Origin of the sequence: Rhizobium sp. 268 (assembly GCF_036571585.1) — a bacterium.
GTDB lineage: Bacteria > Pseudomonadota > Alphaproteobacteria > Rhizobiales > Rhizobiaceae > Rhizobium > Rhizobium redzepovicii.
In genome coordinates, this window is the sequence record NZ_JAPPSO010000020.1 from 1 (window position 1) to 56,814 (window position 56,814).

Consider the following 56,814-nt stretch of genomic DNA (forward strand, 5'->3'; position numbering starts at 1 on the left):
GGCCCCGACCGCCGCCAACAGCCCAACGTCAACCAAAGCCACAGGCGCTGTGAGAGATGCGGGCTAGATAAACGCGCGACAGCCTTGTGCAGGGCAGAAAAGAACTTCGTCGTCTCCTTTTCCGATGGTGCCGCTGCGCGTGATCCTTGCTACCGGTTATGCCGAATTGCCGGGCGGAGAGGGGCTGGCGCGGCTTTCGAAACCGTTTAGTCAGGAGCAGCTCAATAGCGCACTGGCATTGGTCAGCGTCAGACCGATAGCTTCTCGTCGTCCGGCAGGGCCCTCCCGGAGATGGCGCCGGCAGGATAGCCATCGTCTATCCTCAGGCGCAAAAAAGGCGCCTGATGGCGCCTTTTGCGATTTCGCTGCAATCAAGCTGCCTTTTTGCCTTTAGATGAAGGGTGCCGGCTGGCAGAGTTCGAGCTCCATGACCTTGTCCATCATCCGGTCTTCTTGCTCTTGAGTTCGTTGGCGACACTCTTGCGCAGCGCGTCCATGATGTTGATGACGTTCGAAGCGGGAGCGGAGGCTTGTTTGGTCTTGGAGCTCTTCTTCTGCGGCTTCAGAGCCTTTTTCTTCTCCTCAATGAGAGCGAGCAGACTCTCCTGAATGGGGTCGCTCACCATGTCCGGCGACCATCGCTTCGTTTTCTGCTTGATCAGCTTCTGGACCAGCGGCACGAGATCGGGATCGGCCTCGTCTTCGATGTCCTCGAAGTAGGCCTCCTCTGGACGCACCTCGTCGCCGAAACGCAGGGACCAGAGGACGATGCCTTCGTCTCGCGGCTCGAGGACGACCGCCTTCTCGCGCCGGCCAACGACGAGCTTCGATATGCCAACGACCTTGTCGGCCTTCATTGCATCCCGGATGACCGCGAAAGCCTCGTTGCCGACGGCGTCGTCCGGCATTAGATAATACGGCTTCTCCAGGTAGACCCATTCGATCGATTCCGCCGGAGCGAACTTCTCGATGTCGATCGTTTTGACTGTGTCGAGCGCGACCCGATCGAGGTCGTCGTCGGTCAGAATGACATAGTCGTTCTCGCCGCGGGCGTATCCCTTCGCCTCGTTCTCGTCCTTGACGGGCTTGCCCGTGACGGAGTCGATATATTGGGAGACGACCCGGTTGCCCGTCTCCTTGTTGAGCGTGTGAAATCGCACCTTCGCCGACTCCGACGTCGCCGGGCTCATATTGACCGGGCAGGTCACGAGCGAAAGCTTCAGGTAGCCTTTCCAGTAGGGACGCGCCATGACCGACCTCCTAGCTCGCCTTGCGCTGCGGAGCAGCCTTGGAGGAGGCGGCCTTCGCAGCCGCTCCACGCGCGGCACGCGGCCGACCGACGCCAGAGTTGGCGTTGGCGGGGGTGGGTTTCGGTTTGTCTGCGGTGGCCTTCAGCATGCCAGCGCTTTCGCGCAGGGCGGCAAGCAGATCGTTCGGCTTCGAAACCTCGACCTTTTTCGGCTTAGGCAAGGATCTGCCTTCCATCTTCGCCTTCACCAGCTCGGCCAAGGCTGCTTCATATCGATCGTCGAACGTGGCCGGATCGAAGTCGCCCTTCTTGGTGCCGATGATATGCTTGGCAAGATCTAGCATCTCCCCTTCAATCTTCAGCTTGGGCATTTCCTCGAAGGCCTTTTTTGACGAGCGCACCTCGTAGTCATAGTTCAAGGTCGTTGCGATAAGACCTTTGCCATGCGGCCGGATGAGTACGGTCCTCATCCGGCGGAACAGGACGGTGCGCGCGATGGCCGCCACCTTCGACTTCCGCATTCCGTCGCGCAACGCCACAAAGGCGTCGCCGCCCATCTTGTCGGGCGTCAGGTAGTAGGGTTTGTCGAAGTAGACGTCGTCGACATCAGAACAGGGGATGAAGGCTTCGATCTCCAGTGTCTTGTTTGACTCGGGAATGGTGGCTGCGACTTCGTCTGGATCAATCATGATGTACTGGCCGTTCTCGATCTCAAATCCTTTGGTCTGCTGTTCCTTCGGCACAGGCTCTTCGGTCTCTCCGTCGACGAAGACGCGGTTGACCCGATTGCCGGTTGCCTTGTTGATCGTGTTGAAGGTGATCCGGTCGGAGGTACTTGCTGCTGTGTAGAGAGCCGCCCCGCAAGAGACTTCCCCGAACTTGATGAAGCCCTTCCATTGCGCTCTGTGTCCACTCGCCATGCCCGCTACTCCGAATCGCTACTGGCGAATCAAGGTCTGAAGAGGTGATTCGTTCCGATTCGAAACGAATCATTTTTCAATGGCTTAGCGCCGTTTGTTGCCAATTTGATTCCGGGTGCGCCGAAAGGCACCTGTGGAGGATGGGATCGTCTACGCCTATCGCGCGGAACAAGGTGAATTATCAAACGTTTAGGGGCAGGATTACGTATGCGACCACAACACGCGGCCGGGGGCAGGACGGAGCGAAGGTCACAGCCGAACAGGATCATGAGGTCCGATACGAAGCGAAGAAGGAAGGCGTCTCAAAGAGTGAAGTGAAAGACGCCGTCAAAAAGGTCGGCAATAGCCGCAAGAAGGTCGAAGCGGATCTACAATGTTGATGGATCAGAGGCTCGATAAAAGCGCCGTGAGCTCAGCGATTGACGCTCGCTCAGGATCAATACCGACACATGTCGAACGTCGAAGTTGAGATCAGCTTCACGAAGAACGCGGGTTTGCGCACAAGCGTCTATGGCTCTAGCGCCTGCTTTCGATCGCCGCTCTCGTCTCCAGCATACTTCTATCGGCGGCTGTTCTCGCCCATGTCGCCACGCGCGACGCCCGGTCAAAAAGCCTCTGACGGAGACGAGGACTCACTTGGACCGGATCTTGAAGATCGTCTTTTCAATCATCATCTAGGGACTACCACCCGAAACCAACGACAGTCCGCGCCGCGAAATGACTTCGCGTGGTCGCGGCCGTCCGGGTGAACGAGGGCGCTCCCCCTTGGGTCGAGCGCCCTCGGCTGTCATAAGTCCGAAAGAGAAAGCCTTGTCCGATAAAACCTTGATCGTCTTCCTGCATGGGATCGGTGCCTCCGGCGCGCAGCTCACGCCGCTGGCATCGTGCTGGCGTGCCCGCCTTCCTGGTACGCTCTTCGTCGCTCCAGACGCGCCGGTGCATCACAGGTACGGACATCAGTGAATCAGCACGGAGGGCATCCCCTTGATCCGGAGCGTATCCAAAGCGCCAGAGAAGCATTCGACGAACTTATCAATCGCGTCGTTCGGCGCGAAGGGCTCACGGACGCCCATGATAGGATCGCACAGGCGCCTCGAACTGGGGTTGTCCGCTTCCCTTCCTTCCTGTGCGGTCCGTCCTTTCCATTCGGCGGGGCTCCTTCTTTGAATCGTGGCGAGCGATAACGGGAACCTGACTGGTCAGTTCTTTGTTATATCTGCAGGAAAGCATGGGAGTTTGTTCCTCCTGTACGTTTCATGAGCTTGCCACGTCTCGTCAAAGTCGGCACCGCTATTCGGTCATACCGCGGAGGCGTATTGTGACGTCGCACCCAAATCTAAGGTGATGAAATGGCCTTCGATGGCTTCGAACTGCAAACGGTTCACGTCGACGCGGGTGACATTCGGCTTCGCGTGGGGGGAAGCGGTCCCGCTCTTCTTCTCCTGCATGGGCACCCGCGGACCCACATGACCTGGGGGAAAGTAGCCGATCTTCTCGCGCCATCGTTTACCGTCGCCTGCCCGGACGTCCCTGGCTTCGGCCAGTCCTATATACCGCCAGAAGCACCTGACAGCCGCCACTCGTCCAAGCAGGCAAAGGCAGCGGCTCTCGTGGAATTGATGCGACGCTTGGGGCATGACGATTTCTTTCTGGTTGGACATGACCGTGGCAGCCTGACGGCCTTCCGAATGGCAATGAACCATCGGGACGCGGTGCGGAAACTTATCGTCATAGACGGCCTACCGGTCCTCGAACATCTTGAGCGAGTCGACTGGCGGTTCGCGCGAGACTGGTACCATTGGTTCTTCTTCGCACAGCCGGATAAGCCCGAGCGCGTAATTTCAGCCGATCCCGGCGCATGGTACGACAAGCTTTCGCCAGATCTCATGGGCCATGAGGCATACGCCGATATTAACCAGGCCATCCATCGGCCCGAGACCGTCCATGGGATGATCGAGGACTACCGCGCTGGCATTCTCATCGACCATATTCATGACAAGGCTGATCGCGACGCGGGTAGGAAGATCGGCTGTCCAATGCTGTGCCTCTGGTCGCTTCGTGATGACCTCGAGCAGATCTACGGCGATCCGGTAGCGATCTGGAAGGAATGGGCGATCGACGTCAGCGGATTTGGCATCGATAGCGGGCACCATGTGGCGGAGGAAAACCCTGTCGCTCTGTCCAGAGCAATCGTCAATTTCCTAACGAATAAGGATCGATGTCCTTGGCCTGCGTGAAGGCTCAGTCGCGGCGGAATGAGGTCAAGTAGACGGCATATTCCGACATCCGGCACCCGGTCTGCTGTCGCCCTCGACGAGAATGAGGTTGGGCTCGCCGAACTCGTCTCTTCGCCGGCGATTTCTCTAGACGTCACGTTGCAGGCATGTCTGGCCTTACTAAGCGGGCGACGTGCAGCCCACGTTGCCCGCTGAAGTATTTCAGCAAGTTCTTAGATATCGCTTAGAGGAGTTCGACATGGATGGACAACAGGTGGAGCCGGTGGTGGCGGTGGTTTCCGAAGCTGTCCGGCGATGATTCGAGTTCTACGAGGTTCAGCTCGACGAAAGAGCGCCCGACACGCTCTGCAGCGCGGCGATCAGTCTATATGGTGACGGTTACCAGACAGTCGATGATATCGCCACCATGTTGATTGGGACATATGTTGGCATCTGGGCCCCGCGGATCAACGCCCCAACTTCGGCGTCTGTCCGTTAGACAAAGCAATATGCGGCTGGGCACACACCACTTTCGGGGCTTACATAACGGCATCTGCAAACTGATCCGGCATGAAGGTTGCGATAGCCACACGCCTCTTCCAAAGCATTTGATCCTCGCCGGACGCACCTCTGCGTGGAAATGTCCGTGAATGGAAAGTACGTCGGTGAGGCCCTCGCGACGGCACGACGTCGGAAGCCCGGTTTCCGAAGCGGCCGGCTAGATGGTTGTTTGTAGGCCGAGTTCCACCACTCGCCCGGTGGGAAGCCCGAAGTAGTCGGTGGCGTTGCTGGCGCTGCGCGAAAGGGCGATGAACAGCCGGTCCTGCCAGAAGGGCAGCCCGCCCTTCCTCGATGGAAGGATTGTGCGGCGGGAGAGGAAGAACGAGGTCGACATGATGTCGAATTTCAGGCCGAGCTTGCGCGCCAGGACCAGTGCGCGCGGGATGTTGGGCGTCTCCATGTAGCCGAAGGTGATGACCATCCGGCTGAACAGCGGATTGAAACTTTCCAGGAAGATCTTCTCGGTATCGGGAACGAACGGCTTGGTGGCGGTGACCACGCTCAGGATGACGTTCCGCTCGTGAAGCACCTTGTAGTGCTTCAGGCTGTGAAGGAGCGCCGTCGGCGCCCCCTCGACGTCGCTTGTCAGGAAGATCGCGGTTCCTGGCACCGTCGGCGGCTTCTTGCGGGCTAGGTTGTCGATGATCGTCGCGAGCGGAATTTCGTCGGCCTTGGTGCGACTGATGAGGAGCCGTCGCCCTGCCGTCCAGGTCTGCATGATCAGCGCCATGGTGGCGGAGACGGCCACCGGGACCCAGCCGCCGTTGGCAAACTTGGCGATGTTGGCCGCGAGAAAACCGGCATCGATCAGGGATATCGGGATGATGATGGCGAGGGTGGTCGCCAGTTTCCAACTCCAGATCCGCCGCATGACGACGAACAGTAGCACGGAGGTGATCAGCATCTCGCCGGTGACGGCGATTCCATAGGCGGCCGACAGTCTGCTGGAACTGCGGAAAAACAGCACCAGCGCCGCCACGAAGACGAAGAGCAGCGTGTTGACCCGCGGCATGTAGATCTGGCCCGAATGGGTTTCGGACGTGTGGAGGATCTGCAGGCGGGGAAGCAGGTTGAGATGGATCGCTTGGCGGACGAGCGAGTAGGCTCCAGATATCACCGCCTGGCTGGCGATGACAGTCGCCGCCGTCGCGAGACAGACCATGGGGATCCTGGCCCATTCGGGGTGCATGTTGAAGAATGGATGGGCGGCCATCTCGGGATTGGCGAGCACGAAGGCTCCCTGTCCGAAATAGTTCAGGAGCAGGCTCGGGAAGACCAGCGCGAACCACGCCACGACGATTGGCCGCCGGCCAAAGTGTCCAAGATCGACATAGAGCGCCTCGGCGCCGGTCACCGCAAGGAAGACCGCGCCGAAGACCGCGACGGCGGAAGTGATGTTGTTGGCGACGTACCGAACCGCGTGGACCGGGTTGATCGCGCCGAGGACCGATGGATCATCGAGGATGTGGATCGCCCCGCTGACGCCAAGGACGGCGAACCACAGCGCCGTTATCGGCCCGAAGACCGACGCCACGCCGCCCGTGCCGAAACGCTGGACGAAGAACAGCGCGGCGATGATTGTCAGCGTGATCGGCACCACCCAGTTGGAAAGAGCGGGCGCCACGACCTGAATGCCCTCGACCGCCGAGAGAACGGAAATCGCCGGCGTGATGATGGCGTCGCCGAGAAACAGCGACGCGCCCGTCACGCCGAGGACAAGCGCCCATTTGGGTCGTCCTCTCAGGCTTTCGCGCGCGAGGCTCATCAAGGACAGCGTTCCACCTTCACCCCGGTTATCCGCCTTCAGCACGAAGGACACATACTTCACCGTGACGACGATGGTGAGAGCCCAGATGATCAGTGCAAGGATGCCGACCACGTTCTCTTGGCGGGCTTCCGACCCGCCCGTAGCGTGGAGGGCCTCCCTGAACGCGTAGAGCGGGCTCGTCCCGATGTCGCCATAGACGACGCCCAAAGCGGCAAGGACGAGCGAAGGTAGGCCGCCTCTGTCGTGTCCGAGTTCCGGATCCTCGGATCGCATCTGGTGGGAGGTCAAGTGTCGTGTCCTGGTTGGTGCCGGCATTTCGCGAGCCTCGGTGACTCAATTCTGCAGGTTCTGTAGTGATTGGCAACGCATCCGACTTGCGCTCGGCGACTTTGCTATAATCGATCCGAGACTTACATGGGTCGACAGGTAACAGTTACCCACCAGTCGCCACGACAGCCTACGGGATCGTTGTCGTGACAGAAATCACGGGCGAACTCGTCGATGCCGAGGAGGCCGCCGAGCATCATCCGGACGCCGTCGGCGAGCATGTCTGGGCAGGATGGCGGGGCGGCGACGCTGGAAGAACTCATGGCCGGCGCGAGCGGAGCCGGGCGAATAGGAGAGGCTCGGGGATGGTGGCAGCCGACGATCGAGGAGCTGCGGCTGCGAGGAGCGCGGCGAGATCCAGGGAACGGCGGCGCACCCTTCGCGAACAGGTAGATGAGACACTGCCTTGATATCGCCAGATTGCGCCACCACATACGGCCCATCGGCATTGCTGATGAGCGCTGGAAATAGTGCCGCTCGCAATGCCTCGTCGACTGGCTTTGACCACGGATGTACTGGCAGGGATAGGTAGACGAACGAAAGGTCGGTGCGATTTCGCCCCGGCCTTTTTTGTTGGTGACGATCAGGTCGGCCGGACGTTCTCAGCTTTGGACTTCCCGGTTTTGCGATCCTGGCCGAGCTCATAGCTGACAGCTTGGCCGTCGCGCAGCGATCCGCCCTGAACGGCAGAGATATGGACGAAGACGTCCTGACCGCCGTTGTCCGGAGTGATGAAGCCGAAACCCTTGTCCTGATTGAAAAACTTTACAGTGCCGGTAGCCACCAACTTCTCCGATGCTCTGGTTTTGGGAGGCGCATTCATAAACCGTTGCGCGATCCCCGGCAAGGATTGGGGATCACGCGCGCTTACGAGACTCAGGATTTCTGATTGACGTGAAAGAGGATGACGATGACCGAGGACACCTGCACGCCGCCAACACTCGATCAGAGACGTTTCCTCGAAATAAGGGAGGCGGCCGAACGCAGAATGCTCGACACTGTTCAAGGCGATCTCTGAGGCGGCTGCCGCGGTCGAGAACGGCATCAAGAACGCAAGGCTGGACTTCGAATCCACCCACCAAGACTACTTCACCTTCATCGTCCACCAGGTTGCTTTCGTCCGTCTATGCAGTGGGGATCCCGAGACCTTGCGAGGAGGCGACCCCGAACTGGGCGAGCGCATCTAGGGCAACGGTCGTCATATCATCGACAGTTATTGGCGCGGCGAGAAGAAAGACTAGCTCGCGTGAAAGAAAATCGATCTGGTGAAAGATCCTTGACGCACATTGACCGACCGCCGGACATAGTTCGGCGTCCGCCTTTCCGCGTCCATGTTTTCGAGGGTGCCATGAAGAGCATTCCCTATGAGAGGCCGCCGGACGATGTCGTCCCGCGAAACGAGCCTCCTCGCTTCCATTTTCCGCTCGCCTATCAAGTGCGCCGGGCCTCCGCTCTTCCGGAGCCAGGAGGCCCGCGATTTTGCCTGTCTTCTCGACGACGACGGGACGTCACCTGGTGGTCATGCGAATGCGTCGCGCTGATATGGCGGCGAGACCTATCGGGTCGATTTCATCGTCACCGGCACCGACGACCGCACCTTCGTGGTCGACGTCGCCCAGATCTTCCGAAGCTGCCCGACTGGAGAGAGCTGGCCGCCGCGCCGGGCAGGGCAGGGCATGCCTACCGCCCGGTCGCCATGCGCGACTTCGTCGACAGCAATCGGCTTCTCAACGCAAAAGAAGCTCCGCTACGGCTTCTATCGATGGCCGCTCGGCGAGCGCGTGCGCGTTCTCGTCGCTCTCGACGAATGGTTCGTTACCAATTTGACTCATCGCAGGCGAAGGTCCTTTGGACGCTCCTGCGCTTTCCCGCCATTATCGCAATGGTTGCTTGTGCATAGCGAGTTCATTGCGCTTCACTTCGGCTAGATTCACTTCCTCAAGGCGGGCCAGCAGCGTCGATCGGCCGCATCATGTCCGTCAACCTGCACGTGATGAGAGCGAGAGCCCGCGGGGCCCAATCAGTCGTGCTGCCTCTTCTCATTGTCCGCCGTGGGATTCCTTTGGCACGGCGTTCGGCAGCAGTGGGAGGAAAAACACTACTCCGCGGCTTGCCGAATGGGGTTTTCGTCCAAGAGTACCAATGGACCGACGATCTCGAAATCGCAAGGCATTGCGTGCTGGTCTGTGCCCAGTAGTGCAAGGGTCCAATAGTTGGGATCTTCTCCGAAGACAGTCGAGACCTGCACAACGGTGAGCTTCCCCTCGAAGTACTTCGCTGAACGCGCCCAGTAAAAGGCTTCCGGAATCAAACTCGCGGTAAACATAACGCTCACTCCCGTTTGAGCGCGGACGATATCAGAATTCTTATAAATGAACATGCCTCATGGTGCGCCGCGCGCATATCGTCGCGGGATCCTGGACGACGTCGAACCTAGGTTGGGGATGGCTGCGACTCAAGTCTTACGCGTGGAACCGGTTGTGGTGGGGAGTGTTTTCGATTGGCGACGCCAGAGGTGCCGTGCCGATTTTGGAGCCATCCTCGGAGACGAAACATGCGCCTGCTCATAGTCGTAGACGAACTGGGAATTGCTCTGGTGATCGAGGATGTCGCGATGGGCGCCGGATTCGAAATCGCAGGTATCGCGGGAAACATGTCTGAAGCTCTGGATCTCGGCGCGGAAGCAGACATCGCCATCATCGACGTCCGGCTGGGGGATGGACTCCGGGGCCGTCGATCGCCCGTGCACTCTTTTCTGAGTTCGGACTTGGGGTGGTGTATTTCACCGTGAACCCCCGCCTTATCGAATACCCTAAGGGGCGACCTGTCGTCGCTAAGCCGACGAAGCCCGAAAGAATAGCGGATGCGTTGTCCATGTGCTGGCGCAAACGGACTTTGGTCTGAGATAGACCCTCTCCTTTCGTAGGATGGGTAGGTATGTCAGCCGCCGCCGAAAGACAGAAAGGAAGTGCTAACCAACCCCATTCCGCGTGCTTTAACGATCGCTGTTTTACGGTCTGCGAACATAGAAGGACGTAATGCAGATGAACTGGCAGGCGCGGTCGCAGTGGGTTTTAAAATGGGTTCTCCCGGCAGCCACGTCATTAATCATCGGGTGCGTTCTTTATGGTACCCTCCAATGGGCCGCCGGGCAGACCGATATGGTTGCGGAGGCTCGCCAGCGGGATCTCGTCAAACTGATCGTCTCGAAGATGCAGGCTAGCGTTGCTCATGATCAGGAAAGCGCGACAGTCTGGGACGACGCTGTTCGAAAAACCGACGCGCGGGACCTGGAATGGCTTCGCTCGAACCTCGGCGAATGGATGCAAACCTACTTCGGGCATGACGCGGCCATCGTAATTTCGGCCGACCATGGCCGGATCTACGAGTTCATTGCGCCCTCGGACAACGCTTTGACGCTGGGTGATCTCCGCCTCGCTTATGAGCCGTTGGCGGATGCTTTGCAGAAACGACTTGCTGCTGGCGACGCTGAAGGGGTCACGGATCGGGTTCTCTCGATCGGCGAAAGCGACCTTACATATGTAGGGCGGCGACCGGCGATTGTGAGCGTCAAGCCAATCGTTTCGGACACGGGCGATATCGAGCAACCGCCGGGGCAGCAAAATCTCCATGTCGCTGTAAGGTTCCTCGATCGAAGTTTCGTATCCGAGATCGGAGCGGACTACCAGTTTGCCGAAATGCAGTTTTCGGCTGACGCTCCTACGGACGCTGAGCACTCATTCGTTCCGTTGAAATCTCGCGCGGGCGCCGCTATCGGCTACTTCACCTGGCGCCCATTTCGTCCTGGTGCGAACGTGATGGAAGCGACCCTGCCGGCGGTCGGTCTGGCCGCCGTTGCCATCTTCGTCGCGGCAAACATGTTCGGGCGTGCGATCTGGAGACGTTCAGCACGTCTTGCCTCGAGTCGTGAGGAACTCCAGCGACTGGCTTCGCGCGATCCGCTGACTGGCCTTTCCAACCGCGCTCATTTCAGCACCGAACTCGCCGCCCGCATTGGGGCGGCCTCCCAGAACCAGTGCCACTGCGTGCTGTTCATCGACCTCGACCGGTTCAAAGCGGTCAACGATACTTTCGGGCACCCGACGGGGGACAAGCTCATCTCACTCGTGGCCCAGCGCATGAATGAGATCATGCCGGCGGCGCTCATCGGCCGCATCGGGGGTGATGAATTCACCGTCCTGCTCGAAGAAGCCGACGGCCAAGTGGTCGACGCGGCTTGCGCACGGATCGTACAGCGTCTGCGAGATCCTTTCGAGATCGATGGCGCTCACATCGTCATTGGTGCCAGTGTCGGCGCTGCGCTTGCTGCCGGCCCCGCGGATCCGTCTGAACTCACCCGTCAGGCCGACATAGCTCTCTATCACGCAAAGGCTGCGGGTCGGAATACCTTTGCGAAATTCGGAGGCCATATGGACGAATTGCTGCGCAGCCGTCGGAAGCTGGAACACGACCTTCGACTGGCGCTCGAGACGAAGTCCCAGATCGAGACCTTTTATCAGCCAGTATATTCGGCAGAGCACAAGAGCCTGTCATCCATGGAAGCGCTTGCCCGTTGGAAGCATCCTGAAGAAGGTTTCATCGCTCCCGACGTCTTCATCCCCATTGCCGAGGAAATCGGCCTGATCCCGGAAGTCGGCGCTATCGTGCTCGAAGATGCTTGCAGTGTCATGGCCGACCTTCCTTCTATCTCGATGGCAATCAACGCGTCGACGCTGGAACTCTGTTCCGACGGTTATCCCCTTCGTGTCTTGTCCAGATTGGCGAAATGGAACATCGATCCAACGAGGCTGGAGATAGAAATCACCGAGTCCTTGGCTTTTGGTGGAGAAGCACACAGCGATCGGAACATTGCTATGCTCCGAAATGCGGGTGTGCGAATCGCCATCGACGACTTCGGAACGGGTTACTCGTCCTTCTCGAGAGTGCAGAATGTCATGATCGACAGAATCAAGATCGACAAGTCGTTCATCGATGCAGTGCAAGGAGACAGCAAGCCGCTCATCGAGGCGATGATCAATATGGCCCGAGCGAAAGGTCTTAAGACCACGGCTGAAGGAGTGGAAACGAACGAACAGAGCGACGCTCTAGTGGCCCTTGGGTGCGACAGCCTCCAAGGTTTCCTAATCTCCCGGCCTCTTGCCCGCGCGGCCATCATCGATTTGTTCAACGGAACTGGGAAGCGAACATTGACTGCTTGAAGCGGGAAGGGCAATCTGTCAGTGGACGACCGCAATCACGGGAATTCCGGCTTCCTCCGCCGCGCGAATGAGCGCGGCACGCGCTGTCTTTACGGGGATATTGCCTTGAATGGCATCCAGGCAGGTTTTTACGGCCGCAATGTATTCCTTGCCGTCGTCTGTCGGCCAAGCGGCGACGAGGGCTCGGCAACCTCGCCAAGTGATCGGATCAGCCTATGCTTTTCTTGACTGCTCATCACGAGCATCAGAGGGGCGAAATCTTCGCTTTTATGCCAGTTCACCGACCGTTTGCATTGATGGAGGCCCTTTACTCTCGGGAAGCGACGCCCGACTGATCTACAACGCTGCACCAGGGAGGTTCTGACTGGAGACCGCAACATCGCTAAAACCTCCCTGGTGTCCTTTCAACAAGGAAAAGGGAATCTATGCCACATGCCGTCGGGGGGAAGAGGGACTTAGGTCGCACTGGCGACGCCGCCACCTGCTTCTCATATTAGGTCTGAGGTAACATGACGGTCCGTGGAGGGACGGAACAGGAAGACGATATGAAGTTCGGTTCCGACAACACCAACCATGAAGGGCGCTGCTCCCAAGGCCATAGTTCGGCCTCGACCATCGCCACGATCAAAGCGGCGCTTTCCGCCGATCAAAATATCGACAGCAGTGCCATCGAGATCAGGATGCTCGGCCCGCTGGTCCTGCTCGAAGGCTACATAACAAACGCCGCAGACCGCGAGAAAGCCATCTCGCTTGCGGGGATGATCGTCGGCCACGACAACGTCCAGGATCGGATGCTGAGCCGCTTCCCCACGCAGTAGCGAGAGGCAATCCAAGAGGCTAGCCAAGGTCCGGGGGCAACCCCGGTACGAAGCCCCGGTAATGGAACACTTCCTCCACTCGACGGTTTCGCTCTGCAGCGGAACCAACCGCATCCAAGGAGGAAAACACATGATTATGAAAGTTGTAGGTATTGCCGCGGGCGTCCTGTTGGCATCGACAACCGCTTTTGCCCAGCAGTCGACTGTGACAGGCGCCGTTGGTGGCGCTGCAACGGGCGCGATCGTCGGCGGCCCGGTCGGTGCGGCTGTCGGCGGCATTGTTGGCGGCGTGGCAGGGAGCGTCATTGATCCGCCGCCCCAGCAGGTTGTGACCTATGTTCAGCAGGCTCCGGCCCCGACCGAACGCGTCGTGGTGAAGGAGAAGGTCGTCGTCGGCCAGCCCCTGCCGGAGACCGTCGTCGTGACGCCAATTCCCGACGATCCGAAATATGCATATGCGATCGTCAACGATCAGCGTGTGATCGTCGAACCTTCCTCGCGGAAGGTCATCCAGGTCATCCAGTGACCGACGGGCGGCTCCGGCCGCCACTTCCAACCACGAGGGCATGCTCGACCCCAAAGATGCGCGGGAGTGCCGAGCAGCCTTCGACCGATGGCGCGACAATCGTCGATCCCGATGCTCTCACGATCGCCTACATCACCGATGCCTAACATACGTTTCCCGGCGGCGTCCTATGCGCCGTCGGGCCGCAGGAGCAATCAATGATCTATCACGAAGATAAGCCGTCCGGCCTCGCGTTTCCCATTATCGTCATCCTGTTTGCCATCGTCACTATCGTCGGCAGCCTGGGCCTGTCATCAGGCCATCCAGCATCGGCTCGGGTCTGGGTTCCTGTTCGGCCGGCCCCTGATCCCGCGGCGCCCAAAGCCGGACTTCCGATCCCGACTGGGGAGCACCTCCGATGGGAGCAATCCACAGCAGAAAGGCGTCGGATCGCCTTGACCGCATTCCGAACCGCGATCGAGTTCAGTATTTGAGCTTGGGATAATCCGTGCGCGGCCGCTGGGCGTCATGTCCAGAAGGTTCCAGAGCGGGGCGATATCTACCGCCCCCCTTGGATACTGGCCGGGATCTGCCGCTTCGGCCGGCATCTCGCCATTGTAGAAGACCCGAACGCGGTCCCCATCCTTCTGGTAGACCGTGCATCCCGGATACTCTGATCCCTCGACGTCGAACACGCCCAAGTCTCGGGCATAGTCGTCGCCCAAGGCCTGGACCAAGGTCACGCCAGCTGCGTTCGATAGCGAACGCACGTTGCCGCTCCACCGCGCTGCGACCGATAATCTTGAATGCGACCTTCTGTTTGACGTCGGCGCCATTGCCGTTCGCTCCACCGAGGAAGTTCGTGCACATCGGACAGGGCCGTTCCCGTTGCGGGCCGAACATCTAGAGGTACGTCCTCACCGTTTTCGTCTTTGAAGCGATAATCCTTTTGTACGAGCGGGCCCGGAGGCAGGCGTCGGCGTTGCTCCGCAAGTTTGGCGAGATGTCGTCGGACCTCGATCTCCTCCACCAGCAGGGCCGTCCTCGCCTCGGCGTAGTTTCGTTCATGAACCTGCTCACACGTTTCGCGGCTAGTTCCTTCGCAGGTTTCAATTCGCTCATGTCCATGCGCTTGCTCCCTGGACCCATTACGACCGTTTCGTTATCCGACCAGTTTCGGCCACCTTCGGAAGTTGAAGGGCGTGCCAGATGGTGTTCGGCGCCCTCACTTGCAATAGACATAGACGTACGAGGAGATCAGTTCTCGACAAGGGCACAATGTTTTTTGATTTCGGCGTCGGTTGCCTAAAAATTCCGCCGCCCGGCCGACTATCTTGCTCCTCACCGCCGTTCCGATCTAAAAAGATCGACACCATTCGACAGATGTGCTGATTGGAAGCCCGTTCCGTGCGTCGACCGCTTGCGCCATCACCACTCGTCCGTGGACCGCACGGTCACTCGTCCCGTCGTAAAACCGCGGCCGAGAGTCAAAAACTGCATCTCACAGAAAGCAAGCCCGCCGACATCACGATGAATCGGCGGGAGCTTTAAGCATGCTAACTATCACTTCGTGAGCATAGGGCTTCGCAACGAACGAGACGCCGCTTGCTAGGTCGAACGCACCAAGTCGAACATGGCCAGAGGTCACGATGACCCGCGTGCCCGGCGAACGCGCTCGCACGCGCGCCATCAGGCCCAGCCCGTCCGTCGAGCCGGGCATGTTGACGTCCGTAAAGACGGCGTCGACCTGAGTCCCCTCCAGGAGGACGAGGGCTTCGTCCGCGTTGCCTGCCTCAAGAACTTCGAACCCGGCGTCCTCGAGAGCGTCCACCACTGCAAATCTTATCAGAGGTTCATCATCGACAACGAGGACCCTTCGGACGGGATCAACCACGGCGTTCAGGCCGATGTGCGGATCAGCTTGGCCCCTTGAGTCCCAGTCGTCGACCGCCTGCGACCAGTGCTCGCGGTCCCGTCCGTTCGGGCATCCTTCGCTCTGCCAGATCTCATGGGCCCGGCGACTTATCCAGTTATACCGTTCCTGATCCATCTTCCATCTCCGTCGGAAAGCAGAACTCTGGCAAGACCCCACGGTTCCAGCGCTAAAGCCGGTATCCACAAGGATTCCGGACGAGCGGGCGCGGCGTAGCCTCGCCCTGTACAACCGGCGGAGAGGTCTCTCCTAGTATGACCGACTTCGTGCTAGACAAGCGTCGTCTGCTATGCTCCGCGGCTCTCCCTCTTGATCACACATCGGATAGGACTTGAAGGAGGCCTCAGACATTCAAGACCTTCCGTGAGAAGCAGGACGGCTGCGTCAAGGTGGTCATTCGGCCGAACGGCTAGACTCGACGCGGTACGGCGGAGCGACCCTCCGCCGGGCCTTGAAGACGGCAAAAGCACCTCTAAATCTCCTCGAACCACCAGGAGGCAAGACATGCCAACCAGTCAGCGCGACAAGGTTTCGGCATGCTTTCGGAGGCGGTCCAAGCTTGGTATCGCTTCTACGAACTCGATCCGGACGAGCGTGCAAACCCTCTGTACAGCCGCCCTCGAATTCTATCAGGAGGGTTACAAAACGGCCGAAGAAGTTTCCACCTTGCTCATCGGCACTTATGTCGGCTTCTCGTCGACCAGGGTCAACAGCCTTCGTCAGCTACAGTACCGTTTTCCGCCGGAACCGGAGGTGATCCGGGATCGCGCGTCCGTCGCCGGGTGGCACATAGCCAAAGCGTGATTTTCGGGAAAGCCGCCGTTGGTTGATTCATCGCCAGATGTCCCCGCGCCGCAGGTTGTTATCGCAACAAAATAGCCCCGCCGAAACGGGGCAATTGTGTGAAAGAGGGAAAGGACGAGACCGCGCGGGGGCGGGCGATGTAGAGAGGCTTGCGGGCGCAGGACTCTCGCGCGCGGTCCCGATGCCTTTCGGATGATTACGCACCCGCTGCGGAAAAATGCTTGGGATCCTAGGGCGCAGATCGGCACCTTACGGGCGATGAAAGTGTTTCAGGGCCAATACGAGGCGTCCTCGTCGGCACAGTCTTCAGGGCTCAAGCCTTCTGCTGGAGCGATAGCCAGTAAGCCCGCGCAACGGCCGGTGCATAGTCGGAGGGTTCCTTGCCAAACCACAAGCCTTTCTCAGCCGACAGTTCCCAGATCCGTTTTGTGAAAAGGACGGTGAATTCGTCTTCGTCCAGTACTTGCAAAAAAAGAACCTCCGCAGCCGCCTTGTTGAGGATGGTGCAGGGGGTGGCAGGGGCTTTGCACTCTTGCGATCGGCATTAGATAACACTCGGTGAGTGACGTGGTTCCGGTACTCCTTCGCGATAGGCTTCCGCCGTCACCGAGCCGTGCTCCTTCGCCCAGGTTCGGGCATAGCACCGGACGGTTCGTAACCGCCACGGTAGCCGAGGTCGCGCAAAGCTCAACATGCTAAGCCGTTAGCAGTTTAACGACTTCCTCAATCGTCTCTCTCACTGGATAGTAGCTCGGCGAGGCGTCTTTTCCCAGCACGCTGCTGCTGGTGAAAGCCCTAACGGCGACTACGTGCTCCGGATTGATGAAGACGATTGGAGTGTTGTGGCCCGCGTAGTGGAATGGCACCAGCCTCATCTCATTCCCCCAAGGTTAGCTGTCCCGCCGTGATCTAGAAAAGTTCCCGTTGGTTGCAAGATACCTGGAGTTGACTGCGCGTCTCTCACAAGGAAAACCCTAATAGGCCCTTCAATTGCTCCGGCCGTCATGGACGTTCCTGCACTGGCTGGACTGATTTTATGATTTTCGGAGCTGTTTAGGACAGCTGGCCTTACAGATGCTGACGAACCAGGTGCGAAAAACAGTGCCGGCGGTTGATGCCCGGTGGTTTTGTCAGTTAGTGGTAGCCCTTGAAACTATCCGTTGCACCAGTCATTCCGATGCCTCGGGCTCCAGGTGCGCGAAGCCCTCCCGAAGCAGCTTCTTTCCGATCTCTTCACTATTCGTTCGACAGATGTTGACCGACGGCGGGAGCGTTTGTGTCTTGTCCACCGCGCCGGTCATTACAAACGCAAGCCATTTCAGCCAGTAGCTCTCGTAGCGGTCCTTGGCGACCAGCGCCAGGTCGTTCCTTCAGGCGCCTAAAAAAGCCCCGCCTTCGTAGGACGGGGCTAGTTACGGGCTGCGGTGGGCCGCACATTAAAGTGTAGCATTGGCTGCCGTAACAAATCTCTGCACGGCCCGACTCCTTACGATCGGCAGAGCCAATGGTTCCCATGGCGAAAGATTTTATCAGCCTTTTGGGCAGGCTATGTAACATCTGCTGGTGGATGAATCGCACGTAAGTCGAATTATCTTGATCCGCCGAGCCTGGTGGCACGATCGCACAACCCGGAACCTTCCTGTGCTCTGCCAGTTTGGGGGCATGCCCTATTTGGTCGAAATCCTTCTTCCTGTTACGCATGGCCGGCGGAGCCGGACGAACCTTGACCTTGTCCGCGACGAACTCACGGCGGAGTTCGGAGGAGTAACCCTGCAGATCAGCTCTCCCGCAGAGGGGCTGTGGGAGGACGGTGGGGACGTCGAGCGCGACCGTATTGTCATGGCCGAAGTGATGACTGACGATATCGACTACTCCTGGTGGTCCTCTTACCGCGGGAAACTGGAGGCTCGCTTCCGCCAGGAGAAGATCGTTATCCGCGCAACCTCGATCGAGCGCCTCTGAATTTCGGAAGGATTTGGAATCGCGGTCGTTAGCTCCGCCCGGAGCTATAGGGCGCATCCCGCCTTTTTGCGATGATGCCTTCCAACCCGTGCTCAGAGGCGCTTGCCCGCAGTTGATCGCCGTGGCCCTCGATCTCCTCCGAGAGCCGGCGTTTTGGTCGTTCAGCAAATTGGTCAGAACTGGAAGCGCAATCGACGCCTCGGATCGTCGATGCGCGACGAGTGCAATTCGCTTTAAACACGCTTATCGCCGGTCGTGAACGTGAAAGGTTCCACTTCGTCTTCGTCCGTGGCTGGAACTCGGAGGGGAACCCGCAGGTTTCTGCCAAAGGAGGCTTTAATGGAAAGCGGCTGGATCCACTTGTGCGTCGACATGCAGCGGATGTTCGCGGAGGATACCCCGTGGCACGTCGGCTGGATGAAGAGGGTTTCTCCCGCGGTTGTCGAACTTGCCACATGCTACCCGGAGAGGACGATTTTCACGCGGTTCGTACCGCCGCCGCATCGGGCGGCGGCGCGTGGTATGTGGCGTGCCTACTACGAGAAATGGTGGATGATGACAGGCGAGCATCTTCACGCCGAGCTCGTCGACATCCTGCCAGAACTGCGCCGGCTCGTTCCGCCCGCTGGGGTCTTCGACAAACCCACCTATTCGCCCTGGGTAGACGGAAGACTGGACGCTCATCTGCGGATTGATGGCATCCAAACAATCGTCGTGACCGGGGGCGAAACCGATGTCTGCGTCACAGCCGCGATCTTCGGCGCCATCGATCTCGGCTATCGGGTTATCCTCCTCAAGGACGCCGTTTGCAGCGGCGCCGACGAGACACACGACGCATCGCTGAAGCTGCTTGGAGACCGCTTTTCGGTTCAGTTGGAGATTATGGAGACCGTCGCGTTTCTAACCAGCGTTCGATAAGCGGCTTCGTGCCTCTCATGAGGAACCGCTTCAACCGCCGCGTTACCTTGAGCCGGCCCAACAGGAGTTCACCATGTCTAATGTTTTCTCAAAATTCGCGACGTCCATTGCGGGCATGTCGGGCAAGCCCGGCGCTTTCGTGCTCGCCGTGACCCTTGTTCTCGTCTGGGCGATCTCCGGGCCGTTCTTCGGCTACTCCGAAACCTGGCAGCTCGTAATCAACACGTCGACGACTGTCATCACGTTCCTGATGGTCTTCGTCCTGCAGAACTCGCAGAATCGAGATGGCAAGGCTTTGCAGGCCAAGCTCGACGAGCTCATTCTGACCTCGCAGGCTCAGAACAAGTTCGTTGGGATCGAAAAGCTCGATGAGGAATCCTTGCGCGAGATGAGCAGGACACTCGCCGAAAAAGCGGAGTGCGTCGAGGACGTCGCGGACGAAAAGACAAAGCGCGGGCAAGCATCGGCCTGACGCTCTCATGGGCCGCGAGCGCTCCCCGGGCGGCACACATGGCTTTGAAAGCCGAACGCTCCCGTGTCTGAGGAAACACCGCTTGCGAACATGAGCTCTTCGGCGTCGATCGCGATGGTAGCCTTGGCGCGAGGCGGCCCGAGTTCGGCGGGAGCTGCCGTCCGAGTATCTTTAGATATTCCTACCTGAATCTACATCAGCTTAAAATTATCATCTGACATTGTTGGGACAAAAACGCGGCTTGGTTGCGCCTTGAGTGCTCAGAGCGACGTACAAGATCTAAAAGTCGCTGATCGTTGCTGGCCCGCAAGCTGCTGGTGGCCTGATGACCTCTGGACTGGTTGTCACTCTAATCGTCCGAACTCTCTCTCAGCCGCTCGCTCAGCCACCGCCTCCCAAATGCATTTGTCATGGAAGCCAGTCGTGTCGGCATGCGGTTGAACCCGTGAGGGCCATCCGGCACCACGGCAAGCCTCCGGCAAGCATGAGACGCTTCTTCGCAAACTCGGCGCAAACCAGTTCATCGACTACACCAAGTCTTCCATCAATGCCGTCTCACAGGACTTCGATCTGGTGATGGATGCCGTGGGAGGCGTGAACATGGAGCGCTTCCTAAGTGTGATCAAAGCGGGAGGAACTCTCTTCCTCGTCAACCCGCTGGGATTTTCCGGGCGGGAAGAGGCGACAAGGCGTGGAATTACGGTCTCATCCACACAGGTTCGCTCAAACGGCGCGCAACTGGCCGAGATCGCTCGATTGCTCGATAACGGCACGATTCGCATCGTCATCGACAGCAAGTTTCCGTTGACGAAAACGTCGGCGGCCCATCAGCGCGCTTCGCAAGGGAGCATCCAAGGCAAGGTCGTACTCACGGTGGCTTGATGACCTCAGGTCACACGAACGCAGTCCCCCAGCGAAGGGTCAACAGGTAAGGCAAGCATCATGCTGATAATAACAGGATATATGCACATCGATCCTGCTGAGGTTTCGAAATTTCTTGCGGAACTGAAGGATCTTGCGATCGTGACGAGACAGCGGCCCGGAAACATCTCTTATAATGCCGCACTTGACGATCCCGAGGCGGGTAGGCTGCTGATCGCGGAACGCTGGACCGATCAGGGGGCGCTGAGCGCTCATCTTGATGCGGAGGAGACCAAAGCTTTCGTTGCGCGGTGGCAGGGACGGATGCCGGGCGACCTGAGGAAGTTTGATGCTTCGAATGAAAGGGGCTTGTTGGATTGAAGAATTGTCTCTGCCGCTCGGCCGGGCACCTTCAACAGACCCTCATGGCCAAAAAGACATGCAGGAAAAATGGCGTAGTAACCGTGGGGGCGGGTTAGACGCGTCGAGCTCTGGTAGCCTGCTTCTGATTTCACAGACGGAAAATCGGTGCGAAGCGGGCCGAGAAGCAGTACCTGCATAGACTGAGCATACCCACTGATTCCAGGGAGTTCGATGTGCCGATCACCTTAGCCGTGGGGCCATATCTGACCGGACGGCGTCTGATTCTCGCCCTCCGAAAGCTGGCCGGAGGAGCAAAGGTGAAGGCAGTGGCGCGTCAGGTCGGTTTTGGCAGCGCGACGGCTTGTCCCACGCATTCTTGCGGAAATTTCGGGACTAGTCGTCGGTCCGGTCGCAAGCGCGATAGAGGTCGCCGGGCACACTGTTGGCCTTAGCTTGTCATCGTTGGACTTAGGTTGCAGAGGTTGTTTCGTTGCGTCGAGCTCCGCCGCGATGTGCCCTGGCAGCTGGGGCGTCAGCACGGCGGCGTCGATCTCGACAGGGGCTGTTATCCGAAGCGTTCCTGTGGGCTCCTACGCCGTCTCGGCGACAATCGCGTCGGCTGCATCCACGGACTGCGAAGGCAGATGTCGCCGAAGCTGCAAGAACAGAGCGACGCGAGAGTTGAAGTTCCATACCCATGCTATCCTCCCAATTAGACGCCGAGCAAAAGTCACCCGACAAAAAAGATCGGCCGACCGGCCGATCTGTCTGATGTGATTTTCTGTTGGGATAGCCTATGCGGGCCGCTCTTCCCCCGCGTTCGGTCGCCAGGTGATCAGTTTTTTCTCTGCTATATCGAGGATAAGGTCGATGATGAGAACGAAGACCGCCAAGATGATGATACCGGCGAAGACGCCCACGGCATCGAAGTTGCCTTCCGAACGGGCGATCAGATAGCCGAGACCTGCGGAGGCTCCGAGATATTCGCCGATGATGGCGCCGACGACGGCAAAGCCGACGGATGTGCGCAGCGACGACAAGATCCAGGTCGCAGCAGCCGGAAAGTAGACATGACGCAGCAGATCTGAGCGCCTGGCGCCGAGGATACGGGTATTCGATAACACGACCGGGTTCACTTCGCGCACACCCTGCATCGCGTTGAAGAAGGTGACAAAGAAGACAAGTGTCACCGCAAGCGCAACCTTCGACCAGAGGCCAAGACCCAGCCAAAGAACGAAGATCGGCGCCAGAACGACGCGTGGAATGGCGTTTACCGCCTTGATGAACGGATCAAGCACCCGGGCGACGTAGGGGCTGAGACCCAGCCAGACGCCTGCGCCGCCCCGAGACCGGTCCCGATAATGTATCCAAGCACGGTTTCGCTGAGCGTGATGCCGACATGCTTGTAGAAACCAGGATCACTAACCCAGGAGATCACCTGTTGAACGATGTCGTAAGGTGCCGGGAAGAAGAAGCGGTCAATTGCACCGGAGGTCACACCAAGCTGCCATCCACCTAAAATGGCGACCAGGAGAACGACCTGGATGATACGAATATTAACGGCTTGCATAGCTTTTCTCCACTTCGCCCCGCAGGGACGCCCAGATATCGCGGTAGAGCGTCATGAATTTCGGATCGAGTTTGATTTCGGCGACGTTACGCGGTCGTTCGAGATCGACAGGAAAGCTCTCGATGACACGGCTTTTAGGGCCGGCGGCGAGAACGACGACGCGGTCACCGAGCGCAATTGCCTCCTCCAGATCATGGGTAATCATCACCACGGCGCGGCGGTCTTCCTGCCACAGACGCAGCAATTCGTTCTGCATCAGGTGGCGGGTATGAATATCCAATGCGGAGAAGGGCTCGTCCATCAGAATGACCTTCGGTTCGGTGATCAGTGCCTGCGCCATTTGCACGCGCTTGCGCTGCCCGCCCGAGAGTTGGTGCGGAAACCGGTCTCCAAATCCTTTCAGGCCCACCTTCTCGAGCCAGGCCATAACCCTGGCGCGGCGCTCATCCTCTGGAACGCGGCGGAACATCAAGCCCAGCTCGACATTCTGAAACGCGGTCTTCCAGGGCAGAAGCGCATCCTGCTGGAACAGATATCCGATGTTGTTCTGCACACCCTGGACGGCCGTGCCGTCGATCGACACCTTGCCTTGTGCCGGCTTCAACAGCCCCGCAATGGCGTTCAGGATGGTGGATTTTCCGCATCCGGTAGGGCCGACGATCGAGAGAAACTCCCCATCGCCAACTTTCAGGTTCACGTTCTGCACGGCAACGAACGAACCGAATGCCATGGTCACATCATCGATTGTGACCATGGGTTGGGGTCTGAGTTCCGTCACGGCCTCTAGCTTTCTGACTGGCGAAGACATCACAGATCCTCAGTTTCCGCTCTTGGAGGTCGCAGCCTCGACGAACTTGTTGGTGTAGGTGCTGTTGAGGTCGATCGTCGCCTGGGCGACGGATTCGTTGAAGCTCTTCAGCACCGCTAATGGCGTCTCCAAATCGGCTGGGACAAACTTGCCGTCCTCGGAGAAAATCGCCTTCGCCGCCTCGACCGCCTTGATGTAGGTCTGTTTGTCACCGGAGACGTAGTCCTCCGGAAGCTTTTCGACGATCTCCTCCGCGGAATGCTGTTTCATCCAGTGCAGCGCCCGAACTGTGGCGTTGGTGAGCTTCTGGATCACATCAGGATTGGCTTTGATGTAGTCCTGCGTGGCATACAGCACGGAGGTCGGATAGATGCCGCCGTAGACATCCTTGGCACCCTGGTCGCTGCGGGCATCGATCAGGATCTTGCCCAGTCCACGCTCGACGACGATCGTCGCAGCAGGATCGTAATTAACAAGCAAATCGATCTTCCCCTGCTGCAGGGCGGCGACCGCCGCGGCGCCTGAACCCACACCAATAATGGAGATGTCGTCTTCGCTCAGCTTATGCTGCTTCAAGTAGTAGCGAATGAAGAAATCCGAGGAGGAGCCGGGCGATGTAATGCCGACCTTCATGCCCTTGATCGTCTCGGGCTTCGCCGGGTCGAACTGAGTGTCTTTCTTGCCTGCGAGAACCAGCCCGGAATTGCGTGCAAGCTGCACGAAGCCGACCACATGCTTGTTCTGGGACTGCATCTGGATCGTGTGATCGTAGAAACCGACGGCCACATCCGTGGACCCTGCGACGAGCGCCTGCAGAACCTTCGATCCGCCTTGGGCAAAGTTCTCGGTCGTCACGTCAAGGCCCTCGTCCTTGTAGAAGCCGAGGCTCGCCGCCACTGGAAAAGGCAGATTGTTAAGGTTGTACGAACCGACACTCATTCTGACCGATTCGGCATTGACAGATGTCGCCAGCGCACAGAGCGCGGCTGCCGCAAGAAAATATTCACGCATGAGGGTCTCCTCCCTGTTTCATGTGTTGTGACAGTATGGCCGTCTTTAAGCTGCGTGTTCAATTGCAGCGATTGGCTTGGCGAAGGCGAAGCCTTCGAATAGTCTCCGAGCCGTTCTGACGAGCCCGGCGGTAATTGCACCGTTTCGCATTTCCAACTGTACATCGAGGCGCCCGGCAGGATGTTCGATACGGACCTGGGTCGGCACAGAAAGACGTCCTGCCATATCATAGGCAATCGAGCCTTCGGTTACAGCCGCGGTCGCAAGACCAACAGCGCCCGTCGTTGCCAGTGAAGGATGGCAGTCATTGGGCATAAAGTATCGGACGGAAAGAGTGCCGCCGTTGCGGGCAGGCGCGACCAGGACCGGTTTTGGAATAACCATGTCGCTCACATCACCCATCCCCATCAGGGTCCCGGCGATGACGCGGATGCGGTTCATACGGTTGATGAGATCGCTGTTGCCAGTGAGCGCCTGCGGGTACTCATAACCCGTAACGCCTAGATCGGTCGCGCGCATCAGGACCATGGGGATAGCGCAGTCTATCGCCGTCACCTTCACGCCGTCGATCATGTTTACGGCTTTGCCTGTCGGCAGTAACTTGCCGGTTTTTGCACCAGCGGCATCCATGAAGGTCAAGGCAATCGGTGCTGCTAGCCCCGGTACACCATCGATCGAAGCGTCACCGAGATAAATAACTTCGCTACCGCGTGTCGGAACCTTTGCTTCGATCAGCTTACCGGTATTGACGTTATGAATGCGCACCAGCGTGTCGTTGTCCTGGGCCGCAACAAGCCCCGCCTCGATTGCAAACGGACCGACGGCAGCCAGCATATTTCCACAGTTGGGGGAGTAGTCGACATACTGCCGGTCAGTCCGAACCTGTGCGAAGAGATAGTCGATGTCGGCACCCTTGATCGTCGAAGGACCTATAATAGCGACTTTCGACGTGACGGGATTGCCTCCACCGATGCCGTCGATCTGCAGGGGGTGGCCTGAACCCATAATGGAGAGAAGGGCCGCGTCCCGTTCGGCCCGCTCACGGGGGAGATCTGACGCGAGAAAGAACGGCCCACGCGATGTTCCGCCACGCATCAGCACACACGGAATCTTGAGCAGATCGTTCATAGCGCATCCTCAATCTTGCATTTGGCGTATTAATGTCGCTCGTTGTTGCAATATGGGGAAAGAAATATAATCTGTTAAATGCAATGTTCGGAAGGTTTATTGCGATATGAGCATAAATTGCGAAATTCTTGATCTGCGAGCGTTTCAGTCTGTGGTTGAGTTGAGAAGCTTCCACCGAGCAGCTGACGCGCTGAACATTTCGCAACCGGCGCTGACGCGCCGTATCCAAAAACTGGAGCAGGCGATCGGCGCGCCGCTTCTTGAGAGGACCACCCGGCATGTCGCGCCGACGGCAATGGGCCAGGAGGTCATGCCCCTTGTCCGGCGAATGCTGGAGGAGTTCGATGGATCGCTTTTTGCCATGAAAGACGGCGCGCAGCGACGCGGGCTTATCACGATGGCCTGCGTCCCAACTGCCGCTTTTTACTTTCTTCCCACCGTCATCAAGACATTCAGCCAGCAATATCCGTATATTCGGTTGCGGATCCGAGATCTGACGGCAAACGAGGGTCTGCAGGCGGTGGCACGGGGCGAAGTGGAATTCGGGATAAACTTGATGGGGAACTCCGACCCCGATCTGGTTTTTGAGCCTCTCATTGATGACCCGTTTGTCCTGGCGATGCGGAAAGACCATCCTCTTGCAGCTTTTGAGACGATCCAATGGGATCAACTGGAGCCATACCCGCTGGTCGTTGTTGACCGCTCCAGCGGGAATAGGACACTCTTGGACGGCGCGTTAGCGCGGCACAATCTAAAGCTGAACTGGTTTTATGAAGTGACCCATCTCAACACCTCGCTTGGCCTCGTGGAGGCCGGACTTGGGATCTCAGTGCTGCCGCGACTGGCCACTCCTCAGGATGAGCACCCGTTCCTCATCACCCGACCAATTGTTGATCCTGTAGTCTCGCGAACGATCGGGATTGTTCAAAGGCGGAGCGGCGCACTATCCCCCGCGGCTGAAAAATTCGTTGAGATGCTCTTGAAGACTTGGAAAACGCCTGGTCCTTAACCACCGGATCAAATTCCATTGAGGTCGGATGCGCAGCGTAACCGCGAGTGCATTCTGGCGGCGGCTGAGGCCGTGTCTATGGAAAGAGGTGCGGCCACCCCCTGACGCCGTTGCAAAACGCGCAGGCGTCTGGATCACAAGCCTCTCCCGGCGCTTCCCGACTCGAGAAGATCTTTTAGCCGCGTATTAAGTGCTCGACTTTTGGCGCCGTGTAACGAAGCCTTACGCAAGACGCGGGTGTGGACCATGAAAAATAATTGGCTTGCCAGCGCGCGCAGAGGTTGGCTTAGAGTCAAAACAAAACGGTTGAATTTTCCGAGGTTCCATAAATCTGCTTACGCCGCTGAGACTTGCCGCTCGACTACAGAATCTCCCAACGACCTGATTTTATTGATGATCGATCACAGTTCGGGCATTGGGAGGGCGATCTCCTGATCTTCCGGCGTGAACTCGGAGAGACCAACGTCACCTCTCTCGTCGAGCGCAAGAGCCGCTATACGGTGATGATCAAGAACCGCAGCCGTCACTCGCGACCGATCATGGACAAGATCATCCATGCCTTCTCACCATTGCCGTCTTTTGCACGCCGAAGCTTCACCTTTGATCGCGGCACGGAGTTCTCCGCCTTCAGGGCTTTGGAAGATGGGATCGGCGCCAGGAGCTGGTTCTGCGATCCCAATTCGCCTTGGCAGAAAGGCGCTGTCGAGAACACCAACAAGCGCATTCGACGCTTCATGCCTGGCGATACGGATCTGTCCAACGTCGCTCAGAAGCAACTTGTCGACCTCGCCCATCACCTGAATTCGCTGCCAAGAAAGTGCTTGGGCTACAAAACACCGGCCGAGGTCTTCATGGCGCATTTGCGTGAATGCGGCTGATCCCCTACCCTTCAAACGCCCATGTTGCACTTGGTGTAGATTCTCCATACTGTTTGGTTCTATTCCCAGCAGAGTCGAGCTTAAACACCATATCGGACAGCACAGACCAATCAGAGTGCTCATTTGCACTGCGATTTCCGATAGCGATTGAAGCGCGAAAGAACCTGCCGCCTGACATTGTGACGATCCCTCAGATCAAATCGGAGCCAAGGCTTTTCCTGCACGGATGATCAAGCCTTTGGCTTTCGCCCCGCCTTCATTGGCTCTGGCTTGCCTTCGGACGGTAACGGTTCAGAGAAAAACTCCGAGATATCAATCGAGAGCGCGATTGCAAGTCGATCCATAAGATCAATGGAGGCATTGTGCTTGCCTCTCTCCAAATCGCTGATAACGGTTCGGTCCACCTGCGCGTCCACAGCGAGGTTCTCCTGTGTGACTTTCCGCGAGACCCTGAGATTTCGCAGGTTCCAAGCTATGCGAGCGCGAGTGTCCATATCTCATGGCCACCATCTTGCATTGCGTAAATCCATCGGATATATCCGACATATTACCATTGTTGTCGTAGTTGATCGTCGAATGATGCGATGAAGGGCTTCAAGAGGAGACGTGCAAATGGAACTACGCCAGCTCTCCTACTTCGTCGCGGTGGCCGAGGAACTGCATTTCGGCCGGGCGGCCGCCAAGGTGCGCATCGCCCAGCCGGCGCTCAGCAATCATGTGCAGGCGCTGGAGCGCGAACTTGGCTGCGCGCTGTTCATCCGCTCGACCAGGCGGGTGGAACTCACAAGGGCAGGGGAGATCTTCCACGAGCGCTGCGTCGGGATCCTGAGCGAGGTCGATCTGTCCGCCGAGATCACCAGGGCGGTGGCCGGCAAGACGATAAGGCAGATCAGGATCGGCACCGTCTATCCGGCGACCACCGGCGTGCTGCCGGCGTTTCTTTTAAAGATCGCCCGCAAGTACCCGGATATCCGCATCCATATATCAAGCGGCAATACCGGCGACATCATCCGCGGCCTGGAAAACGGCCAGATCAATCTGGGCTTCATCCGGCCGGTGGAAAACATCGGCTCGTTGCGCTTCTCCTCGATCGCCCATGAACGGTATCTCTTGGCGGTCGCCAGGACAAACCCACTGGCGGAGCAGACGGAGATCGCCATCGACGACCTGCGCTCGGAAAAGATCATCGCCTTCAACCGCAAGAACCTCTCCTACACCGAGCGGTACTTCAATGAGAAGTTCGAGGAATACGATCTGACCGGCAACATCGCCTATAGCTGCGACGACACCTATTCACTGGTGTCGCTGGTCTCGGCCGGCCTTGGCATCGGCTTTGCGCCGGAATGGACCGAGGGCCTGCCGAACCGGGCCTTCGAGCTGAAGGCGGTGAGGGGCATCGACTTTAGGATCGGGCTTGGTGTTGCCTGGAACAAGGAGGATCCGACCGCCTCGCGCGATGACATCGTCGACATCGCGAGGTCACTGGGACGGCCGGCCAGGTAGGCGAGCTGCGCCGCGTCTCATTTGTGACGCGAGCGGCGTGATGCCGCCTCGCGGGGTTTGCCATGTCCGCCTCCGTCTGAACCTCCCCCGTTTGATTGCGGCCATCGCGTCCTGCCCCGGCTTTTGGTCCTGCCAGGCTCGCGCCGCCGGCAACGGCTTTGCCGTCCTCCACTTCGTTGCGGCCCTGCGGGTGCAGGCAGCGCTTGCAGCCCGGCTTTCGGACCGCCGTAGCAGGTCGCGATGGCCGCGACCTCGAAACGGAGGTTCCAACATGAGCAGCCAGCAATCCAATCAACGATCCGATATCTACAGCCGCATCACCAACACGATCATCGCCGATCTCAAACAGGGCGTGCGGCCATGGACCAGACCCTGGACGACGGGACATGCAACGGCCGAGATCAGCCGGCCACTGCGCCACAACGGCCAACCCTACACCGGGATCAACGTCCTGCTGCTGTGGTCGGAAGCCATCTCCCGCGGCTTTGCCTCATCACGCTGGATGACGTTTCGCCAGGCAGTGCGACGTGAAAGTCGCATGAAAGGAGTGACCCCATGGGTCCATGAGTAGTGTTCAACTCTGTCGCCACATTCCCCATGCGACGTCGGTAACGGCGTGGTGTGAAGCGGGAATGAAAGCCCAAGATGGAAATGCAGCCAACGCATTTTGTCGGGCGAGGCGAAGGTCGGAAGGGCGAACGCGAGTGAATTCTCATGGAAACGCGCCGTGAGGTAGTAAGGCCGTAACCGTTGGTTGACACGGCCGAGCTGGGCAAATGCGAACTGGGGTGAGCTTGGCCCCACCGCGAACACCGCGCCCCGGCGTACTGAGAGCGCCCGCCCCGACCGCATCTCCTTCATGTGGAACACGGAAACCCCGATGGGAACCGGTGGCAACGCCGGTAGGCCGACCGCAAGGGAAGCTGAATGCCCAGCGGGAACAGGAAGACCCAAGAAGCGAATGCCGGCAGATCGAAAGATCAAGGGAATCCATAACCTGCCGGATAGAGCAATGCTCAAGCCGAAAGGCTGCTGACGTGGGTTTGGTGAACCGCCTGAAGACGTTGTGATGATTGCTAACCGAGGGAAAAGTTAGGTGCGGAATTCTTCTGCAAACGGAACCAAGGGACAGACCGACTGGAATGCCGTCAACTGGCGGCAAGTCAATCGGCGCGTCCGCAATCTGAGACAGCGCATCTTCCGGGCGTCCCGTGAGAACGACCTTGCCAAGGTGCGTTCTTTACAGAACCTGATGCTTCGGAGTTACTCAAACACGCTGAAAAGCGTGCGACAGGTCACTCAGGAGAACAAGGGAAAATACACTGCTGGCGTAGACGGCATCGTCACGACGACCGTCGAGGCTCGCAACGAGTTGGCCGACAGCCTCATGTCGGTTCAGCCGTGGCAAGCAGCGCCAGCGCGTAGGGTGTATATTCCGAAGGCAGGCGGGAAACTGCGCCCCCTTGGAATCCCAATCATCCGTGACCGAGCTTTGCAGGCGCGGGTGAAAAACGCGCTCGAACCCTTCTGGGAGGCACGCTTCGAGCCTTGCAGCTATGGGTTCAGGCCGGGACGGGGATGCCACGATGCCATAGCGAGAATCTACAATGTCGCCGCACCAGTGCGCCGCCGCCGATGGGTTCTCGATGCTGACATCAAAGGGGCGTTCGATAACATCGACCATGAATTCCTGCTCAACGCCATCGAAGGGTTCCCTGCAAAGGAGCTCATTCGTCAGTGGCTGAAAGCGGGGTACATGGAGCGCGGGGTCTTTCACGACAGCGATAGTGGTACGCCGCAAGGTGGCGTGATCAGTCCTCTGCTCGCCAACATCGCCCTGCACGGCATGGAGGCCGCGGTTGGTGTGAAATACATCACCCGCGGCGACAATGTCGGCAAGCGGTGTTTGATCCGCTACGCAGACGATTTTGTCGTCTTCTGCGATAGCGAAGAAGATGCGTGTCAGGCTCGGGTGGAACTATCCGCCTGGCTGGCAGCGCGGGGCCTTGTCCTCTCAGACGAGAAGACGCGGATAGTGCATCTATCCGATGGGTTCGACTTCCTCGGCTTCAACATCCGCCAATATCGGAGTCCGGAAACCCGATGGGGCTGGAAGCTGTTGATCAAGCCTTCCCGGAAATCGGTGAAATCGCTTAAAGCCAGGATGATACGGGAATGGCGAGGACTGGACGGTCAGAACATAGTCACCGTCCTTACTCGGCTAAACCCGATCATTCGAGGCTGGAGCAACTATTACCGGAGCGTGGTATCGAAACGGCTATTCGCCCAACTCGACAGCTGGATCTTTGGCAAAGAGGTCCGTTGGGCGCGGAAGACACATCCGCAAAAGCCATGGTACTGGGTCACGCGCAAATACTGGGGTAAGTTACACCCCAAGAGAATGGACTACTGGGTCTTCGGCGATGCTGCCGGAGACGGCGGTCGTCTCATCAAGTTTGCGTGGACCCCGATCGTTCGACATATCCTTGTGAAAGGGGGCGCATCGCCAGATGATCCAGCCCTCCGAGACTATTGGGTGCGGCGAAGATCGCGTCAGCATGCCGAGCTTTCCGGTCGGCAACAGGCTCTCGCCAAAGAACAAGGAGGCATGTGCTTCCGCTGCGGTGAGACCCTGCACAACGACGAGGCCCTGTGCGTTCACCACATCACGGCACCTCGCCTTGGTGGGAAACGCACGCTCGATAATCAGCGCCTCATGCACCTCTACTGCCATCTCCAGGCTCTTGCTGCGGAGAGGAGTGTACGGGATCGCAAGCGGTTTGCTTGAGCCGTGTGCGGGGAAACTCGCAAGCACGGTTCTGAGGGGGCGGGGCAGCGGCGACGCTGCCCCGCTACCCGACATCGAACTCGGCGGCGCCGTTCGCAAGGGCGAAACCGGCACGACCGTGGTCTTCGCCAGCTCGTTCATCCGCACCGAGACGACCGAGACGGGGACCGAGATCGAACAGGACATTCCATTCCTCAAAGCCTACACGGTGTTCAATACCGATCAGATCGCCGGCCTTGATGGCCGCTTTGACGACGGCGCACCTTGCCAGGATCCGATGAGCCGCATCGGCGATGCCGGCCGCTTCCTTGCCAATACCGGGGCGCTGATCCGCCACGGAGGATCGGCTGCCTATTATGCCGCTCAGCGTGATTACATCCAGATGCCATGCCCAGATGCCTTCCGGGACGATGCTTCCTATGTCGCCGTCCTCAGCCACGAGATCACGCATTGGACCGGCGCGCCGCAAAGGCTTGATCGCGATCTCAGCCGCTACGCCAAAGACAGGAGCGATCGTGCCCGCGAGGAACTGATTGCCGAACTCGGCAGCGCGTTTCTCTGCGCCGATCTCGGCATCGTCCCGGAGCTCGAACCACGCCCCGACCACGCATGCTATCTCGATGGCTGGCTGAAGGTTCTGGGCAACGACAAGCGTGCCATCTTCTCGGCGGCAGCACATGCCCAGCGCGCGCTCGACTACCTGCATTCCCTGCAGCCGGAACTCGACGAGGAGGAGGCGGCGTGAGCCGTCTCTTTCAGGCATAAGAGACGCGGATGCGGATCACCGTAGGACCCGATAGCCTCGCGACCGCTTCCTGCGCAAAAGGGTGAGCAGGAGATCGACGGCTTTTGCCTCGTTGTCGAAGATATTGATCTTCTGCTCCCCGCGGCTGCCGATGCGTCCCCAGCTGCGCACCAGCGATGTCCCGCCGAAGAGGTTCGGCTCGATCGACAGCGCATAAAAGCGGGCCATGTTCTTCGATGGGTCGATGCGTTCGATGTAGAGACGATAAGGCTGAACTGTCATGCGGGAAGAATCGCAAAGACCAGTTGCTCGCGTCCAACGACATTTGTGAATCGATCCGGCTGGATCGATTCACGTTGGTGATGTCGCCTCGTCAGATCGGTGATGCAGTGAACAATCCGACGAATTCCGGATCGGCATAATAGCGCAGCTTTGTCGCGACGATGGGCCTCTGGCCGGCGATGAACAGCAGCTCGGTCTCGGCATGCATGTTGCGGACTTCGTCGGGCGTCAGAAGTGGTCGGGCGACATGCTGCTCGGCGAAGGAGAGGCCGGTCCTTTCCGCATCGAGCGCGCGCGCCGCGGTGTTGAACACCACGGTCTCCTGGCCAAGCAGATCGGATACCAGACGGGCGCTGTCGTGATCATTGACGCCGAACACTTGCAGCACGCCGACGTTGGACAGAAACGTGCCGGCACGCTGGCCATAGGTGGCGCGCAGCTGATGAATGTCCTGGATGATCGGCCAGAGTTGCACACCGTAACCTGCCATCAATCCCATGGCCCGTTCGATCGGCGCCAGATGACCAAGGGCGGTAAACTCGTCGAGCAGATAGAGAACCGGTGGCGCAGATGAATGCGGCGAGGGTAGGGTTCGCGCCATCTCGGTCAGGCTTTGGGCCACCAGCAAACGCAGCCAACGCGAGTAGGCCGCAAGCCTGTCTGGCGGCAAGACCAGGAACACGGTCGCCTTGTCTGCCTTGAGGTCAGCGAACCGAAAGTCCGAGCACCCCAACACCCCGGTCATGCGCGGACTGTCGAGGAAATGCGTGTGTCGTTGGGCCGCCGAAAGCACACCGCTGGCCTCACGGTCCGACTTGCCAAGGTGGCGATTGGCGGCCCGCGCAATCAGTCCGTTGACCGCGTCACTTGCCTGCATCTCGTCCAGCACGGCACGGAACGCTTCCGGCGCCAGCGTCAGCAAATGCCTGAGTGTGGTCAGCGTGCGCCTGTCGTCTGGCTGGCTGGCGATCACATGCAGCAGCAATCCAGCAATCAGCGCTTTGGCTTCCTCGTTCCAATGCGCATCACCTGACAAGCCCGGTTCGTCGAACACGAGTGCGTCGGCAAGTGTCGTCGCATCCTCGGCGACATCGACGCTGTCTGGATCAACGCCGTCGATCGGATTGAAGGCAGCCGAAGGTCTGCCGGTGATGCCGAATGGATCGACGATATGAACCGGCTCGAACGTCTCGCGTGCATCACCGGCGATGATCGCATTCTCGCCTTTCGGATCGATGCAGATGATCGAGCGGTCGGCGGTCAGAAGGTTCGGGATGATGGTGCCGACACCCTTGCCGCTGCGCGTCGGTGCCATGGTCAGAAGATGAGCCGGCCCGTCATATCGCAGCAAGCGACCGGAACCTTGCGCGCGGCCGATCAGCAGGCCACTGCCGGGCTTGGTGAGCGGCGCAATCTCTCTTCGGCCGGCAAAGCGCGCAGACCCGTGCGTGTCGTCGCTGACAGTCCCGAAATGCGTGATCAACGGAACGGACAACAATCGAATGAGCAGCACGATGGCAAATGCCATCACCACCCAGTCGCCGACATGCCAGACGATGTCACCTCTGCTGCCGCCGAGGATCACGCGTCTGAGGTAGTCGATCCCGAAGTAGACGGTGAACACGACAAGCAAATAGCCGACCGCACCCATGACAAACGACTTGGCATATCGCAGCGGAAACGTGATCAGGGCGACGATCGCCCAGAGCGGATCGCGGGACGCCAGGCGCATCATGTTTGCGAAGGCAGTCTTGATCTGGTTGGCATGGATCATGATGGCGCACTCCCGTTGCCGATATTGCTAATAGACGGCTCATTTGCCTGCGGCTTCAGCAGATCGTCGAACAGATCCCGATCGCCATCGCGGGTGAGGAATTTTGGCAGTTCGGATCTGAGCCAGGCTGCCAGTCCGCCGCCGATCTGCACTTCGCGATCATTCTCCAGCCGATGCAGCACAAGTGCGCCGATCAACACCTTGCGGCGTGTGTCGATGGCGCGTTCCTGCTTGCTGAGCCGGATCTGCAATGTCTTTCGCTGCGCTTCCAGCTGCGCCAGCCGTTCCCCAATGGTTTTGCGTGCCACTGTCGTTGTCTCCCTTCTCGTCGATAAGCGATCGGCCCGGCGCCATCAGGACAATGACCGCACACGATCGCATGCCCGGATGCTGCAGCGACGGGTGCATGTCGGCTACCCGCAAATCTGCGCGTGGAAGCGACCGGGTGAACGGCTTACGAGGTCATCGGGAGATTGCCGCGTGCTCCCACCAGTGCCCGAAGGAGCCAAGCGACGAAGGCACAAGGGCGCACTTACGAGTTGCTGGCGCAACTCAAAGCGCGGGCCGGCGGACCGCTAACCAAGGGGACATGTGATGGCGATCTATCACTTCAGCATGAAGCCGATCGCCCGCAGCGGTGGCCGCAGCGCTGTGGCGTCCGCCGCCTATCGCGCCGCCGTGAGACTGACCAACGAGCGCGATGGGCTGACGCATGATTTTAGCAACAGGACAGGTGTCGAGCATGCCGAGATCGTCTTGCCGGCTCGCTCTTCTGGCTATTGGGCGATGAAGCGATCCGCCTTGTGGAATGCCGCCGAGCGTGCCGAAAAGCGAAGTGACGCCCGGATTGCCCGGGAATTCGAAGTCGCCCTGCCGCACGAACTGACGCCGGATCAACGCCTGGTGCTGACGCGTGCCTTCGCGCTCTATCTCGCCAATCGCTATGGTGCTGCCGTCGACTTCGCGATCCATCGGCCAGGCGAGGGAAGCGACATCAGAAACAGCCATGCGCATCTGATGATGACGACGCGCCAGCTGACAGAAGCCGGTCTTGGCGACAAGACGTTGCTTGAGCGGGAGAACAGGTGGCTTCTCGCCAACCACCTGCCGCCATCGCAGCTGCAGCTGAAGGAACTGCGCCAGGCTTGGGAGCATCTGGCCAACTCTCACCTTGAGAGGGCCGGCCTCGATATCCGTATCGACAACCGTTCGCATCTGGAAGCCGGGATCACGATCGAGCCGACCGAACATGTCGGTGTGCATGCGACCGAGATCAATCGTCAGGGTGGGGCAGTCTCTCGCGCGCGCATCTCACCGCAATCGGCCGAGCGAAATGCCGAGACCATCCGCAGGCGCCCGGATGAGATCCTGAAGCTGATTACCAACGAGAAGAGCGTCTTCAACCGCTATGACATTGCCAGGGCTCTGCATCGTTATATCAACGACGATCCGCAGACCTTCCAGAATGCTTTTGCCGCGGTCATGGCGTCGAAGGCTCTGGTCGAGTTGAGGCCCGACAGTTCAAGCCTTTGCGGCCGTGACGGGGAGGCACGCTATTCGACGGTCGAGATGGTGGCGATCGAGGGCGTGATCGCCAGCAATGTCATGGCGATGAAGGCGCGCCAAAACCACGGTGTGGCGAAGCGCAATGTCGATGCTGCGATCGCCGCTCAGGACAGATCGATCCAGGCGGGGAATCCTTCACCGGGGCAGGGGCTGTCGGCGGAACAACGCCAGGCGATCGAGCATGTCACGGGTCCAGCTCAGATCGCCATGGTGATCGGCTTTGCCGGTGCCGGCAAGAGCACGATGCTGGCGGCTGCCCGCCACGCCTGGGAAGCGCAGGGCTATCGTGTTCATGGTGCGGCTTTGGCCGGCAAGGCGGCGGAAGGCCTGGAGCAATCGTCCGGGATCGCAAGCCGCACATTGGCGTCGTGGGAATACAGCTGGCAGGCTGATCGCGGACGGCTCAACGCTCGTGACGTCTTCGTCATCGACGAAGGCGGAATGGTCGGCAGCCGTCAGCTCGCCCGCTTCGTCGACGAGGTCAAACGGGCCGGCGCCAAGCTCGTGCTGGTCGGCGACCATGAACAGCTTCAGGCGATCGGGGCAGGCGCGCCGTTCCGGGCGATCGCCGAAGCCGTCGGCCATGCGCAGCTGTCGGAAGTTCGACGGCAAAGAACCGATTGGCAGAAGCAGGCCTCGATCGACTTCGCCTCGCATCGGACCGCAGCCGGACTGTCGGCCTACGAGGCACGGGGAAGCCTTCATCTGAAGACGGATCGCGCTGAATGCCTGAAGGCGATCATTGCCGATTACGTCGCTGACCGATCGGCACATCCCAACGACACGCGCATTGCGATGGCCCATCGACGCGACGACGTGCGCGCCATCAATGCCGGCATTCGTGCTCGGTTGCAGGATCGCGGCGAGTTGGCAAAGGGCAGCAACCCGGCTGGTGATAAGGGTGAGGAACTCACCTACCAGACCAACAATGGGAAGCGATCCTTTGCGCGTGGCGACCGCATCGTCTTCCTGGAGAATGATCGTGATCTCGCCGTCAAGAATGGCATGCTGGGCGAGGTCATCGCCGTGGCGCCGGACGCAATAGACGTCCGGCTTGACGGCAAGGCGCAGACGCAAGATGGCCAGCGCCACGTGACTATCCCGGTCAACAGTTACCAGGCCTTCGATCACGGCTACGCAACGACGATCCACAAGACGCAAGGCGCTACCGTCGACCGGAGTTTTGTTCTGGCGTCGACGACGATGGACCGGCATCTGACCTATGTGGCGATGACCCGTCACCGCGAGGCGGTGCAGCTCTATGCGGGGCTCGATGCATTCAAGACAGTGCGCTCGCTGACAGAGACACTGAGCCGATCAGGCGTGAAGGAGACGACGCTCGACTATACGCATGACTTTGCCAATCGGCGCGGCGTGGAGGATCGCCGGGGGCAGGGCGAGAGTGATGTCGCATCTCAGGGAATCAGCAAAGGGATACAGCGCATTCCGGACACGGCGGTTGCCAAGCCAGTGGAGAAACTGCAGCCGCTTGCAGCCCGCACCATCGCCGATAACAGTCCTGCACACCAAGATCTCGGCGACCATGAACGCCGCGTGCTCATTGCGGCCGTGAAGACCTATGCGATGAGCGTCGAAGAGGTTGGACGGTCAAAGGCGATGCCGGCATTCGAACGAGATTGGGACGCGGCAAAGCAGCTTGCGCCGCAGGTGTTCAAGGACGCGCCAGCGACCATGGGAGCCTTGCGCGGCCGGATCGTGGATGAGAATGCAGATCCGGTCGCGCTCGCCTACCAACTCAGCACTTCGCCCGAGACGATCGGTGCGCTCGCCGGCAAGACCGGCCTGTTCGGAGACAACGCCGAACGCAAACACGCGCTTTCCCGGATCGATGCGCTGGCGTCGCATGTTCGCCAATCCGGCAAGACCTGGCAGCGTCGCCTCGCTGCCGAATGCGGCTCGGAACGCTGGAAGCGGGAAAAGCAGGACGTGGTCGAGGTTCTGGGCCCGAGCCGCCGGAGCGAGGCGCTGCTGCGCCAGCTCGACGATCTCCCCTATAGCGACAAGGCAAAGTTCGTCGAGCAACTGGCGGGGACACCGGAAGGGCGTCGAGCGCTTGCCGAGGCAAAGGACATCGTCAGCGCGATCGAAACGCGCTTTGGTCGCGCCGATCCCTCAGATCTCGCCGACCAGCTGAAGCGTGTGGGACCCGATCAGGATGGTGACGTCGAGCGTATCCGCGAGGTTGCTCGCCTTGCCGGTCGTAGTCATCGTGCCGAGCTCACGCAGCAGATGGAGCTGAAACGCTCGCTGAAGCGCGGCAAGTCCTTGGGGCTTGGGATGTAGAGTTCCATCACCGACTTGCGGCCTTTTTTGACGCTGCAGATGCCCTCGGCTGTGTGGATGGCGATCGACCGCGCGGCCTGGCGCCCCAAGTTCGATTATCCGCCTATCAAGTTCGTACGCTTCAAGGGGTCCGCTCTCACCGAGGGCGTCGAACGGCATCGCATCGAGGGCGTCGAGGTGCCGATCACAAATCCGGCGCGTTCGAGAAGCCGATCTGATATTGCGAGACGTCATAGCGTCGGGGCAAGCGCCCCGACGACGCGGTCGGCCATGAAAGCGCAGCGGGCGCCATCGAACGGAAACAGCGCCGAGAAGGCGCCGGACAGCCGTTTTTCAATCGACTGGCGCATCATCTTCCGCGCCCGGTGCAGCCGAGTCTTGGCGGTTTCGGGTCTTATGCCGAGATAGGATGCGGCCTCGTCGGTGCTCATGCCCTCGACATCCCGCAGCACGAAGATGGCGCGAAAATCATCCGGGAGTTCGTCGACCGCCTGTTCGAGGAGCTGCCGCGCCTGGTTCCGCGACAGCTCGGTTTCCGGATCTGTTGCCGATAGCGAGGACGGAAATTGCACCACCTCCCCACCTGCCGACGTCGCCTGCATGTCGATTTCCTCCAGCCCGATGGTGTTCCTTCGGGCTCGCACCCGGCCCAGCGCCTCGTTGAGCGCAATTCGGGTCAGCCATGTCGAAAGCTCCGCGTCGCCCCGGAACGCTGCCAGATTGGCGAAGGCCTTGATGTAAGACGCCTGGACGACATCTTCCGCCTCCGCATCGTTGCGGATGACGGCGCGCGCGGTGCGGAACAGTCGCTGATTGTGACGCTGGATGATGGCGCGGATGGCGACCTCGTCGCCGATTTTTGCCAGCGGCACGAGGTCGGTGTCGGCAAGTGCCGATGGGAGCGGTCGATGTCGTGTGACCGGAACCGGAATGGCTGTCATGGAAATCTCCGCTACTCCGTGTTTCCAGGAGACCGGCCTATGGCCGGACGTCCAGTGTGCCCGTCATGGCGGGATGAAAGCGGCAGTAAAAATCGACCGCTCCCGCTCGGCTGAGTATCAGGCGACCTTCCGATTTCGGCGGCAGATCGATGTCGAAGCTTTTGTCACGCGCTGTTGCCGTATGCCGGAATATATCATAATTTCGCCAGACGATCACATCGCCGACATGCAGTTCGGCAGGCGGCGCGCTGAATTTCATTCCTGCAATGGTGACCTGATATTCCGTGGCAGCGGCAACGCCGACGCCTGCCCAAAACAGCGCAAGCAGCAGCGGCAGCGATTTCATCGGCAAACCCATCGCCGGCCTACTTCATCATCGAGGCAAGATGCTCGGCATGCATCTGGTGCTGCTTGAACAGGGTCAGGCCCGTTTCCAGGAGCGCCTTCAGCTCCTTGTTCTGAGCCGAGGGGATCAGTATCGTGGACAGCGCTGAATTGACCGACTTGTGATAGGCGACTTCGTTTTCGACATAGGCCTTGTCGAAGGCCGCGCCGTCGAGAGCCTCAAGCGTCTTCAACTCCTCGCTTGCTTGAGCCGAGAGCGACTGGCTTATCTTGTTGTCTTCGGGCGTCACCTTCAGCTTCTTGACGAGGGCGAGTGCCTGGTCGTTGACGGCCTTGTGGTCGCGTTCCATGGTCTTGGCGAATTCTATGACTTCGACATTCTTGCTTTTCTTCAATGCCTGCTCAGCGGCGGTGACATCGATCTGCCCCGCGGTATAGGCGATATGGGCGATCTGAGGGTCGGTCGGCTTGGCATCGGCGGCGATTGAAACCGTGCCGAGCGAGGCCGCTATCAGCGCTGCACCGAAAATCTGTTTCAACATGATCTGTCTCCCTTGTGTCGTGTGAATGCCTTCCGCGCCGGCGCGTCTTTGGAAGCAGGCATTGGATGCAGATCCGTCGAAAAGGTTCCCGGAATTTTTTACGCGGGGCGGCAGCGTTTCGTTGGCGTCGGCCCCGACGCTTCAGTCTTTGCCGAGGAAGCGTTGAAGCACGATCGCGTGATTGTGCTGGAGGTCTTTCGCCGCATAGAGAAGCGTTGCGTCCGATTTTCCGATCTGGTGTTCGAGTTCTTCGACGGCCGTCGCGTTCTTTTCGAGCTCGTCCCGGTAGCGGCGCTGGAACTCTGTCCATCTGGCGGGATCGTGGCCGAACCAGCGGCGCAGCGCCGGGCTCGGCGCGACCTCCTTCAGCCAGAGATCGACTGCCGCATCCTGCTTGCTCAGTCCGCGCGGCCAGAGCCTGTCGACGAGAATGCGGATGCCGTCCTTGTCTTGCTTCGGTTCGTAGATTCGCTTGATGTGCACCGTCATTTGCTTACCGCGCAGGTTCAGAATCAGTTTTCGAACGAAGAGATGAGCGAAGGATTTGGTTCCTGCCGGCTATCGCCGAGTCTGCCCGAGTTCTAAGGCAGGCTGTCGACGAGATGAGCGGGCCTGTCGTCGTGCTGGACGGCGGCGCCTTTGACGATCTGCCGGATGCAGAAGAACTTCAATCTCGCCCTGGTGACGATCCGCACGGTCCTGGGGGAGCGAGGTTCGGACCAGTTCGCGGACAAGGCGGCGAAATTTCGCCGGATGCTGGCCAGCTTCAGGTCGAACGGTACCGCCTTCGGAATCCCCGTCTCCGATGAAGAATCGCGGCCGATTCCTTCGCCTCCCCATGATCTCTGGCTGAAGCTTGCCGATGCGCTGGATGGGTTCTCGGCCTGAATATCGACCGCGCCACAACCGCAATGGCCGTTGTGGCGCGGTGATGCGTCTCCCTATCAGAACGGATAATGCTGGGCGGAATCCTCGACCGTGATCCAGCGCAGATCGGTGAACTCGGCGATTGCCGCCTTGCCGCCGAAGCGGCCGTAGCCGCTGCCCTTGACGCCGCCGAAGGGCATTTGCGCCTCGTCGTGCACGGTCGGGCCGTTGATGTGGCAGATGCCGGATTCGATCCGCGCCGCAACCGCCATTGCCCGCTGGATGTTGCGGCTGAAGACGGCGGATGACAGGCCATATTCGGTATCGTTGGCGATGCGGATCGCTTCTTCCTCGCCCGAGACGCGAATGATCGGCTTGACCGGGCCGAAGGATTCTTCCGCATAGACGCGCATGTCCGATGTGACGTGGTCGAGCAGTGTGGCCTCGACCACGGTGCCGGTGCGTTTGCCGCCGGCCACGAGTTTCGCGCCCTTGGCCGTCGCATCGGCGATCAGCTCTTCCATCTTCTTGGCGGCATCGAGGCTGATCAGCGAGCCGAGAACGACATGGCCGCGCGGATCGCCGGCCGGGAGCTGGCTGGCGCGGGCGGCGAGTTTGGCGACGAATTGATCGGCGATCGAGCTATCGACGATGATCCGCTCGGTCGACATGCAGATCTGTCCCTGATGCATGAAAGCGCCGAAAATGGCGGCATTGACGGCGCCGTCGATATCGGCGTCGTCAAGGATAACAAGCGGGGCCTTGCCACCGAGTTCGAGAAGGGCGGGTTTGAGATATTTGCCGCAAGTCTCGGCGATGATCTTGCCGACTTTTGTTGAGCCGGTGAAGTTGACGCGCCTGACGGCGGAATGGGCGATGAGCGCGGTGACGATCTCCGGCGCATCCTCCGGCGCATTAGTAATGACGTTGATGACGCCGGCGGGCAGGCCTGCTTCCGTCAGCACCGTCGCGATCAGCCGGTGCGTGCCCGGGCATTGTTCGGATGCCTTGAGAATGACGCTGTTGCCGCAGGCGATCGGCATGGCGATGGCGCGGGTGGCAAGGATGACGGGCGCGTTCCAGGGCGCGATGGCAAGGCAGACGCCGGCGGCCTGGCGAACGCCCATAGCGAGCGTGCCGGGTTTGTCGGAAGGGATGATTTCGCCGGTGATTTGCGTCGTCATGGCGCCGGCCTCGCGCAGGATGTTTGCGGCGAGCATGACGTTGAAGCCGGCCCAAGGCGCGGTGGCGCCCGTTTCCTCGATCATCAACTGGGTAAACTCGCCCACTTTCGAATCCATGATGTCGGCAGCCTTCATCAGGATGGCGCGGCGCTGGCCGGGGCCGGTCTTCGACCAGGTGCTGAAGGCGGCGGAAGCGGCATTAACGGCGGCGGCAACATCGTCCAGATTTGCCGCGGCGGCGCGGCTGGCGAGCTTTTCGGTGAAGGGATCGATGCGGTCATAGGTCCGGCCGCCGGAGGCCGCGCGGTCCGCGCCATTGATAAGCAGGGAAATATTCATCGGAGGTCTCCTGGGAACAAGAACTAGAAGCCGAGAACTTCGGCGTTGATGGAAGCTTCGAGGCCGCCGTCGACGGCAATGTTGGTGCCGTTGATCCAGCGCGCACCATCCGAGCAGAGGAAGAGCACGGCGGGCGCGATATCGCCGGCGGTGCCGGCCCGGCCGACGCGGGTGATGTCGCTATCGACCCTGGCGTCGCCGAGCACGGCACGGAACTGCTTGAGGATCGGCGTTTCCACCGGCCCGGGGCTCACAGCATTGACGCGGATGCCGCGCTGTTTGAACAGCGGCTGGTGGGCTGCGCGCATGGTCCAGAGCAGCAGAAGCTCTTTGGAGAGCGGATAGGCTTGCTCGTCCTTGAGACCGTGTTCGGCAACGATCGCCGCCACATCGGGGAAGCCCTCGACTGATGTCAGCGACTTCGCCCGCTCGAGATTGGCCCGCCAGCCGTAACCGGCGATCGAGGCGACGTTGACGATGGCACCGCCTTCGCGCAGTCGCGGCGCCACGGCTTCCGACAGGGCGCGCAGACCGTAGAAATTGACCGCGAGCGTCGAGACGACGCCGGTGCTGCCGGAAAGGCCGGCGACATTGGCGAGCGCATCGAGACGCGCCGGGAGCCGTGCAACGATTTCGGCTACGCCCGATGGCGTGGACAGATCGCCCTTGATGAAGGCGGCACTTCCATTTGCCGGTTCGCGGACATCGACGCCGATGACCTCGGCCCCCATCTGGCCGGCCAGTTCCGCCGTGCGGGCACCGATGCCGGAGGCCACGCCGGTCACCAGGATTGTTTTACCAAAAAGCATGAACGTCACCTTTCACAACAACTCCGGAGCAAACCGGCTCATTCTTTCCATTTGATTTTGATCGGACCGGGAAGTTTCAGCCGGTAGCCGACGGGCAGAAGCTGGAAGTCGAAGCGACGCTCGACTTCGCCCCAGAGCCCGCGTGGGAGGTAGAGGGAGAAAATCAGGGCGGTGGCGCCGAGGCCGATCAGATACCAGACGCCGGCTCCGCCGAAGAAGGTCTCGATGAGGAAGAACAGGATGGCGCCGAGGATCGCGCCTTCGAACTTGCCGATCCCGCCGACCAGCACCATGAAGATCATGTAGGCCGTCCATTGGACGCTGAAATAGGTCTTCGGCTGGAAGGTGGTGGCGGTCGCCAGCCACAGGCCGCCGGCGACCGCAATGCCGAAAGCGGCGAGCACGAAGAGCAGACGCTTGGTCGCGGTCACCCGCACGCCGACCGAGGTCGCCGCCTCTTCATTGTCGCGGATTGCCTGCATCGCTGCCCCTGCGCGGCTGCGCATCAGCATGAAGAGAGCGCCGAGCAGGGCCGCCATGGATGCCAGCGCAAGCCAGTAGATCGTTGCTCGCCGCATGCCGCTGTCATAGAGGTTGAGCGAGATCAGCGACGTCCCGGTTTCCCCCTGAATCAGCCGGTCGAGATTGACGAGCAGATGGGCGAGCTCGGCCACGACCCACATGCCGATCGCGAATTCGCCGCCCTTCAGCCGCAGCATGAAGAGCGAGAGTGGGATCGACAGCGCACCGGTCACGATCGCGGCGGCAAAGACCGAGACGAAGGGGTCGAGCCCGGCATCGGCGAGCCGAATGGTGAAATAGGCGCCGAGGCCGAAGAACACCTGCTGGCCGACCGAGACCAACCCGCCGAAACCGGCGAGCGCATTCCACATGGCGGCAAGGATCACGTAGATGAAGAGGGCCGTCAGCCTGTCGATCGCGCCGGCGCCGAGCACGGCGGGAGCGAGCGCCAGCAGGGCAAGCACTGCGGCCATCGAGCCAAGCGCCAGCCGCGAAGCTCTCGTCCAGCGCTCTATGGATATTCCGTTAGAGACGAATGTCATGTCGGGCTCCGAAGACGGGCGCGAAATTTCAAGAATGCGCCGAGCTTGTCGAGTTGAGGCATGCCGAAGCGGGACAGCCTGACGAAAAGGACCAGCAGAAACACGGCATGGCCGCCGATCAGAAAGCCTTGCGGATGCAGCTGCGCGCCGAGCGATTGGGCGAGGCCGAGAATGATGCCGCCGGCAAGCGTGCCCCAGAGCGATCCCGCTCCGCCAATCACGGCCGCCTCGAAGGCGAAGAGCAGCTGCGGCCCGCCGGCATAGGGGCTGAAGGTCGCCCGCATGCCGAGAAAAGCGCCGGCGATCCCGATCGTCACCATGGTGATCGCGGTGGCGACGGCATTCACCCGGCGCGCATCGATGCCGACCAGCCCCGCAGTATCGGGATCTTCGGCCGTGGCGCGGATGGCGCGGCCGAGCGCAAAGCGGCTAAGGAAGAATTGCAGCGCGCCGAGAAGGAGGATTGCCGTCACCATCATCATCACGGCAAGCTTGCCGACGAAGATGTTGCCCGGCAACTGCCAGGACGCATAGGACAGGTTGCCGATGAAGGGTGCGAGCGACCGTGTATCGGCGCCGAACTGCTCGAACAGTAGATTGTCGATGACGATCGACAGGCCGAAGGTGGTGAGGATCGGCAGCAGCGTGCCGCCGCGGGCGCTGCGTTCGAGGATGAAGCGCTGCAGCAGCCAGCCGATCACCGCCATGACGGGCAGCACGATCAGCAGGCCGGCGAAAGGCGGGATGCCGGCCTTGGCGGCAAGCAGCCACAGCCCGTAGGCGGCCGCGACCGCCAGGCTGCCATGGGCGAGATTGATGATTCGCATGACCGAAAACATAAAGGACAAGCCGCAGGCGATGACGGCGTAATAGCCGCCGAGCAGGATGCCCTGGATGAGGGAGTTGATCATGATGGGCTCCTTTCGCCGGCTGCCCGGTGTAGCCCGAAATAGGCCTGGGTGACGTGCTCGCGGGTGACGGCCGCAGCCGGACGGTCGAGCACGATGCGTCCTTCCAGCATGCAGATGACACGGCTTGCGACGCTCATGGCGCGCGCAAGATCCTGCTCGACGAGCACGATTGTTGTTCCTGAGGTCAGCAATGCCTGCAACTGAGCGTAGACGCGGTCCACGACCAGCGGCGAAAGCCCGAGCGAGACTTCGTCAAGCAGCAGAATGTCAGGGTTGCTCATCAGCGCCCGGCCGATCGCGGTCGCCTGCTGTTCGCCGCCCGACAGGTGCCCTGTCTTGGCGTGGCGGCGGGGTTTGAGGTTCGGGAAGGCGTCGAGGACGCGATCGATGCTCCACTCGCCCGTCCGGCCGCAACTCTTTCCGAGAAGCAGGTTCTCTTCCACGGTCATCTGCGAAAACAGCCGGCGGCCCTCCGGCACGAGGGCAATACCCTTGGCGATCCGTTTGTGGGAAGGCACGGAGGCCAGGTCTTCATCGTTGAGAAGAACGCGCCCGGCAGACGGAAGGTGGGCGCCGGCGATCGATCTGAGCAGCGTCGTCTTGCCCGCGCCGTTTGCGCCGACCAGCGCCAGCACCTCGCCCTTGGCAAGATCGAAGCTGACTCCGCGCACCGCCTGGAGCAGGCCGTGGCGAACGTCGAGGTCGCGGATGGAGAGAAGGCTCATGCGGGTGTCCCTCCGAGATAGGCCTTGACCACCTCCGCATTGCTCATAACCATCTTCGGTTCGCCGTCGGCGATGATCCTGCCGGCATCCATGCAGATCAGTCGTTCCGCCACCTGCAGCAGGATGTGAACGATATGCTCGATCCAGACGATGCCGATGCCGCGGCGGCGCAATTCGAGGATGGTTTCGACGAGCTCGCTCGCCTCGCCATCGGTCAGGCCGCCGCCGATCTCGTCGAGCAGCAATAGTCTCGGCTGCGTGGCGAGCGCACGGGCAAGCTCCAGGCGTTTGCGATCCAAGAGGCCGAGCGTATCGGCAGGGCGGTTGGCGACGCCAAGCATGCCGCAAAGGGAAAGCGAATCCACCACGCGCTCATAGGCCTCGTCGCGGCTTGCGGCACTGCCGTGCGATGCGGCGACGAAGACATTTTCGAAGGTCGTCATGCCGCTGAAGGGCTTGGGAATCTGATGAGTCCGGACGAGCCCGGAGCGGCAGCGTTCCGCCGCCGTCCGGTTGGTGACGTCGGCGCCATCGAAGATGATGCTTCCCTCACTCGGCGGGAAGGCGCCGGCGAGCACGCTGAGCAGGGTCGTCTTGCCCGCGCCGTTCGGCCCGACAATGCCGACCGCCTCGCCATCACCCATCGAAAAATCCAGGTTCTCCAGCACCACAAGCGCGCCGAACCGCTTGTGGATCCCCTTGGCCGAGAGAAAGGCTCCCCCCGGCCGCCTTTGTGCTTCCTGTCGCTGCACTTGGTTATCCATTGTAAGCGATGAGCTTGGCGCCGACCGGGACGTTGGGATCGGTGGCGTTTTCGGTGACGACATAGTCGAGCGCGAATTTCGAGCCTTCCGGCGCCTTCACCCATTGCGTGCCGATGATTGGCCCGGGCGAGACATTGGCGACCGGGCCGCTGGTGAAATCGACCTTGCCGGCGATCGTGGTGGTTTTCAGCGTGGCAATCGCCTTGGCGACGGCTTCCTTGCTCTTGACGTCGCTGCTCGCTTTCAGCGCATCGAAGCCGGCATCGAGAAGCGCCAGGCTGGCGCCCAGCTGCTGCGTCCACTGTTTGCCGCTCGCCGTTTCGTAGCCGTCTGCGAGTTCGGTTCCCGACACGCCGGTCAGCGTGGATTTGTAAGGGAAGGCCTTGTGCCAGTAGGCGGCGCTGCCGATGTTCATGCCGAGATCGCCGAGCGCCTCGATGTCGGAGGGAAACAGGCCCGTCTTGGCGACCTGGCAGATCTTGATCTGCTGGGTGAGACCCTGCTGCGCGGCCTGGCGCCAGAAGGCGGCGAAATCGGGCGGTATCGGGAAGGAATTGAAGATCTCCACGCCCTCCTGCCGAAAGAGAGCGATCTGTGCGGTAAAATCGGTGGTTCCAGTTTCATAGGCGCCGGGATCGACAATGGTGAAGCCGGCCTTGGCAAGGGCGGGCGCCAGATGGGCGCGGATCGCGTTGCCGTCGGCGTCGTTCGGATACATTACGCCGACCTTCTTGTTGGTCTCGATCAGGTTCCATTGCGAAACATAGGCTTTGTGGAACTCTTCGACGCCGAAACCGAAATGATAGGTCCATTTGAACGGGGAGGGCGCGCCCGGCTTGGCGCCGCGGCCGAAATACCAGGCCTCCCAGGGCATGACGGTGGACAGGCAGGGAACGCCTGCCGCCTCGCAGGCGTCGGCTACCGGATTGATGGTTTCGGGCGTCGAGACGGCGAGCATCAGGTCGATCGCCTGGTTGTTGATCAGCTCCTTCGCCAACTGCCCGGCGCGCGAGGGATCGGACTGTGTGTCCTGGTCGAGAATATCAACCTTCCAGGTCTTGCCGCCGGCCTGCAGGCCGTTCGCCAGCGCCTTGCGCGCGAGGTCGAGCACATAGCCGTCCGTCTCGCCGAAGCCGCCGAGCGGGCCGGTGCGCGGGCTGATGAAGCCGACCTTCAGCGTGTCGCCGACAGCGAAAGCCGTGCGGCCGGACAGCGCCAGTGCCCCGCTGCCTGCCGCGGCCGATGCGATGAAAGAGCGGCGGGTCAGTGTCACCGCGTTGAATTTTCCGTTCATGAAATCATTCCTCCCTCTCGATGCGGGCCTCCCGCCCGTTTCGCTGTTCATCCGGCCGATCTGTGATTCAGATCGGGTATTGCCGTTTTCCCGATGCCATGGTGACCCATCTGAGCTCGGTGAATTCGTCGATCGCCGCCTTGCCGCCGAAGCGGCCGTAGCCGCTCGATTTGACGCCACCGAACGGCATTTGCGGCTCGTCGGAAACCGTGGCTTCGTTGATGTGGCAGATGCCGGATTCGAGCCGCATGGCGACGGCGAGCGCCGCATTGACATCGGCGGTGAAAACCGCCGCCGAAAGCCCATATTCGTTGTCGTTGGCAACCGTCACGGCTTCATCGACGCTGCCGACGCGGATGATCGCCGCGACCGGTCCGAAGCTCTCCTCGCGGTAGATGCGCATGGCCGGCGTTACGTGATCGATGACGGTCGCATCCATCAGCGTGCCGTGGGCCTCGCCGCCGCAGACCAGGACTGCGCCTTTCTGCAGGGCATCGTCGATCAGCGACCTGACGCGGCGCACGGCCTCTGCATTGATCAGCGTGCCGAGCGGCGTGTTGCCTTCCCCGGGGTGGCCTGCGACGAGGGTCGCAGCTTTCGTCCCGAACTTGCCGACGAAATGGTCGGCGATCTCGTCCATCAGGATGATCCGTTCGGTCGACATGCAGATCTGGCCCTGGTTCATGAAGGCGCCGAAGGCGGCGGCACTGACTGCCTCGTCGATATCGGCGTCGGCAAGCACGATGAACGGCGCCTTGCCGCCGAGTTCGAGCAGGCAGCGCTTGAGATGCCTTGCCGAGGTTTCGGCGATGATCCTGCCGACACGGGTGGAGCCGGTGAAGTTGATGCGGCGCACGGCCGGATGGGCGATCAAGGCATCGACGACGGCGGCGGCATCGCCCGGCGCATTGGAGACGACATTGACGACACCACGCGGAAAACCGGCATCGCGCAGGATGTCGCCGATCAGGCCATGGGTCTTCGGGCAGAGCTCCGAAGCTTTCAGCACGACGGTGTTGCCGCAGGCCAGCGGCATGGCGACGGCGCGGGTGCCGAGAATGATTGGCGCGTTCCAGGGGGCGATGCCGACGCAGACGCCGGCCGGCTGGCGCACGGCCATGGCGAGGCTGCCGGGAATGCTTGACGGAATGAGCTCGCCTGAGATTTGCGTGGTCATCGCCGCCGCCTCGCGAAGAATTTCGGCGCCGAGCCCGCAATTGATCGCCGCCCATTGCGCGGTGGCGCCGGTTTCGCCGGTCATGGCGGCAATAAGCTCCGGCGTGCGGGCCTCCAGGAGATCGGCTGCGGCATTCAGCAGCCCGCGCCGTTCGCCGGGGCCTGTCTGCGACCAATCGGGGAAGGCGGCAGCGGCCGCATTGGCGGCCCGCGTCATGTCGGCGACGGATCCCGCCGAGGCGACCGTTGCGACATCGCCGGTCAGCGGATCAATGCGTTCGAAGGTCGCCCCTTGGGAAGCCTCCATCGCCTCGTTATTGATCATCAGCTTTGCCGAAAACACCGTTGTCCCCATCCGCCACGAAGCAGCGCTTGCATTGTGCCAAGGGAAGAAGACGCGTGGAGGCCGCAGCCTCAAGGCTGTCTAAGCGTTGCCGCGTCTGCCGGTATGCCTCCTCCCAAAGGCTGATGACGGTCAGGTTACGCCGATCGATTGCGGATGGAATGCGATTTATTGGGTTAATATTGTAATTATCCGGTGAATGCCGCAGTGTTTAGCGGCAAGCGGAGGAGAGGCCTTGGTGACGGACGGCGGTATTCATCATTATGCCAGGGGCGAATGGCATGCGCCTTCGCTGTCGCATCGGCGCATCCGTCTGCAAAAGGGACTTTATGCCGACTTCTATCATTTCCTGCTGCTCGGGGAGGGGCGAGCCGAGCTTCATTTCGACAGTGGCGAAGATCGGATATTGCAGGGGCCGCTGCTTGCCTTCCTGCCGCCGCAGGCGCGCTGCGACCTGTCGATTTCTGCCGGAACTGCGGCCCATCTCGTCGGAGCCTCGGCGCAGGTCATGGTCGATGCGATCGGCGACAAGGTGGAATCCTATTCGCTGCGCATTTTCACCGAGCAGCGCAAGCTGGTCGAGGCGACGGACCCCTTGCTGGCGGCCGAAATCAATCCGTTGATTTCGGGCTTCGTGCGGGAACTCGCCGATCCCTCCCGCTCTTCCTGGATGGTTGCGTCGGCCTATATGCGCCTGATCCTGATGACGCTGTGGCGCGGTTCTGGCGGCGAGAGAAGCGAGCCGCGCGGGCAGGGCGAAACCGGATCGATCCTGCAGCGATATCGGCAGCTGGTCGAGGCCGGTTTCCGCCGGCATCGGCCGATCAGCGAGTATGCCGCAGAACTGGGCGTCACCGCCGACCGGCTTCATGCGATCTGCCAGAGGGCACTCGGCCGCTCGCCGATTCAGCTTCTGCATGAGCGGGTGGTGCAGGAGGCGAAACTCAGATTGGAGCGCTCGGCCCGCAATATCCAGGAAATCTCCGACAGCCTCGGCTTTCGCGACCCGACCTATTTCAGTCATTTCTTCAAGCGCAAGACCGGCCTTTCCCCTGCCGGCTACCGCGACATCGCCCGCGCTTCCGCCGGCGCGGAAAACAGCATGCTGTCCTCGGGTTATGCGGATTGGCCTTAGGCTCGGGCTCGTTGGTCAAAGCCCGAATATGCCGGTCTTGGATCTCAAATCACATTGATAGGGAAGCCCCAACAGACGTAGGACTGCAATGCGCCAAGAATAACCGTCACAACGGATCGGGTGAACGACCGCTTTGGGGCCGGTGGCCGACCGTCCACTGCTGGAACACCCAAAACGAAAAAGCGGGCATCGGAGTTCTTGCCGCCGAGGTCTGAGATCGGCCCTTTGCTGCCGTTCAAGGTCGATCCGAGGACGCACGGTATATGCTAGAATGCGGCCGAAGTCAGAACGCGACAGGCGCAATGCGAGGGCGGTGTGATCGAACCAGAGTTCGCGCGACCGTGTGCCGACGTTGTGCTCTTGGAAGGGAGACGAGGACGATGCCGACACCAGAGCGGCCCAGCCTAATAGTTCGACAGAAATCCCCTGAAAATATCGAGTTTCCGTTTGCGTCGCTCTCCGATCGTGTGATCCCAACCGAGCTGTTCTTCGTGCGAAACCAATCCCGCCGCCGGACCTCGATGCGCGAGACTGGAGATTGCGCGTTGGCGGGGCGGTGGAGCGGGCGATCGGACTTGACCTCGACAGCACCAAGGCGATGCGGAGCACGACTTTCCCCGCCGTCCGCCTAATCCAAGTGTGCCGAATGCTAAACTTGATCAAGTGTGCTCGTTGGCTGGGCACGCCCCAGGTAGAGCGTCTTCTCACCGCATAGAAGGCCGTGATAAAGAGGCCTCATGGGCATTAGGAACTATCTGATCGAAGGCGGCTCGGGGACTGGAAAGACGTCTGTCGCTACCGAACTGGAGCGGCGGGGCTACCATGTTGTCCATGGTGACCGTGTATTGGCCTATGTCGGCGACCCCGAGACAGGCCGGGCGCTCGCAGGGCCACCCGAAGGGGTAGACCGTATCGCCTGGGGATACGCTCACTGGATCTGGCCTGTCGATAAGGTCCGAGCCATTGCTGCCGACACCACCCATACTGCCACGTTCTTTTGTGGCTGTTCGCGCAATTTCCACAAATTTCTGGACCTGTTCGATAAGATTTTCGTGCTCGACATCGATGTTGAGACGTTGAACCGACGGCTGGATGGGCGCCCGAACGAGCCGGGCTTCGAGCCGGCCGAGCGGGCCCTGGTGCTCCGCTACCATCGTAGCCGGGCGCATCTTCCGGCTGGCAATAATATTGACACGGCGAATGCCATCCCAAGTGTCGTCGACGATATCCTCGCTCAACTTACCTGAAGCCCGGCAGGTTTGTGATCGGGAGGGAAGCAACTGACTATTGCGAGAAAGACGCTGGCTGCCGTGCGGCTCACTGGCGGCGTTGTCGGTTTCATAGCCGACCGGCCGTCCTGAGAATGACAAACCGGGCGTCCTGACGGCCGTCTTGAGGGCGCGAAGCTGCCGAGGCACTTCTGCAGCTGTCGGCCTGCGCCAGACGATTTTTGTCGCCGCCGCGATGCATGCCCTCGGATCACCGGTCTACCGACTGAATATTAGAGAAGCTTGCGCTTCTTGCGCGAGCAGGTTATAAACTGAACTATATGGTTCAGTATTTAGGTTCTCCCCTCGATCTCTCGTTTGCGGCGTTGTCCGATGCGACCCGCCGCGGGATCATCGATCAGCTGGGGCGAGCGGACGCGTCGATCACCAGTCTGGCGGATCAGTTCCAGATGACGCTGACCGGCATGAAGAAGCACGTCCAGGTTCTCGAGCGAGCGGGGCTCGTCGTCACGCAGAAGGTCGGACGGGTGAGAACCTGCAAGCTTGGGAAACGCGGCCTCAACGCGGAAGCCGAGTGGATCGAGGCGCATCGCAAGCTCTTCGAGGCCCGCTTCGAAGCATTGGACGAAATCATCAGCGAAATGAAACAGGAGGGAAGCGATGACTGAGCAAGTTAACAGTGCAGATAGTGCGCAGAACCGCACGTCAGTCGAGCGCAGAGGAGATCGCGAACTCTTGGTAACGCGAATATTCAATGCGCCGCCGAGCACGGTTTACAAGGCGTGGAGCCGGCCCGAGCTGTTCCAGCGCTGGTGGGTGCCAAAATCGGTATCCGGTGTTTCGCTCGTGTCGTGTGATATGGACGTCCGTACCGGCGGCAAATATCGGCTGGAATTCGGCGCCGACGGTTCGGACACCATGGCCTTCTACGGCAAGTATCTCGAGGTCGTGCCGAACGAACGCATCGTCTGGACCAACGACGAGGGCGAAGAAGGTGCGATCACGACCGTGACCTTCGATGACCAAGGCGGGAGGACACTATTGAAATTCCACGAAATTTATCCGTCCAAGGAGGCGCTTGAGGAAGCACTGCAGGGCTCGGCGGCCGCATTGTCGGAGCAGTTGGAGCAGCTCGACGAATTGCTTTCCAGCATAGGCGAGTAGCGCGGGTCGGGAAACTCGCCTCAAGGGACGTCTGCTCTCGGGAAGCGGCTCCACCGGCCTTTCTCACCGTCTTGAGGGCCCGAAGCAGCCGTTGAACTAACTGATATTTGATGATTGCTTCCGGCCGTTAGCGGAAACTGCTGAAGTTGACTTGACCTCGAAGAGCAGGCCAACCTCACGACAGGGCGAAGATTTTGACCTCCCGCCCGATGCCCTGAAGTTCCGCCATTCGCGAGGCGGAGCTTATGCTGCTGTCGCGCAGGATCTCCGAAACCTTGATATCGCCGACGATCGCCTCCGTCGTCATGATCACATTGGGATCGGCAAGGCCCTGGACGCGAGAGGCGATATTAACGGTCTGGCCGAAATAATCCTGCCGGTCGTTCAGGTTGACTGCGAGGCATGGCCCCTCATGGATGCCGATCTTCAGGAGAAGATCGTCGCTGCCGTGTTCGGCATTCAACCGAAGCATCGCCTCCCGCATGCGGAGCGCGGCCGCAACGGCGCGGTCCGGGCTCGGGAAGGTCGCCATCACGGCGTCGCCGATGGTCTTGACGACAGCTCCCGCCTCGGTGGCTACGATCTCATGAAGAACGCGGAAATGCGCCCGCACCAGATCGAAAGCGGCAAGATCTCCGACGCGCTCGTAAAGTGCTGTCGAGCCCCGCAAGTCGGTGAAGAGGAAAGTCAGGCTGGTGATCTTCAGGCGCTGGTCGACGTCTAGCGTGTCGGTCCTGTAGATGTCGCGGAAGCTCTGGTTGGTCAGCAGGCGCTTGGCCGTCAAAAAAGGCCGCCGGCGGCCCAGAAGATCATGCAGCTCATCTCCCGCTATGCAGACATTCGGCACCACGCGGCGATCGGTGTGGTTCTCGAGGGCGAGCCGCAGCAAGCCCGGGCGCAGCGTTACGGTTTCGTTCAGCGCATGCCCCCGGCTGATGACCATGGAGAGGTTTTGGCGCTCACCGGTGGGCTCGCCCTGCACATCGATGAACTGCGCCGAGTGTGTGACCGCATCGAAGATGATGACGAATTGCGAAGGCAGCTGCAGCGAGACGAAAGCCTTCTCGCCTGGCGCCAGCTCTATCATCTCCAGCAGGATGCGTTGAAACTTCGCTTCCAGATCCTCCGGCAGGTCGACGCCGGAGGAGAAGAAGATCTGGCGGTAATATTCGAGCGGAGGCAATCGGTCGGGATCATGGGCCGCGATCCTGCGCACACGCGGACTGACGGTGAACGTTACCTCGACCATCTCGTCGAGGGTCGGTTCGTAACCGGCGGCGCACAGCGCGCAATGATAAGTGTCCTGGACGACGCCTTTCAGGGTTGCGCCGCTGTCGAGAACGCCGCCGCATCCCGGGCAAAGCACATTCCAGGTCATTTCGAACGCGCCTATGCGGGCAGCATGGAGCAGCGCTGCGATCGTTCTCTCTTCATCGAGATGATGTTTTTCGGCGAAGGCCAGCGCATTGATGCGATTGAGATCGCGATCCGAGCCATGCTTGACGACGTTTTCGATGCACTCGACCGTCTGCGGGTCAGCCGCCTGCCGCAGGGTGGCAAAAAGCACGTCCATTTCACTCATGAGACAAGTCTCCGTGTGCAGAACCCACGGCGGACGACGCCTGGACAGGGATCATAACACGGGACTTTCCCAATAGAAATCTATAGGCTTGGATGCCGCGTGCTTCCGAAGCGGAAGCGGGGTCAGTGCCCCTTATAGATCCGCTTCAGCGCCGCCAGCAGCCCATCCAATTCATCAGGCGAAAACAGGTCGATGAAACGCTGTTCATGCGTGTCGATCAGCTTGCGCGCCCGCGCGAGCATCGCACGTCCGGCCTTCGTCAGATGCAGTTCCTGGCGCCGGCGGTCGGCCGCGGAAGGATGGCGCTCGATGAAATCGCGGGCTGCCAGCCGGTTGACGAGGGCCATCATCGTTGCGCGGTCGGTGCCGAGCGTATTGGCAAGGTCGATTTGCGATGCGCCCGGATTGCCCGCGGTGAGTTCCATCACCGCGAGTTGCTTCTGCGTCAGCCCAAGCTCCTCCATGGTTTCGGCGAAGTCGCGATAGATCGCCACATGCGCCATGCGCAGGTGAAAACCTAAGAGATCGCCGAGCCGGCCGACGTCGAGCGGCGGCGTTGCGGAAGCCTCCTCGGCCTCAATTTCGTCCTGCGGTGGTTTTGCGGCCATCATTCGTCTCGCTTCGTTCAGGCGCCATAACCATCAAAATCAGCGGGTTAGTCAATATCTCCGTGTTTGCGGTATCAGGGAAATTTCCCGCGCCGCCTTCGGGGGCCGGATTTGTCAAAACCAGCCTCTTGCATCTGGCCGGAAAAAGATATTAGTATGTGTTACATACAAATTTGATGCCTGTGGCGGAGGAGCGGCGGGCATGGGGAGGAGAAAATGGCGCATTCCTTTTCCGGGATGGCATCGTCGGCGGATTGCGGGCTGGTGACGGATGATCCGATCCTGTACCGCGCCCGCGTCGCGGGAGATGCTCTGGCTCTGTCCGAGATCGCCACCGGCCGGCAGCTGACCTATGCCGAACTCGATGCGCGCATCGCCCGTTGCGCCGGCCTTTTGAGCGCGATGCTCGGGGTAGGGCGGGATGGAGCGCGTGTCGCCATGCTGGCGCGCAACTCGATCGACTCGATCGTGCTTGCCTTTGCCTGCCAGCGCGCCGGCGCCATCTACGTCCCGCTCAACTGGCGCCTCAGCGCCGCCGAGCTTCGGCCGATTCTTGCCGATTGCGCGCCGGCACTTCTGGTCCATGACGAAGAGTTTTCGGCGGCGGTGGAAAGCCTTGCCGAGGTCGATCCCGAGATGATGGTGATCTGGACGGGAAGTGACCCGGGCGGGCTTGCCGCCCGGATCGAGGCGAGCCTCGCGGTGAAGCCCGTGCCTGTCGATGCGGATCAGCCTTGCGTCCTTCTCTATACGTCAGGCACGACGGGACATCCGAAGGGCGTCGTCATTACCCGCCGCAACGCCTTCTTCGCCGCCATCAATTTTTCCTTCGTTGGCGAGATCGGGCCAGGATCCGTCGCGCTCTGCGACCTGCCGTTCTTCCATACGATCGGCTTGATCGCCGTGGCGCGCACCACATTGATGCTGGGCGGTACGCTCGTCATCTCGGACAGGTTCACGCCGGCGCGCACACTAGCAGCCCTTGCCGACCGGCAGCGCGCCATCACCCATTATTTCGCCGTGCCACAGATCGCGCTCGCCTTGCGTGGCGATCCCGCCTATAGCGCCGCGGCTCTTTCCGGCCTGCATGCGCTCTTTGTCGGCGGCGCGCCGCTGACGCAGGCCTTGATCGAGAGCTATCTCGGCGACGGCGTGGCGCTGGTCAACGGCTACGGCATGAGTGAGGCCGGAACGGTGCTGCACGTGCCGATCGACCGGCGCGCAGTACGGGACAATCCCGGCAGCGTCGGTCTGCCGGCACCGCTGCTCGACATCCGCATCGTCGGTGAGGATGGCCGCGACGTCGGGGAAGGTGAGATTGGCGAACTCTGGCTGCGCGGCCCCGCGGTGACGCCCGGTTACTGGAACAAGCCCGAGGAAACCGCTGCCGCCTTCGCCGACGGCTGGTACCGCACCGGCGATCTCGGCCGGCGCGAGGTAAACGGCTTCTATCGCATCGTCGACCGGCTGAAGGACATGTATATCAGCGGCGGCGAAAATGTTTACCCCGCCGAGGTCGAGGCCGCGCTC

The 56,814-nt window shown here is 60.3% G+C and carries 50 protein-coding genes and 9 pseudogenes (1 of these 59 only partly in view); 28 read left to right on the top strand and 31 right to left on the bottom strand.

The genetic code is table 11. From position 1 onward, the window contains the following. Positions 1–440: 440 nt before the first annotated feature. Positions 441–1,250 (bottom strand): non-homologous end joining protein Ku, encoded by an 810-nt coding sequence (ku, locus tag OS035_RS28885; protein ID WP_331814390.1) that lies wholly within the window; start codon positions 1,248–1,250, stop codon positions 441–443. 10 nt (positions 1,251–1,260) lie between these two features. Beyond that, positions 1,261–2,169 (bottom strand): non-homologous end joining protein Ku, encoded by a 909-nt coding sequence (gene ku, locus OS035_RS28890; RefSeq protein ID WP_183857121.1) that lies wholly within the window; start codon positions 2,167–2,169, stop codon positions 1,261–1,263. Between the two features lie 200 nt (positions 2,170–2,369). Here ku (OS035_RS28890) and OS035_RS28895 point away from each other — a divergent pair, with 200 nt between their 5' ends. The 3 genes from OS035_RS28895 (at position 2,370) to OS035_RS28905 (ending at position 4,406) form a co-directional block, all read left to right on the top strand. Next, entirely contained in the window at positions 2,370–2,549 is a 180-nt protein-coding gene (locus OS035_RS28895) for a DUF3606 domain-containing protein (RefSeq protein ID WP_331814480.1), read from the top strand. 430 nt (positions 2,550–2,979) lie between these two features. Then, the gene (locus OS035_RS28900; protein ID WP_331814392.1) at positions 2,980–3,132 is read left to right on the top strand and encodes a hypothetical protein; all 153 of its coding nucleotides are present in this window, start codon (positions 2,980–2,982) and stop codon (positions 3,130–3,132) included. Between the two features lie 386 nt (positions 3,133–3,518). Beyond that, positions 3,519–4,406 (top strand): alpha/beta fold hydrolase, encoded by an 888-nt coding sequence (locus tag OS035_RS28905; protein ID WP_331814394.1) that lies wholly within the window; start codon positions 3,519–3,521, stop codon positions 4,404–4,406. Between the two features lie 697 nt (positions 4,407–5,103). Here OS035_RS28905 and OS035_RS28910 read toward each other — a convergent pair. The 3 genes from OS035_RS28910 to OS035_RS28920 all read right to left on the bottom strand — a co-directional run bounded on the left by OS035_RS28910 (position 5,104) and on the right by OS035_RS28920 (position 9,367). After that, the gene (locus tag OS035_RS28910) at positions 5,104–6,987 is read right to left on the bottom strand and encodes a potassium transporter Kup (RefSeq protein WP_442967721.1); all 1,884 of its coding nucleotides are present in this window, start codon (positions 6,985–6,987) and stop codon (positions 5,104–5,106) included. 637 nt (positions 6,988–7,624) lie between these two features. Next, the gene (locus OS035_RS28915) at positions 7,625–7,825 is read right to left on the bottom strand and encodes a cold-shock protein (RefSeq protein WP_183780609.1); all 201 of its coding nucleotides are present in this window, start codon (positions 7,823–7,825) and stop codon (positions 7,625–7,627) included. Positions 7,826–9,139: 1,314 nt separating this feature from the next. Then, complete coding sequence (locus tag OS035_RS28920) at positions 9,140–9,367, bottom strand: hypothetical protein (RefSeq protein WP_246699323.1); 228 nt, start codon at positions 9,365–9,367, stop codon at positions 9,140–9,142. Between the two features lie 228 nt (positions 9,368–9,595). Here OS035_RS28920 and OS035_RS28925 point away from each other — a divergent pair, with 228 nt between their 5' ends. Both OS035_RS28925 and OS035_RS28930 read left to right on the top strand, forming a co-directional pair. Then, the gene (locus tag OS035_RS28925) at positions 9,596–9,832 is read left to right on the top strand and encodes a hypothetical protein (RefSeq protein WP_331814400.1); all 237 of its coding nucleotides are present in this window, start codon (positions 9,596–9,598) and stop codon (positions 9,830–9,832) included. 247 nt (positions 9,833–10,079) lie between these two features. Continuing rightward, positions 10,080–12,260: a putative bifunctional diguanylate cyclase/phosphodiesterase gene (locus OS035_RS28930; protein WP_331814402.1), complete on the top strand. Its 2,181-nt coding sequence runs from the start codon at positions 10,080–10,082 to the stop codon at positions 12,258–12,260. Between the two features lie 18 nt (positions 12,261–12,278). Here OS035_RS28930 and OS035_RS28935 read toward each other — a convergent pair. After that, positions 12,279–12,505: pseudogene (locus OS035_RS28935) on the bottom strand (DUF982 domain-containing protein). Positions 12,506–12,805: 300 nt separating this feature from the next. Here OS035_RS28935 and OS035_RS28940 point away from each other — a divergent pair. The 3 genes from OS035_RS28940 to OS035_RS28950 all read left to right on the top strand — a co-directional run bounded on the left by OS035_RS28940 (position 12,806) and on the right by OS035_RS28950 (position 14,077). Next, on the top strand, positions 12,806–13,078 hold the full coding sequence (locus tag OS035_RS28940; RefSeq protein ID WP_183780612.1) for a BON domain-containing protein: 273 nt from the start codon (positions 12,806–12,808) through the stop codon (positions 13,076–13,078). A gap of 130 nt (positions 13,079–13,208) precedes the next feature. Further along, positions 13,209–13,604: a DUF1236 domain-containing protein gene (locus OS035_RS28945; RefSeq protein ID WP_183780615.1), complete on the top strand. Its 396-nt coding sequence runs from the start codon at positions 13,209–13,211 to the stop codon at positions 13,602–13,604. 197 nt (positions 13,605–13,801) lie between these two features. After that, positions 13,802–14,077, top strand: coding sequence for a hypothetical protein (locus OS035_RS28950; RefSeq protein WP_331814482.1), 276 nt, complete (start codon positions 13,802–13,804; stop codon positions 14,075–14,077). Here the strand turns inward: OS035_RS28950 and OS035_RS33620 are convergent. Together OS035_RS33620 and OS035_RS28970 are read right to left on the bottom strand one after the other, a co-directional pair. Beyond that, a pseudogene (locus OS035_RS33620) lies at positions 14,067–14,711 on the bottom strand (DUF899 family protein). The gene OS035_RS28950 and the pseudogene OS035_RS33620 overlap by 11 nt on opposite strands. A gap of 397 nt (positions 14,712–15,108) precedes the next feature. Then, complete coding sequence (locus OS035_RS28970; protein ID WP_183857117.1) at positions 15,109–15,633, bottom strand: response regulator; 525 nt, start codon at positions 15,631–15,633, stop codon at positions 15,109–15,111. Positions 15,634–16,020: 387 nt separating this feature from the next. Here OS035_RS28970 and OS035_RS28975 point away from each other — a divergent pair, with 387 nt between their 5' ends. After that, a complete protein-coding gene (locus OS035_RS28975) occupies positions 16,021–16,320 on the top strand; it encodes a hypothetical protein (protein WP_183781035.1) in 300 nt (99 codons plus the stop codon). A 1,662-nt stretch (positions 16,321–17,982) separates the two neighbouring features. Continuing rightward, positions 17,983–18,282, top strand: a complete 300-nt coding sequence (locus OS035_RS28980) for a hypothetical protein (RefSeq protein WP_183780624.1) — start codon at positions 17,983–17,985, stop codon at positions 18,280–18,282. A gap of 34 nt (positions 18,283–18,316) precedes the next feature. Here OS035_RS28980 and OS035_RS28985 read toward each other — a convergent pair. Continuing rightward, positions 18,317–18,430 (bottom strand): annotated as a pseudogene (locus tag OS035_RS28985) (non-homologous end-joining DNA ligase); the annotation flags it as partial. Between the two features lie 191 nt (positions 18,431–18,621). Here OS035_RS28985 and OS035_RS28990 point away from each other — a divergent pair. The 4 genes and pseudogenes from OS035_RS28990 to OS035_RS29005 all read left to right on the top strand — a co-directional run bounded on the left by OS035_RS28990 (position 18,622) and on the right by OS035_RS29005 (position 20,914). Next, positions 18,622–19,200 carry a cysteine hydrolase family protein gene (locus tag OS035_RS28990; protein WP_331814407.1) on the top strand — a complete coding sequence of 193 codons (579 nt, stop codon included), beginning with the start codon at positions 18,622–18,624 and terminating at the stop codon, positions 19,198–19,200. Positions 19,201–19,273: 73 nt separating this feature from the next. Further along, positions 19,274–19,672, top strand: coding sequence for a low affinity iron permease family protein (locus OS035_RS28995; RefSeq protein WP_331814409.1), 399 nt, complete (start codon positions 19,274–19,276; stop codon positions 19,670–19,672). Positions 19,673–20,143: 471 nt separating this feature from the next. Then, positions 20,144–20,554, top strand: a pseudogene (locus OS035_RS29000) (zinc-binding dehydrogenase); the annotation flags it as partial. A gap of 60 nt (positions 20,555–20,614) precedes the next feature. Beyond that, entirely contained in the window at positions 20,615–20,914 is a 300-nt protein-coding gene (locus tag OS035_RS29005; RefSeq protein WP_331814411.1) for a putative quinol monooxygenase, read from the top strand. Between the two features lie 776 nt (positions 20,915–21,690). Here the strand turns inward: OS035_RS29005 and OS035_RS29010 are convergent. From OS035_RS29010 to OS035_RS29025, 4 genes and pseudogenes are all read right to left on the bottom strand, one after another. Beyond that, a pseudogene (locus tag OS035_RS29010) lies at positions 21,691–22,466 on the bottom strand (ABC transporter permease). Next, entirely contained in the window at positions 22,453–23,220 is a 768-nt protein-coding gene (locus OS035_RS29015; protein WP_442967720.1) for an ABC transporter ATP-binding protein, read from the bottom strand. The pseudogene OS035_RS29010 and the gene OS035_RS29015 overlap by 14 nt, the downstream one beginning before the upstream one ends. 63 nt (positions 23,221–23,283) lie before the next feature. Next, positions 23,284–24,285 (bottom strand): ABC transporter substrate-binding protein, encoded by a 1,002-nt coding sequence (locus OS035_RS29020; RefSeq protein WP_331814415.1) that lies wholly within the window; start codon positions 24,283–24,285, stop codon positions 23,284–23,286. A gap of 45 nt (positions 24,286–24,330) precedes the next feature. Continuing rightward, positions 24,331–25,413 (bottom strand): 4-oxalomesaconate tautomerase, encoded by a 1,083-nt coding sequence (locus tag OS035_RS29025; protein WP_331814417.1) that lies wholly within the window; start codon positions 25,411–25,413, stop codon positions 24,331–24,333. A gap of 106 nt (positions 25,414–25,519) precedes the next feature. Here OS035_RS29025 and OS035_RS29030 point away from each other — a divergent pair, with 106 nt between their 5' ends. Both OS035_RS29030 and OS035_RS29035 read left to right on the top strand, forming a co-directional pair. After that, positions 25,520–26,422 carry a LysR family transcriptional regulator gene (locus tag OS035_RS29030; protein ID WP_331814419.1) on the top strand — a complete coding sequence of 301 codons (903 nt, stop codon included), beginning with the start codon at positions 25,520–25,522 and terminating at the stop codon, positions 26,420–26,422. 353 nt (positions 26,423–26,775) lie between these two features. Beyond that, positions 26,776–27,300: pseudogene (locus tag OS035_RS29035) on the top strand (IS30 family transposase); the annotation flags it as partial. Positions 27,301–27,530: 230 nt separating this feature from the next. Here the strand turns inward: OS035_RS29035 and OS035_RS29040 are convergent. Next, positions 27,531–27,794 carry a helix-turn-helix domain-containing protein gene (locus tag OS035_RS29040; RefSeq protein ID WP_003555700.1) on the bottom strand — a complete coding sequence of 88 codons (264 nt, stop codon included), beginning with the start codon at positions 27,792–27,794 and terminating at the stop codon, positions 27,531–27,533. Positions 27,795–27,912: 118 nt separating this feature from the next. On the opposite strand from OS035_RS29040, the gene OS035_RS29045 reads away from it, so the two are divergent. The 4 genes and pseudogenes from OS035_RS29045 to OS035_RS29060 all read left to right on the top strand — a co-directional run. After that, entirely contained in the window at positions 27,913–28,803 is an 891-nt protein-coding gene (locus OS035_RS29045) for a LysR family transcriptional regulator (RefSeq protein WP_331814421.1), read from the top strand. 271 nt (positions 28,804–29,074) lie between these two features. Continuing rightward, positions 29,075–29,326, top strand: a pseudogene (locus OS035_RS29050) (ArdC-like ssDNA-binding domain-containing protein); the annotation flags it as partial. 573 nt (positions 29,327–29,899) lie between these two features. Then, positions 29,900–31,591 (top strand): group II intron reverse transcriptase/maturase, encoded by a 1,692-nt coding sequence (ltrA, locus tag OS035_RS29055; RefSeq protein ID WP_331814423.1) that lies wholly within the window; start codon positions 29,900–29,902, stop codon positions 31,589–31,591. A 73-nt stretch (positions 31,592–31,664) separates the two neighbouring features. Further along, positions 31,665–32,336, top strand: a pseudogene (locus OS035_RS29060) (ArdC family protein); the annotation flags it as partial. A gap of 36 nt (positions 32,337–32,372) precedes the next feature. On the opposite strand, the gene OS035_RS29065 reads toward OS035_RS29060, so the two are convergent. From OS035_RS29065 to OS035_RS29075, 3 genes are all read right to left on the bottom strand, one after another. After that, positions 32,373–32,618: a WGR domain-containing protein gene (locus tag OS035_RS29065; RefSeq protein ID WP_097630129.1), complete on the bottom strand. Its 246-nt coding sequence runs from the start codon at positions 32,616–32,618 to the stop codon at positions 32,373–32,375. A gap of 91 nt (positions 32,619–32,709) precedes the next feature. Beyond that, positions 32,710–34,392 (bottom strand): type IV secretory system conjugative DNA transfer family protein, encoded by a 1,683-nt coding sequence (locus tag OS035_RS29070; RefSeq protein ID WP_331814425.1) that lies wholly within the window; start codon positions 34,390–34,392, stop codon positions 32,710–32,712. Beyond that, positions 34,389–34,700: a mobilization protein gene (locus tag OS035_RS29075; protein WP_331814427.1), complete on the bottom strand. Its 312-nt coding sequence runs from the start codon at positions 34,698–34,700 to the stop codon at positions 34,389–34,391. Before OS035_RS29075 ends, OS035_RS29070 begins: the two co-directional genes overlap by 4 nt. A gap of 286 nt (positions 34,701–34,986) precedes the next feature. On the opposite strand from OS035_RS29075, the gene traA reads away from it, so the two are divergent. Further along, the gene (gene traA / locus OS035_RS29080) at positions 34,987–38,262 is read left to right on the top strand and encodes a Ti-type conjugative transfer relaxase TraA (RefSeq protein WP_331814429.1); all 3,276 of its coding nucleotides are present in this window, start codon (positions 34,987–34,989) and stop codon (positions 38,260–38,262) included. 27 nt (positions 38,263–38,289) lie between these two features. Beyond that, a pseudogene (locus tag OS035_RS29085) lies at positions 38,290–38,466 on the top strand (type IV toxin-antitoxin system AbiEi family antitoxin domain-containing protein); the annotation flags it as partial. A gap of 26 nt (positions 38,467–38,492) precedes the next feature. Here the strand turns inward: OS035_RS29085 and OS035_RS29090 are convergent. The 4 genes from OS035_RS29090 to OS035_RS29105 all read right to left on the bottom strand — a co-directional run bounded on the left by OS035_RS29090 (position 38,493) and on the right by OS035_RS29105 (position 40,579). Beyond that, a complete protein-coding gene (locus OS035_RS29090) occupies positions 38,493–39,203 on the bottom strand; it encodes an RNA polymerase sigma factor (RefSeq protein ID WP_239620944.1) in 711 nt (236 codons plus the stop codon). A 37-nt stretch (positions 39,204–39,240) separates the two neighbouring features. Further along, entirely contained in the window at positions 39,241–39,561 is a 321-nt protein-coding gene (locus OS035_RS29095; protein ID WP_131711854.1) for a cupredoxin domain-containing protein, read from the bottom strand. 7 nt (positions 39,562–39,568) lie between these two features. After that, on the bottom strand, positions 39,569–40,090 hold the full coding sequence (locus tag OS035_RS29100; RefSeq protein ID WP_097629929.1) for a DUF4142 domain-containing protein: 522 nt from the start codon (positions 40,088–40,090) through the stop codon (positions 39,569–39,571). A gap of 141 nt (positions 40,091–40,231) precedes the next feature. Beyond that, entirely contained in the window at positions 40,232–40,579 is a 348-nt protein-coding gene (locus OS035_RS29105; protein ID WP_097629928.1) for a DUF488 domain-containing protein, read from the bottom strand. Between the two features lie 165 nt (positions 40,580–40,744). On the opposite strand from OS035_RS29105, the gene OS035_RS29110 reads away from it, so the two are divergent. After that, a complete protein-coding gene (locus OS035_RS29110; RefSeq protein ID WP_222135225.1) occupies positions 40,745–40,978 on the top strand; it encodes a hypothetical protein in 234 nt (77 codons plus the stop codon). A gap of 56 nt (positions 40,979–41,034) precedes the next feature. Here OS035_RS29110 and OS035_RS29115 read toward each other — a convergent pair whose 3' ends face one another. The 8 genes from OS035_RS29115 to OS035_RS29150 form a co-directional block, all read right to left on the bottom strand. Then, positions 41,035–42,480 carry an aldehyde dehydrogenase gene (locus OS035_RS29115; protein ID WP_239620948.1) on the bottom strand — a complete coding sequence of 482 codons (1,446 nt, stop codon included), beginning with the start codon at positions 42,478–42,480 and terminating at the stop codon, positions 41,035–41,037. Between the two features lie 23 nt (positions 42,481–42,503). After that, positions 42,504–43,289: a coniferyl-alcohol dehydrogenase gene (locus tag OS035_RS29120; RefSeq protein ID WP_331814436.1), complete on the bottom strand. Its 786-nt coding sequence runs from the start codon at positions 43,287–43,289 to the stop codon at positions 42,504–42,506. Positions 43,290–43,327: 38 nt separating this feature from the next. Then, the gene (locus tag OS035_RS29125) at positions 43,328–44,353 is read right to left on the bottom strand and encodes a branched-chain amino acid ABC transporter permease (RefSeq protein ID WP_331814438.1); all 1,026 of its coding nucleotides are present in this window, start codon (positions 44,351–44,353) and stop codon (positions 43,328–43,330) included. Further along, positions 44,350–45,264 carry a branched-chain amino acid ABC transporter permease gene (locus tag OS035_RS29130; RefSeq protein ID WP_331814440.1) on the bottom strand — a complete coding sequence of 305 codons (915 nt, stop codon included), beginning with the start codon at positions 45,262–45,264 and terminating at the stop codon, positions 44,350–44,352. Before OS035_RS29130 ends, OS035_RS29125 begins: the two co-directional genes overlap by 4 nt. Then, positions 45,261–45,989, bottom strand: coding sequence for an ABC transporter ATP-binding protein (locus OS035_RS29135; protein WP_331814442.1), 729 nt, complete (start codon positions 45,987–45,989; stop codon positions 45,261–45,263). The genes OS035_RS29130 and OS035_RS29135 overlap by 4 nt, the downstream gene beginning before the upstream one ends. Continuing rightward, positions 45,986–46,741: an ABC transporter ATP-binding protein gene (locus tag OS035_RS29140; protein WP_331814444.1), complete on the bottom strand. Its 756-nt coding sequence runs from the start codon at positions 46,739–46,741 to the stop codon at positions 45,986–45,988. Before OS035_RS29140 ends, OS035_RS29135 begins: the two co-directional genes overlap by 4 nt. A gap of 4 nt (positions 46,742–46,745) precedes the next feature. After that, positions 46,746–48,047, bottom strand: a complete 1,302-nt coding sequence (locus OS035_RS29145; RefSeq protein WP_331814446.1) for an ABC transporter substrate-binding protein — start codon at positions 48,045–48,047, stop codon at positions 46,746–46,748. A gap of 67 nt (positions 48,048–48,114) precedes the next feature. Then, positions 48,115–49,578, bottom strand: coding sequence for an aldehyde dehydrogenase (locus OS035_RS29150; RefSeq protein WP_331814448.1), 1,464 nt, complete (start codon positions 49,576–49,578; stop codon positions 48,115–48,117). 223 nt (positions 49,579–49,801) lie between these two features. Here OS035_RS29150 and OS035_RS29155 point away from each other — a divergent pair, with 223 nt between their 5' ends. The 4 genes from OS035_RS29155 (at position 49,802) to OS035_RS29170 (ending at position 53,094) form a co-directional block, all read left to right on the top strand. After that, a complete protein-coding gene (locus OS035_RS29155; protein WP_097629917.1) occupies positions 49,802–50,701 on the top strand; it encodes a helix-turn-helix transcriptional regulator in 900 nt (299 codons plus the stop codon). A 737-nt stretch (positions 50,702–51,438) separates the two neighbouring features. Further along, on the top strand, positions 51,439–51,948 hold the full coding sequence (locus OS035_RS29160; protein WP_331814450.1) for a nucleoside kinase: 510 nt from the start codon (positions 51,439–51,441) through the stop codon (positions 51,946–51,948). 302 nt (positions 51,949–52,250) lie between these two features. After that, a complete protein-coding gene (locus OS035_RS29165; RefSeq protein WP_331814452.1) occupies positions 52,251–52,598 on the top strand; it encodes an ArsR/SmtB family transcription factor in 348 nt (115 codons plus the stop codon). Beyond that, positions 52,591–53,094, top strand: a complete 504-nt coding sequence (locus OS035_RS29170) for an SRPBCC family protein (protein ID WP_097629913.1) — start codon at positions 52,591–52,593, stop codon at positions 53,092–53,094. The genes OS035_RS29165 and OS035_RS29170 overlap by 8 nt, the downstream gene beginning before the upstream one ends. 175 nt (positions 53,095–53,269) lie before the next feature. On the opposite strand, the gene OS035_RS29175 is transcribed toward OS035_RS29170, so the two are convergent. Continuing rightward, positions 53,270–54,676 carry an adenylate/guanylate cyclase domain-containing protein gene (locus OS035_RS29175; RefSeq protein ID WP_183854378.1) on the bottom strand — a complete coding sequence of 469 codons (1,407 nt, stop codon included), beginning with the start codon at positions 54,674–54,676 and terminating at the stop codon, positions 53,270–53,272. A 122-nt stretch (positions 54,677–54,798) separates the two neighbouring features. Beyond that, a complete protein-coding gene (locus tag OS035_RS29180; protein ID WP_097629934.1) occupies positions 54,799–55,284 on the bottom strand; it encodes a MarR family winged helix-turn-helix transcriptional regulator in 486 nt (161 codons plus the stop codon). A 216-nt stretch (positions 55,285–55,500) separates the two neighbouring features. Here OS035_RS29180 and OS035_RS29185 point away from each other — a divergent pair, with 216 nt between their 5' ends. Continuing rightward, positions 55,501–56,814: the 5' portion of an AMP-binding protein gene (locus tag OS035_RS29185; protein ID WP_331814456.1), read on the top strand. It continues 270 nt past the right edge of the window; 1,314 of the gene's 1,584 nt are visible here — the first part of the coding sequence; the start codon lies at positions 55,501–55,503; its stop codon lies off the right edge, out of view.

Coding starts and splice junctions, on each gene's coding strand:
- OS035_RS29105 (WP_097629928.1), bottom strand. CDS start 40,579: ATGACGGTGCACATCAAGCGAATCTACGAACCGAAGCAAGACAAGGAC.
- OS035_RS29065 (WP_097630129.1), bottom strand. CDS start 32,618: ATGACAGTTCAGCCTTATCGTCTCTACATCGAACGCATCGACCCATCG.
- OS035_RS28995 (WP_331814409.1), top strand. CDS start 19,274: ATGTCTAATGTTTTCTCAAAATTCGCGACGTCCATTGCGGGCATGTCG.
- OS035_RS29180 (WP_097629934.1), bottom strand. CDS start 55,284: ATGGCCGCAAAACCACCGCAGGACGAAATTGAGGCCGAGGAGGCTTCC.
- OS035_RS29045 (WP_331814421.1), top strand. CDS start 27,913: ATGGAACTACGCCAGCTCTCCTACTTCGTCGCGGTGGCCGAGGAACTG.
- OS035_RS28950 (WP_331814482.1), top strand. CDS start 13,802: ATGATCTATCACGAAGATAAGCCGTCCGGCCTCGCGTTTCCCATTATC.
- OS035_RS29130 (WP_331814440.1), bottom strand. CDS start 45,264: ATGATCAACTCCCTCATCCAGGGCATCCTGCTCGGCGGCTATTACGCC.
- OS035_RS29165 (WP_331814452.1), top strand. CDS start 52,251: ATGGTTCAGTATTTAGGTTCTCCCCTCGATCTCTCGTTTGCGGCGTTG.
- OS035_RS29125 (WP_331814438.1), bottom strand. CDS start 44,353: ATGACATTCGTCTCTAACGGAATATCCATAGAGCGCTGGACGAGAGCT.
- traA (WP_331814429.1), top strand. CDS start 34,987: ATGGCGATCTATCACTTCAGCATGAAGCCGATCGCCCGCAGCGGTGGC.
- ku (WP_183857121.1), bottom strand. CDS start 2,169: ATGGCGAGTGGACACAGAGCGCAATGGAAGGGCTTCATCAAGTTCGGG.
- OS035_RS29110 (WP_222135225.1), top strand. CDS start 40,745: ATGCAGAAGAACTTCAATCTCGCCCTGGTGACGATCCGCACGGTCCTG.
- OS035_RS28940 (WP_183780612.1), top strand. CDS start 12,806: ATGAAGTTCGGTTCCGACAACACCAACCATGAAGGGCGCTGCTCCCAA.
- OS035_RS29025 (WP_331814417.1), bottom strand. CDS start 25,413: ATGAACGATCTGCTCAAGATTCCGTGTGTGCTGATGCGTGGCGGAACA.
- OS035_RS29095 (WP_131711854.1), bottom strand. CDS start 39,561: ATGGGTTTGCCGATGAAATCGCTGCCGCTGCTGCTTGCGCTGTTTTGG.
- OS035_RS29150 (WP_331814448.1), bottom strand. CDS start 49,578: ATGGGGACAACGGTGTTTTCGGCAAAGCTGATGATCAATAACGAGGCG.
- OS035_RS28910 (WP_442967721.1), bottom strand. CDS start 6,987: ATGCGATCCGAGGATCCGGAACTCGGACACGACAGAGGCGGCCTACCT.
- OS035_RS28975 (WP_183781035.1), top strand. CDS start 16,021: ATGCCAACCAGTCAGCGCGACAAGGTTTCGGCATGCTTTCGGAGGCGG.
- OS035_RS29090 (WP_239620944.1), bottom strand. CDS start 39,203: ATGACAGCCATTCCGGTTCCGGTCACACGACATCGACCGCTCCCATCG.
- OS035_RS28925 (WP_331814400.1), top strand. CDS start 9,596: ATGCGCCTGCTCATAGTCGTAGACGAACTGGGAATTGCTCTGGTGATC.
- OS035_RS29070 (WP_331814425.1), bottom strand. CDS start 34,392: ATGATCCATGCCAACCAGATCAAGACTGCCTTCGCAAACATGATGCGC.
- OS035_RS29135 (WP_331814442.1), bottom strand. CDS start 45,989: ATGAGCCTTCTCTCCATCCGCGACCTCGACGTTCGCCACGGCCTGCTC.
- OS035_RS29040 (WP_003555700.1), bottom strand. CDS start 27,794: ATGGACACTCGCGCTCGCATAGCTTGGAACCTGCGAAATCTCAGGGTC.
- OS035_RS29170 (WP_097629913.1), top strand. CDS start 52,591: ATGACTGAGCAAGTTAACAGTGCAGATAGTGCGCAGAACCGCACGTCA.
- OS035_RS28980 (WP_183780624.1), top strand. CDS start 17,983: ATGCCCTATTTGGTCGAAATCCTTCTTCCTGTTACGCATGGCCGGCGG.
- OS035_RS28945 (WP_183780615.1), top strand. CDS start 13,209: ATGATTATGAAAGTTGTAGGTATTGCCGCGGGCGTCCTGTTGGCATCG.
- OS035_RS29120 (WP_331814436.1), bottom strand. CDS start 43,289: ATGCTTTTTGGTAAAACAATCCTGGTGACCGGCGTGGCCTCCGGCATC.
- OS035_RS29100 (WP_097629929.1), bottom strand. CDS start 40,090: ATGTTGAAACAGATTTTCGGTGCAGCGCTGATAGCGGCCTCGCTCGGC.
- OS035_RS28990 (WP_331814407.1), top strand. CDS start 18,622: ATGGAAAGCGGCTGGATCCACTTGTGCGTCGACATGCAGCGGATGTTC.
- OS035_RS29015 (WP_442967720.1), bottom strand. CDS start 23,220: ATGGTCACAATCGATGATGTGACCATGGCATTCGGTTCGTTCGTTGCC.
- OS035_RS28930 (WP_331814402.1), top strand. CDS start 10,080: ATGCAGATGAACTGGCAGGCGCGGTCGCAGTGGGTTTTAAAATGGGTT.
- OS035_RS29030 (WP_331814419.1), top strand. CDS start 25,520: ATGAGCATAAATTGCGAAATTCTTGATCTGCGAGCGTTTCAGTCTGTG.
- OS035_RS29160 (WP_331814450.1), top strand. CDS start 51,439: ATGGGCATTAGGAACTATCTGATCGAAGGCGGCTCGGGGACTGGAAAG.
- OS035_RS28905 (WP_331814394.1), top strand. CDS start 3,519: ATGGCCTTCGATGGCTTCGAACTGCAAACGGTTCACGTCGACGCGGGT.
- OS035_RS29175 (WP_183854378.1), bottom strand. CDS start 54,676: ATGAGTGAAATGGACGTGCTTTTTGCCACCCTGCGGCAGGCGGCTGAC.
- OS035_RS29005 (WP_331814411.1), top strand. CDS start 20,615: ATGCTGATAATAACAGGATATATGCACATCGATCCTGCTGAGGTTTCG.
- OS035_RS28920 (WP_246699323.1), bottom strand. CDS start 9,367: ATGTTTACCGCGAGTTTGATTCCGGAAGCCTTTTACTGGGCGCGTTCA.
- OS035_RS29020 (WP_331814415.1), bottom strand. CDS start 24,285: ATGCGTGAATATTTTCTTGCGGCAGCCGCGCTCTGTGCGCTGGCGACA.
- OS035_RS28970 (WP_183857117.1), bottom strand. CDS start 15,633: ATGGATCAGGAACGGTATAACTGGATAAGTCGCCGGGCCCATGAGATC.
- OS035_RS29115 (WP_239620948.1), bottom strand. CDS start 42,480: ATGAATATTTCCCTGCTTATCAATGGCGCGGACCGCGCGGCCTCCGGC.
- ku (WP_331814390.1), bottom strand. CDS start 1,250: ATGGCGCGTCCCTACTGGAAAGGCTACCTGAAGCTTTCGCTCGTGACC.
- OS035_RS29145 (WP_331814446.1), bottom strand. CDS start 48,047: ATGAACGGAAAATTCAACGCGGTGACACTGACCCGCCGCTCTTTCATC.